Below are 57671 nucleotides of genomic sequence, written 5' to 3'. Positions count from 1 at the left end.
TCTTCGCCAGCACCGTCGCCGGCAACATGTCGTCGCGACGGGTGATGGAGAAGCTCGGCATGACACTCGCGGGAATCCATGTGGGTGACGAAACCGTTGATCCGAACATGGCCCCCCATCCGCTCCACCTGAGTCCCGACCGGTACGAGGTGGAGTACCAGATCCTGAAGACCGAATGGCAGCGACAATCTCTGCGCTGGTCATCAGCGGGTGACCTCACCGCGTGACCATCCGGGCGGGCCAGTCGCCGACGGTGACCTCGGTTACCGCGCGGCGCCACACCGTCCTGGTCGCGCCCGGTCGAGCATCATTGACTACCGTTGTGGGCAAGTACGGTTTCGCCTCGGCCGTCGACCCACGCGGTTCGGCCCCGTGACGACACGAAATGCACGCGGTACCGAAGCACAACCGTCCCCCAACGAGCGAGAAGGAGATGTCTGGAGATGAGCAGCCCCGCCGTCCAGGCCCCCGCGGTAGCGGCCACCGACCGCAGAAAAGTGGTCATCATCGGCTCTGGCTTCGGCGGATTGTTCGCCGCCCAGCGTCTGGCGAAAGCCGACGTCGACGTGACGTTGATCGCCAAGACCACCCACCATCTCTTCCAGCCGATGCTCTACCAGGTCGCCACCGGGATCGTCGCCGAGGGTGAGATCGCCCCGGCCACCCGCGTCGTGCTGCGCAAGCAGAAGAACACCTCCGTGCTGATGGGCGACGTGTTCGACATCGACCTCGAGGCCAAGACCGTCACCTCGCGGCTCCTCGAGCGCATCACCGTCACCCCGTACGACGACCTGATCGTCGCGGCCGGCGCCGACCAGTCGTACTTCGGCAACGATCACTTCGCCGAGTACGCGCCGGGCATGAAGACCATCGACCACGCGCTCGAACTCCGCGGCCGCATCCTCGGCGCGTTCGAGCAGGCCGAGCTGTCCCACGATCCCGCCGAGCGCGCCAAGCTGCTCACCTTCGTCGTCGTGGGTGCCGGTCCCACCGGTGTCGAGCTCGCCGGGCAGATCGCCGAGATGAGCGACAAGACCCTCAAGGGCGCTTTCCGCAACATCGATCCCACCGAGGCCCGCGTCATCCTGCTGGACGCCGCCCCCGCCGTGCTGCCGCCGTTCGGCCCCAAGCTGGGTGGCAAGGCCGCGGCCCGTCTGGAGAAGATGGGCGTCGAGATCCAGCTCAACGCGATGGTCGTCGACGTCGACTACGACGGCCTGGTCGTCAAGGAGAAGGACGGCACCACCCGTCGCATCGAATCGCAGTGCAAGGTGTGGTCCGCCGGTGTTCAGGCCAGCCCGCTCGGCCAGCAGCTCGCCGAACAGTCCGGCGTCGAACTCGACCGCGCGGGCCGGGTCAAGGTCGGACCCGACCTGACGATCCCCGGTCACCCCGAGGTCTTCGTGGTCGGCGACATGATGGCCGTCGACGGCGTGCCCGGCGTCGCGCAGGGCGCCATCCAGGGTGGCCGCTACGCCGCGGATGCGATCAAGGCCGAGCTCAAGGGCCAGACCCCGGACCAGCGCAAGCCGTTCAGCTACTGGGACAAGGGTTCGATGGCCACCATCTCGCGGTACTCCGCGGTGATGCAGGTGCCGGTCCCGGGCTTCAAGAAGCCCTTCGAGACCGAGGGCTACTTCGCGTGGCTCGGCTGGCTCGCACTGCACCTCGTCTACCTCGTGGGTTTCCGCAACCGCCTGAACACGCTGATCAACTGGTTCTTCGCCTTCACCACCAAGGGTCGTTCGCAGCTCGCCGTCACCGAACAGCAGGTGTACGCGCGCACCGCTATCGGGCAGTTGTCGGCACTGGAGAAGCAGGCCGCCGAGGGCAATGGAACCGGGTCCGACGCCGCGGCCGCGAAGACCGATTCGGGAACCGTGGACTCGGCGACGACAGATGCGTCCGGCTCGGTGCCCACCGAGGGCAAGGACGCTGCGGGCAAGGAGTCCGAAGCAGCGAGCTGACGCCGAAGCCGACAGACCTACAACAGCGCTGGTCCCCTATCCGTTGGGGACCAGCGCTGTGGTGTCGAGGGCGTCGGTCAGGCGGCGCGTCGCCGTCACCGAGGTACCGAGCGCACTGGTGAGGGTGGCTTCCCCGGCGAGACGCAGACGCGCCGCGAACTCGCTCGGATGGACTTCTTCGACGCGGTCGTCCGGGTAGCGGAAGACGCTGCTCATCGCTCGGTGGCCGATCGCGGCGGCGGGCGTCGACGCGCCCAGCGCGATCCGGTGCGCCAGCCACACCTCGCCGCCGACCGTCACCCGTAGGCCACCGGTCCAGGAGCCGGTGCGGTCTCGGTCGATTCGCTCGAGGCCCGCGGCCGTCGCCCGTTCGCTCTGCACTGACCGGCCGATCTGCACGTGCTCGTACAGATCGAGGGTGGCGGTCGGGTCGAGGTCGGCGACGATGTCGGAGGTGTGGACCGCGCCGCCGGCGACCACGGTCGGTTGCGGATCGAGGCGAAGACGTCCACCCGCGCCCACCTCGACGTCCCACCGGGCGCGGGAATCCGCCCGGTCCCGGGCCGGCAGGGCGATCGTGGCGGCCACGCTGCCCACGCTGAGGTGCGCACCCGGCTCCACCCGTATGCGGACGGCTATCTCGTCGCCACCGAGCGGCGTCGCGGCGGTGCCGATCAGCTGGACGTGGCCGGGTGAGGTCACCCGGACGGCGAGACCACCGGTCGCGCTGTGCCGCACACCGCGGTCGGCGGTCGCGGTTATCTCGACGTCGGTGCGCATCGCTATCCGGTCGTCACCGGTGCGGCGAGCTGCTCGCGGACCCAGGCCAGCACGTCGGTCGCGGCCGGGTCGTCGGTCAGCGAGATCATCGCCGTCGGCCGTCCCTCGCGGACCTTGTCCGCATCCCGACGCATGACCCCGAGGTCGGCGTTCACGCGCTCGGCGAGGTCGGTCTTGTTGATCACGAGCAGATCCGAGAAGGTGACGCCCGGACCGCCCTTGCGCGGCACCTTGTCGCCGCCGGCGACGTCGATCACGAAGATCTGGACGTCGATGAGGCCGGTCGAGAACGTCGCGGTGAGGTTGTCGCCGCCGGACTCCACCAGGATCAGGTCGAGCGGCGGATTGGCGTCGACGAGGTCGTCGATCGCGTCGAGGTTCGCGGTGATGTCGTCACGGATCGCGGTGTGTGGGCAGCCGCCGGTCTGCACCGCCGTGATCCGCTCGTCCGGCAGGACCGCGTTGCGGCGCAGGAAGTCTGCGTCCTCGGTCGTGTAGATGTCGTTGGTCAGCACCGCGACCGAGAGCTCGTCGCGCAGCTGACGGCAGAGTGCGGCGACGAGGGCCGTCTTGCCGGACCCGACAGGGCCGCCGACGCCGATCCGCAGAGCCTCACCGGGTTCGCGCTTCCGGCGGGGCCGGTCGTGGTCGTGGGTGTGGGGCTGCCCGTCGATGAGATGCGGGGGCATCGTTGGCTCCTCTCGGTCGGGACTTCAGGACATGTGTCCGCAGTACCGGGTTTTCAGGACATGAACAGCGGCATCGGTTGCCGCTCATGGCGTTCGGCGAAGACGTCCAGGATCGGGTCGGACAGATCCGCCAATCCCATCGCCGCCTCGGCCGCGACTCGTTCGCATTCGGCGCCGAGGTCGGCGATCATGATCGAGACATCCGCCGGATCGAGGGCGAGCAGGCGCTGGCCGGCGGTCGCCGAACCACTCATCGTCGTGTACACCAGGATCAGCGCGGTATGGAATCCGGAGAGCGACGACGCGGCGCCGATCGACCCGCTGATCACCGGAAGGTGTGTCGTCGGCCGATGCGCCGACCAGTCGTGGTCGGGGAACATCCGGCGCGCGAGACGGACCATCCCGCGCCCCTGGGCGAGTGAGGCCTTACGCGCGGCGGCCGACGGGGTGCGGGCGTCCATCTCACATTGCGCCGCACCTACTTCGAGCACACCGTCGGCGACCCCGGCCGCCACCGACGCCGCCACGAGGCCGCTCGTGGTGACCCGCCGGTACAGGAAGTCCGCGAGATCGGTTGCCGTACGGATGAATCCGTCGGCGATCGCCTGTTCCACCCCACCGGAATGCACGTGTCCGCCGACCGGCAACCGGGAGTCGGCCAGCGACAACATCATCGCCAGCGGGGCGTGTGCGGGCGAAGAGGGCTGCGTATCCGGACGATCGGGCATCAGAACAGGAAGTACCGCTGCGCCATCGGCAGCTCGGAGACCGGCTCCGCGTCCCACACCTCGCCGTCGACCTTCACCGTGAAGGTGTCGGGATCGACCTCGATCGTCGGGCAGGCGTCGTTGTTGACCATGTCGGCCTTGCCGACGCCGCGGGTGTTCTTGACCGGGACGAGACGGCGATCGAGGCCGATCCGCTCGGCGAGGTCGGGGTCCGCGCCGGGCGCGACGAAGCTCACCGACGTCGCGGCGGCCAGTTTCGGTGCGGCACCGAACATCGGGCGCGGGAGGACCGGCTGCGGTGTGGGGATCGACGCGTTCGCGTCGCCCATCGCCGCCCAGGCGATCGCGCCACCCTTGATCACCAGGTCCGGCCGGACACCGAAGAACGCGGGGTCCCACAGGACGAGGTCCGCGAGCTTGCCGACCTCGACGGACCCGATCTCGTCGTCGAAGCCGTGCGCGACGGCCGGGCAGATCGTGTACTTGGCGATGTATCGCTGGGCGCGGTTGTTGTCGGCGCGGCCGTCCCCCGGCAGCGCACCGCGCTTGCGCTTCATCACATGTGCGGTCTGCCAGGTGCGCAGCACCACCTCGCCGACACGGCCCATCGCCTGCGAGTCCGAACCGATCATCGAGATCGCACCGAGGTCGTGCAGCAGATCCTCGGCGGCGATGGTGGACGGGCGAATCCGGCTCTCCGCGAAGGCGAGATCCTCCGGCACCGTCGGGTTCAGGTGATGGCACACCATCAGCATGTCGAGATGCTCGTCGAGGGTGTTCACGGTGTGCGGACGCGTCGGATTGGTCGACGACGGAAGCACATTGGGGTACGCGGCGACCGTGATGATGTCGGGAGCGTGGCCGCCGCCGGCCCCCTCGGTGTGATACGCGTGGATACCGCGTCCGGCGATCGCGCCGAGCGTGGACTCCACGAAACCGGCCTCGTTGAGCGTGTCGGAGTGGAGTGCGACCTGCACCCCGGTCTCGTCGGCGACCCGAAGACAGGCGTCGATCGCGGCGGGGGTGCTCCCCCAGTCCTCGTGCAGTTTGAAACCCGAAGCGCCCGCACGAATCTGCTCGTGCATCGCGGCGGCGCTGACCGTGTTGCCCTTGCCCAGCAGTGCGATGTTCACCGGCCAGTGGTCGGTGGCCGCGAGGATCGACGCGAGGTGCCAGGCGCCGGGCGTGACGGTGGTGGCCTTGCTGCCCTCGGCCGGTCCGGTACCGCCGCCGATGAGCGTCGTGATGCCGTTGCCGAGCGCCTCGTCCATGATCTGCGGGCAGATGAAGTGCACGTGGCAGTCGATGGCACCCGGGGTGACGATCTTGCCGTTGCCGGCGATGATCTCGGTCGACGGTCCGATGACGAGATCGGGGTGAATACCGTCCATCGTGTCGGGGTTGCCGGCCTTACCCAGCGCGACGATGCGTCCGTCGCGGATTCCCAGGTCCGCCTTGATGATTCCCCAGTGGTCCAGGATCACGACACCGGTGATGATCGTGTCGGGAGCGCCGTCGGCGCGAGTCGCCCGGCTCTGGCCCATCGACTCGCGGATCACCTTGCCGCCGCCGAACACAGCTTCCTCGCCGGCGCGTCCCGGACCGCCGGAGAGGTCGTCGGTGACCTCGATGAGCAGATCGGTGTCGGCAAGGCGGATCAGGTCGCCGGTCGTCGGGCCGAACAGCTGCGCGTAACGGTCGCGTCCGAGTGTCGCCATCTCACTTGCTCCCGTCGGTGTTGTCGGTCCCGGGCGCCGGGGAATCCACCGGCCCGCACCGCCCCGGCGGATCCAGCGAGATCCCGTACACCTCACGAGTGCCCCCGAGCGGGACCAGTCCGACGGTCATCTCGATACCCGGCTCGAACCGCACCGCGGTGCCGGCGGGGATGTCGAGGCGTCGGCCGTGCGCGAGCGCCCGGTCGAAGTCCAGTGCCGCGTTGGACTGCGGGAAGTGCACATGGCTGCCGACCTGTACCGGGCGGTCACCGGAGTTGACCACCGTCAACTCGACGGCATCGGCGCCGGCGTTCAGCTCGATCGTGCCCTCGGCGGGGATCACCTCGCCCGGGACGAGCGAGGAGCGTGTGGCGGTGGGTGGCGTACCCGACATCTCGGCCTCTCTTGAAGCAGCTCAGATCGGTTGGCGGAGCGGGGCTCAGGCGATCGGGTCGTGGACGGTCACCAGCTTGGTGCCGTCGGGGAAGGTCGCCTCGACCTGGACGTCGTGCAGCATCTCGGGCACGCCGTCCATCACGTCGTCGCGTCCGAGCACCTCGCGGCCCGACGTCATGAGTTCGGCCACCGACCTACCGTCGCGGGCACCTTCGAGGACGTGGTCGGTGATGAGCGCGACCGCTTCGGGATGGTTGAGCCTGAGCCCGCGGGCCTGCCTCCGTCGCGCGAGTTCGGCCGCATACGAGATCAACAGCCGTTCTTGTTCATGCGGCGACAGTCGCACCGAGATAACTCCTCGCAGATGTCCGACCCGGGGGGCCGTGGTCGATTGCAGTGGAGTCATCCTGCCATGAACGGGTGGCGTCGGCTCGCCGACGCCACTCCGGTCAGCGGGCTTCGATGTTCTGGAGCCGCACCTGGGTCTTGGCGAGCAACGTGCCGTCCTGATCGACCATGTCGACGGCCCACAGCTGCTGACGCCGGCCGCGGTGGATGGGGGTCGATGTCGCGGTCACCGTGCCGGTGCTGACGGACTTGAGGAAGTCGGTGTTGTTGTTGACCCCGACCGCGGTGCCCCGATACCCGTCTCCTGCAACCACAAGAATCCGCTCATGCTCGCGACGCTCTCACCGACCGCGCAGTAGACGCCTCCGTGGACGATGCCGAACGGCTGATGATGGCTTTCGGTTATCTCCATCTTCGCGACGATCCGGTCCGGTCCGGCTTCGACGACCTCGAGTCCGAGCACGCCGTCGAGCCCCTTGCCGAAGGAATTCGCGAGGATCTCGTCCGCACTGTTCGCAGTCATGGCCTCAACAGTGGCACGCCTGTGCACGGCGGGCGATACCGACCCGGGAACACCGAGGCCGTGACCGGCGTTCCCTACCCAGAGAAACACCGAAGGCCCCGCACCTCGATGAGATGCGGGACCTTCCGTGACGTGGACCGGGGGTCTCTGCAGCCCTCAGGACTCTCGCGCGGTCCGACGTGTCACTTAATGTAGGCTAGCCTTACCAACGTGTCAAGGGTGGTGGAGTAATACCACGTCAGAGGCGAAAACGCCTGCGCGGACTCAACAAAGGAATGAACGCGTGAGCCGGCGGGCACACAACGGGAGGCGGAGCAGTAAAATGCGAAAGATGAATGGGCTAGGCGACCTCGAGCGCGCGGTGATGGACACGTTGTGGGCCGGCTCCGAACCGAAGACCGTCCGGCAGGTGCATGCCGAGCTGTCGCGGGATCGGTCACTCGCCTACACGACGGTGATGACCGTGCTGCAGCGGCTCGCGAAGAAGAACCTGGTGACCCAGATCCGCGACGACCGTGCACACAAGTACGTCCCGACCCACCCTCGTGAAGACCTGGTCGCGAGCCTGATGGTCGACGCACTCAGTGAGGCCGACGCGCCGGGATCGCGGCATGCCGCCCTGGTGTCGTTCGTCGGACGGGTCGGGGCCGACGAGGCCGCAGCCCTTCGTCACGCCCTCGATGAACTCGAAGCCGCACGAGGAACGCACGAGACCGGCTAGATTCACGGCACACCCCCATCAGCCCACCCCTTGAGGAAGCCCACCGGATGACCGCCTTGCTCTTCGGCATCGTCAGCTTGGTGCTCGCCGGCCCCGTACCCGAGGCACTGTCCCGGGCCCGATGGCCGATCCGAGCCCCACGCGCGGCGATGACGCTGTGGCAGGCCATCGCGCTCGCCGCCGTGTTGTCGGCGTTCAGCTGCGGCCTGGCGGTCGCGGCCAACCTCCTGGTGATCGGGGCCGATGGCACTCCGACGACTCATCCACTCCGAGAGATCGATCGTCTCGGCCTCCCGCTGTGGCTGACCTGCGTGGGAGTCTTCATCCTCACCCTGCTGGTCGGCGCCCGCCTCTTCTACACGACCATCCGCGTCGGACTCCGCACCCGCGCCCGTCGCAAGGCCCATCGCCAGCTGATCGACATCCTCGACCGCTGCGACCGGACCGATGCGGACGATCCCCTCTACGCACGAGACGTCCGGATGATCGACGTCGAGCAGCCGCTCGCCTACTGTCTCCCCGGATTGCGGCAGCGCGTCGTCGTCAGCGAGGGGGTCGTGCACCGCCTGACCCGCGACGAGCTCATCGCCGTCATCGCCCACGAACGGGCTCATCTGCGGGCACGTCACGATCTCGTCCTCGAGGCCTTCATCGCCCTGCACGAGGCCTTCCCGCGGTTCGTCCGCTCCAGTTCCGCGCTCGGCGCCGCCGAACTGCTCGTCGAGGCCCTCGCCGACGATCAGGCCGTCCGCGCCACCGCGCCGACCACCCTCGGACGCGCACTCGTCGCCTGCGCCGATGCCGTCGCCCCCCGCGGTGCCATGGCCGTCGGCGGACCCACCACGCTCACTCGCGTCCACCGCCTGCGCGACGACCGTCCGGCCCACTGGATCGCGGTCGGCGCCTACGTGACCGCCGCCGCCATCCTCGTACTGCCGACCCTCGCGGTCGCGATTCCGTGGCTCACCGAGCTCAATCGCCTGATGTCGGCGTTCTGATCGGTCCGACCCCCACGCCTCGAACGACATTCACGCGTGGCCCGGAAAAGTGAGGCAGATCGCCGGATCGGATCGTGAGGCAATAGGCTGTCGGGCATGAACAACGTCGAGGCATCGTCACCGTCCGGGAAAGCTCAGATCGGCGTCACCGGTCTGGCCGTCATGGGTTCGAACATCGCGCGCAACTTCGCCCGTAACGGGTACACCGTCGCGCTGCACAACCGCAGCGTCGCGAAGACCGACGCGCTGCTCGCCAACCACGGCAGCGACGGCACCTTCATCCGCACCGAGACGGTCGCCGAATTCGTCGCCGCACTCGAGCGCCCGCGCCGCGTGCTCATCATGGTCAAGGCCGGCGACGCCACCGACGCGGTGATCAACGAGCTCGCCGACGCGATGGAGCCCGGCGACATCATCATCGACGGCGGCAACGCGCTCTACACCGACACCATCCGCCGCGAGGCAGCGATGTCGGCACGCGGACTGAACTTCGTCGGCGCCGGCATCTCCGGCGGCGAGGAAGGCGCCCTCAACGGCCCGTCGATCATGCCCGGCGGCCCCGCCGAGTCCTACAAGTCCCTCGGCCCGCTGCTCGAGTCGATCGCGGCCCAGGTCGACGGCGAACCCTGCTGCACCCACATCGGCCCCGACGGCAGCGGCCACTTCGTCAAGATGGTCCACAACGGCATCGAATACGCCGACATGCAGCTCATCGGCGAGGCCTACGACCTCATGCGCAAGGCCCTCGACCTACCCGTCGCCGAGATCGCCGACGTCTTCCGCGAGTGGAACACCACCGAACTCGAGAGCTACCTCATCGAGATCACCGCCGACGTCCTCAGTCAGGTCGACGCCGAGACCGGCAAGCCCCTCGTCGACGTCATCGTCGACGCCGCCGGCCAGAAGGGGACCGGCCGCTGGACGGTGAAGTCCGCACTGGACCTGGGCATCCCGACCACCGGCATCGCCGAGGCCGTCTTCGCCCGCGCCCTGTCGAGCTCCACCGACCAGCGGGTAGCCGCGCGCGGCCTGTCCTCGGGCAACCTCGGTGCCACACCGACCGACAAGGCGCAGTTCATCAACGACATCAAGACCGCGCTCTACGCCTCGAAGGTCGTCGCCTACGCACAGGGCTTCGACCAGATCGCCGCGGGCAGCGCCGAATACGGCTGGAACGTCGACCGCGGATCGCTGGCCACCATCTGGCGCGGCGGCTGCATCATCCGCGCGCAGTTCCTCAACCGCATCCGCGAGGCCTACGCCGACGATCCCGAACTCCCCAGCCTGCTGCTGGCCCCCTACTTCCGCGAAGCGGTCGAGGTCGGCATCGACAGCTGGCGTCGGGTGGTCTCGACCGCCACCCTGCTCGGCATCCCGGTGCCGGCCTTCGCGTCGTCGCTGTCCTACTACGACGGCCTGCGCGCCGAGCGCCTGCCCGCCGCTCTCACCCAGGGACTGCGCGACTTCTTCGGCGCCCACACCTACCAGCGCGTCGACAAGGAAGGCACCTTCCACACCCTGTGGAGCGGCGACCGCTCGGAAGTGACCGAATAGGAGCCAGCGAGAACCGGTGCGATTCATCGAAGGCCATCGGCCGACCCACGACCTGACCTACGACGATGTGTTCATCGTCCCCAACAGGTCCGATGTCAGTTCGCGATTCGATGTCGATCTGTCGACATCGGACGGCAGCGGGACCACCATCCCGCTCGTCGTGGCGAACATGACCGCGGTCGCGGGTAAGCGCATGGCCGAGACGGTTGCGCGTCGCGGCGGACTCGTGGTCCTCCCACAGGACCTCCCCATCGAGGCCGCCGCGGCATCGATCGCCTTCGTGAAATCGCGCCATCTCGTGGCCGACACCCCGGTCACGCTCACCCCGTCGGATTCGGTGACCGACGCGGTCGCGTTGATTCCGAAACGATCCCACGGTGTCGCGGTCGTCGTCGACGACGACGGACGTCCGGTCGGTGTCGTCACCGAGAAGCGGTGCCGCGACGTCGACCGCTTCGCCCGGGTCCGCGAAGTGCTCGACCCCGACATCGTCACCCTCCCCGTGGACACCCCTCCTCGCGAGGTGTTCGACGCGCTCGGCGACCTCCACCTCGGCGTGGCCGTGCTCGTCGATGCCGACGGCAGGCTGGCGGGGGTGCTGAACCGGGTCGGCGCGCTCCGCCACGCGATCTACGAGCCCAATGTCGACGACGCCGGCGCGCTGCGGATCGCAGCGGCCGTCGGGATCAACGGCGACGTGGTCGGCAAGGCCAGCGCACTGGTCGCCGCCGGGGCCGATCTGCTCGTCATGGACACCGCGCACGGGCATCAGGAGAAGATGCTGACCGCCCTGAAATCGGTTGCCGACGCCGGGTTGGGTGTTCCGATCGCGGCCGGGAACGTGGTCTCGGCCGAGGGCACCCTCGACCTCATCGCCGCGGGCGCGTCGATCATCAAGGTCGGCGTCGGCCCCGGGGCGATGTGCACCACCCGGATGATGACCGGCGTGGGGCGTCCGCAGTTCTCGGCGGTGGCCGAATGTGCCGGGGTCGCAGCGGGTCACGGCGCGTCGGTGTGGGCCGACGGCGGTGTCCGTCACCCGCGTGATGTCGCCCTGGCCCTGGCGGCCGGCGCGTCGAACGTGATGGTCGGTTCGTGGTTCGCCGGTACCCACGAATCACCCGGAGATCTCCTCGAGGACGAACACGGCACGTACAAGGTGAGTTTCGGCATGGCGTCGAAACGTGCGGTGGCCGCGCGGTCGAGCGGCGACAGCCCGTACGACCGCGCCCGCAAGAGCCTCTTCGAAGAGGGCATCTCGACATCACGCATCCGGCTCGACCACGACCGACCCGGCGTCGAGGACCTCATCGACCACATCTGTTCCGGGATCCGCAGCACCGCCACCTACACCGGGTCCCGCAGCCTGCGGGAGCTACACGACAAGGTCGTCCTCGGAATCCAGTCGCCCGCCGGTTTCGCCGAAGGGCGTCCCCTGCCGGGCGGGTGGTGACGTGGAGATCCTTCTTCTCGTCGCGAGCCTGGTCGGGTTCATCGCCCTCACGCTGGGAACCGCGCTCTTCGTCGCGGCCGAGTTCTCGCTGACCGCGCTCGAACGGTCCACGATCTCCGCCGATGTCGCCCAGCGCGGAGACCGTCGCGCACGCCTCGTGCAGCGTGCGCACTCGACGCTGTCGTTCCAGCTGTCGGGTGCCCAGCTCGGTATCACCATCACCACACTCATCACCGGCTACATCGCCGAACCCGTCCTCGCCCGCATCATCAAGCCGCCGCTGGCGGCGGCCGGCGTGAGCGAGTCGGTGGCCTCGGCGACATCCCTGATCCTCGCCCTCGTGATCGCCACGTCGCTGTCGATGGTCCTGGGCGAGCTGATCCCGAAGAACCTCGCGATCGCGAAGTCCCTGGCCGTCGCCCGCGCGACGTCGGGTCCGATGACGGCTTTCTCCGCGGTCTTCCGCTGGGCGATCAACGGACTCAACGGCACCGCCAACTGGATCGTCCGGCGATTCGGCATCGAACCCACCGACGAACTCGCCTCGGCCCGGTCGCCGCAGGAACTCGTGTCCCTGGTCCGCAACTCGGCCCGGCGCGGTGCGCTCGACGAGCAGACCGCGACCCTCGTGGACCGGTCGCTGCGCTTCGGTGAACTGACCGCCGAGGACCTGATGACCCCGCGCGTCACCATCGACACCCTCGAACGCGACGACACCGTCCGCGACCTGGTGATGGCGTCGTCGCGCACCGGCCACTCGCGCTTCCCGGTCGTCGTCGACGGAGACCTCGACGACCTGGTGGGCGTGGTCCACATCAAGCAGGCCTTCACCGTCCCGCCCGAACGCCAGGCCACCACCCGGATCACGTCGATCGCGCGCAACGTGCCGCGAGTGCCCGCCAGCCTGGACGGCGACGCCCTGATGAAACGCATCCGCGCCGACGGCATGGAGCTGTGCGTCGTCATCGACGAATACGGCGGCACCGCCGGGATCGTCACCACCGAGGACCTCATCGAGGAGATCCTCGGGGACGTCACCGACGAGCACGACTACGAACGCGCCGATGTCGCGATCGACGGAAACGGTTACCTGTGCGCGGGGCTGCTCCGGATCGACGAGCTCTACGACGCCACCGGCTATCACGCGCCCGACGGCCCGTACGACACCCTCGGCGGCCTGATCATGTACTGCCTCGGACGCATCCCCGCCGTCGACGACGTCGTCGACCTGCCACGCCGCTCCCCCGTCGGCGACGGCGACGACGACTCCCCCGAGATGCCCGAGGCCGGCGACGACATCACCTGGCGGGCCACCGTCGCACAGATGGACGGCCGGCGTGTCGACGTCGTCGCGCTGCGCCCGGCCCCGGCGGACGAACCGCTGACCGGAGAAGCGCGAGATCCGGAGGTGTCCGATGGGTGACCTCTGGGCAGTTGTGCTGGCCTTTGCGCTGCTGGCCGGCAACGCTTTCTTCGTCGGCGCCGAGTTCTCCCTCATCTCGGCCCGCCGCGACCGTCTCGAGGCGTTGGCCGAGAGCGGGAAGACGCGCGCACGGACCGTCATCCGGGCCGGCGAGAACCTGTCGCTGATGCTGGCCGGGGCCCAGCTGGGCATCACGATCTGCTCGATCCTGCTCGGTCGCGTCGGCGAGCCGGCAGTCGCGCACCTCATCGAGAAGCCGCTGGAACTCGCCCACGTGCCGCACGCGCTGCTGCACCCGATCTCATTCGCCATCGCGTTGTCCCTGGTGGTCGTGCTGCACATCCTGCTCGGTGAGATGGTGCCGAAGAACATCGCACTCGCCGGACCCGAATCGGCGGCCATGCTGCTGGTACCGGTGCATCTGATGTTCATCCGCCTGGTGCGTCCGCTGATATCCTTCTACAACTGGACCGCCAACATCTCGCTGCGACTGATGCGCGTCGAACCGAAGGACGAACTCGAGTCCACCGTGTCGCTGGGCGAACTGGCCCAGATGCTCGGCGAGTCCAAGCAGGAGGGACTGATCGACGCCGAGGAGCACGAGCGACTCACCCGGGCCCTGCAGTCCATCGGCCGCACGGTCGCCGAGGTGATGATCCCCCTCGAGCAGATGCGCAGCGTCAGCGTCCAGGTGTCCGCCTCCGGCGGGATCGGACCGACCCTCGGCGCCGTCGAGAAGGCCGTCAGCGACACCGGTTTCTCCCGCTTCCCCGTTCGCGGACCGGACGGCACCTTCACCGGTTACCTGCACCTGAAGGACGTCCTCGACGAGATCCTCGACGAGCACATCGGTCCGGACACCATCATCGGTGTCGACAAGATCCGGCCGCTGCCGGTCATCGCGTCGAACACCCCGCTCGATGAGGCGACCACGGTGCTGCGTCGTACGAGTGCGCATCTGGGCGCCGTCGTCGACGACAACGGCCGCACCATCGGCATCGTGCCACTCGCCGACCTGGTCGAAGAGTTCGTCGGCAACGTCCGGGACGAGACCCACCGGGTATGACCGCCATGACCGCGCATCCGGACCGGCGCACGGTGTCGAACGACAAGCGGATGACGGGCCCCGAGTGGCGCGCCCGCCGCGACGATCATCGACGTCGTGTCGACATGCTCATCGGGCCCTATCTCGCCGCCCGGAGGAAGGGCGCCAAACACCCCGTCATCGACTTCCTGTTCACGTACTACTCGTCGCGACCGTCGCACGTGCTGCGCTGGCATCCGGGGTTCGGCGTGGTCCTCGAGGACGCCGACGAGTTCCTGCCGCTACGCGGGTACGAACGCGACGGGTCCGGCGTGCTCGTCGGCGCCGACTACGTGCGACGCCGCCTCGACGCGTTGACCGCGACGGTGGACCTCCTCGGCGCGACTGCCGCGCGCCCGGCCAGGCTGGGCTGCTTCGGCCTCCACGAGTGGGCGATGGTCTATCGCACCGATGAGACCCGGCACGACGTCCCGCTACGGCTGGGCAGCGCGGGGACCGACCGCGTCGTCGAGCAGATGCCGTTGCGCTGCACCCATTTCGACGCGTTCCGCTTCTTCACCGAACCGGCCAGGCCGCGGAACGAGACCGAGCTGAGCCGTGCTTCGCAGATCGACCACGAACAGCCCGGATGCCTGCACGCGACGATGGATCTCTACCGCCACTGTTTCACCCTGTCGCCCCTGCTGCCCGCAGGTCTGACGGTCGACTGCTTCGAGCTCGCCTTACGCGCCCGCGACCTCGACATGCGGGCGAGCCCCTACGATCTGCGTCACCTCGGATACGAGCCGGTCCCGATCGAGACACCGGCCGGCCGGGCCGAGTACGTCCGGGAACAATCGGCGATAGCCGACGCCGGAACACAACTGCGCGCGGAGCTGTTACGACGTTGTACGCACCTGGCCGAGACAGCGCGCCACGCCTAAACAGGACGCCTGTACGGTTCAGCATTACCGGCTAGTAGCATAGGTGCGTCTTATTGGCTCGAGAAAGGCAATCATGTCGGATCGGATCACCGTCAACGGGTTGCAGGTCGCTTCCGTCCTGTACGACTTCATCAACAACGAGGCGTTGCCCGGCACCGGTGTAGAGGCCGACGCCTTCTGGTCGGGTGCGGCATCGGTGATCGCCGATCTCGCCCCGCGCAACCGCGAGCTGCTCGCCGTCCGCGACGATCTGCAGACCAAGATCGACGCCTGGCACCGCGACCACAAGGGTGCCGACCTGACCCCCGGCTCGGCCGACTTCGACGCCTACAAGGCCTTCCTGACCGACATCGGCTACCTCACCGAGGTGCCCGCCGATTTCCAGATCACCACCGGCAACGTGGACCGCGAGATCGCCGAGACCGCCGGCCCGCAGCTGGTCGTGCCCGTCCTCAACGCCCGCTTCGCGCTGAACGCCTCCAACGCCCGCTGGGGATCGCTCTACGACGCCCTCTACGGCACCGACGCGATCCCGGAGACCGACGGCGCCGAGAAGGGTTCGTCGTACAACAAGGTCCGCGGTGACAAGGTCATCGCCTACGCGAAGGACTTCCTGGACAAGGCCGTTCCGCTCGAGCAGTGCAGCTACACCGACGTGCGGTCCTTCGCCGTCGTGGACGGTGCCCTGCAGGTGACCCTCGACGGTGGTGGCACCTCGACGCTGGCCGACCCGGCCGCATTCGTCGGCTACCGCGGCGAAGCCGGGTCGCCGACCTCGGTCCTGCTGCGCAACAACGGCCTTCACCTCGACATCGAGATCGACCCGTCCTCGCCGATCGGTTCCACCGACCCGGCCGGCATCAAGGACGTCGTCGTCGAGTCCGCGATCACCACGATCATGGACTTCGAGGACTCGGTCGCCGCGGTCGACGCCGAGGACAAGGTCACCGGCTACCGCAACTGGCTGGGCCTGAACAAGGGCGATCTCGCCGAAGAGGTCTCCAAGGGTGGCAAGACCTTCACCCGGGTGCTCAACGGCAACCGCGAGTACACCGCTCCCGACGGCAGCGGTTTCGACCTCCACGGACGGTCGCTGCTGTTCGTGCGCAACGTCGGCCACCTGATGACCAACGACGCGATCCTCGACGCCGAGGGCAACGAGGTCCCCGAGGGGATCCTCGACGGCCTGGTCACCTCGCTCATCGGCATCCACGGTCTGAGCAGCGAGGGACTGCAGAACTCGCGGACCGGGTCGGTCTACATCGTGAAGCCGAAGATGCACGGGCCCGACGAGGTCGCCTTCACCGTCGAGCTGTTCGGCCGCGTCGAGCAGGTCCTCGGCCTGCCCGCCAACACGCTCAAGGTCGGCATCATGGACGAGGAACGACGCACCACGGTCAACCTCAAGGCCTGCATCAAGGCCGCCTCGGAGCGCGTGGTGTTCATCAACACCGGCTTCCTCGACCGCACCGGCGACGAGATCCACACCTCCATGGAGGCCGGCGCGATGGTCCGCAAGGCCGAGATGAAGCAGCAGAAGTGGATCGCGGCGTACGAGGACTTCAACGTCGACACCGGCCTGCACGCAGGTCTGCAGCACAAGGCCCAGATCGGTAAGGGCATGTGGGCCATGCCCGATCTGATGGCCGACATGCTCGAGCAGAAGATCGGTCATCCCAAGGCCGGCGCCACCACCGCATGGGTGCCGTCGCCGACCGCTGCGACCCTGCACGCGCTGCACTACCACCAGGTCGACGTCTTCGAGCGTCAGGACGAGATCGCCAAGCGCGATCCGGCCTCGGTCGACGACATCCTCACCGTGCCGCTGGCGCCGAAGACCGACTGGTCGGACGAGGAGAAGCAGCAGGAGCTCGACAACAACTGCCAGTCGATCCTGGGCTACGTGGTCCGCTGGATCGACGCCGGCGTCGGCTGCTCGAAGGTGCCCGACATCCACGATGTCGCCCTGATGGAAGACCGTGCCACACTGCGCATCTCCAGCCAGCTGCTGGCCAACTGGCTGCGCCACGGCATCGTCGGCGAGGCCGACGTCGTCGCCTCGCTCGAGCGGATGGCCCCGGTGGTCGACCGCCAGAACGCCGGCGACAAGGCCTACCGTCCGATGGCCCCCGACTTCGACTCCAACATCGCCTTCCAGGCGGCCAAGGAGCTGATCCTCGAGGGAACGACGCAGCCCAGCGGCTACACCGAGCCGATCCTGCATCGCCGTCGCCGTGAGTACAAGGCCGCCAACGCGGCCGGCTGACCCACAGCCACAACGCACTGATACGACCGTGCCGGTCCCCGGTGGACCGGCACGGCGTATCGTCGTACCCTGCGCTGCACGTAGAGCGGGTGGAGCCCGGGTGACAGCGCGCACAGAGCAGGGAGGGCATCGGGTTGGCACATCATCGGAACCGCGGCGAGAGCATCCGCAACCGTGGCGTCAGCCGAGGTGTCGTATTCGCCCTGCTGTCGATCCTGCTCGTCGCCGCCGTCGTCGTCGCCTGGCAGGACCTCGGTGACCGCATCACCAGGCAGGCCGACGACGCCGCCGCCCAGTGCGTCGAGGGCGCCACGTCGGTGCCGATCGTCGCCGACCCCGACATCGCGACCGGGCTCGCCGCCATCGCGACCTCGTTCGCCGACACCAAGCCGGTCGTCCGCGACCACTGCATCACCGTCGCCGTCCGTCCCGGCGACGCGAAGATCACCCTCGACGGCCTGACCGGCACCTGGGAAGCCGACTCGATGGGCGCCTACCCGGCCGCCTGGGTCCCCCAGTCCTCCGTGTGGTCGGCCGACCTGTCGTCGGCGAAACCCGACGTGGTCGAGGGCAACACCCGTTCGCTCGTCTCGACGCCGGTCGTCCTCGCCGTGTCGCCGGAGCTCGCCCGGGCCGCCGGGGACGAGCTCGACTGGTCGCAGATCCCGACCCTGCAACGACGTGACGGCTCGCTGACCGAGTTCGGCCTGCAGGGATGGGGCTCGCTGCGCATGTCGATGCCGATCGGCGCCCAGTCCGATGCCAGCGCACTGGCGGCGCAGGCCGTCGCGACCCGCGTGACCCGCACGACCGGCCCGCTGACCACCGCCGACGCGGAGTCGCCGCGCGTGACGTCGAGCGTGCGGGCGATGCTCGACGGCGCACCCCTCTCCCCCGACGGCACCCCGCAGGGCGCGGCCACCGCGATCGCCAACGCCTCGGACCCGGCGAAGGCCGGGATACACGCCGTGCCGATCACCGAGCAGCGGCTGTTCCAGATGACCAGGACCGACGCTCCGGCGCGCCTCGCCGAACTGATCCCCGGCGGGCCGACGCCGATCGCGGACTACCCGATCATCCGACTATCCGGACCGGAGGTCACCGACGTGGCCGCCGATGCGGTGGCGGAGTTCATCGCCTACGCGTCGCAGCCCGAACAGTTGAAGCTGCTCACCGAGCTCGGATTCCGCGGCGACGCCCCGATGCCGGCTCCCACCGCCACGGTCACCTTCCCGCGCACCCCGGATCCGATGCCCACGCCGGAGAACGGCGCGGTCGTCGCGATCAATCGCGTCGTCTACGGCCCGACGAGCGTGCCGGCGAGCTCTGCTGTCTCGCCGGCACCGTCGGGAACCGCGGGCGGTTAGCGCTCAGCTGCTGTAGGCCTCGATCGGGGCGCAGCTGCACACCAGGTTGCGGTCGCCGTAGACGCCGTCGATGCGACGCACCGAGGGCCACACCTTGGCCCGCGCGCCCGCCGACGGGAGCCCCTGCGGGTAGACCGCGGCCTCCCGCGAGTACGGGTGGTCCCACTCGCCCACCAGCGCCTCGGCGGTGTGCGGAGCGCCGCGCAACGGGTTGTCGTCGACCGGCCACTCACCGCTGCCCACCCGGTCGATCTCCTCGCGGATGGCGATCATGGCATCGCAGAACGCGTCGATCTCGTCGAGGTTCTCGCTCTCGGTCGGCTCGACCATGAGCGTGCCGGCCACCGGGAAACTCATGGTCGGCGCGTGGAATCCGTAGTCGGCCAAGCGCTTCGCCACGTCGTCGACCGTGACACCGGTGTCCTTGGTGATCCCGCGCAGGTCGAGGATGCACTCATGGGCGACGAAGCCGCCCTCACCGGTGTAGAGCACCGGGTAGTGGTCGCCGAGTCGCTTGGCGACGTAGTTCGCGGCGGTGATGGCCGTCAGGGTCGCGCGGCGCAGGCCGGCCGCACCCATCATGGCGATGTAGGCGTAGGTGATGGGCAAAATCGTCGCCGACCCGTACGGTGCCGCCGAGATGGTCGCGGTGCCCGGCAGTTCGTCGGCGAGCGGGTGTCCGGGCAGGAACGGGGCGAGGTGCTCACGCACCGCCACCGGGCCGACGCCCGGACCGCCACCACCGTGCGGGATGCAGAAGGTCTTGTGCAGGTTCAGGTGGCTGACGTCGCCACCGAAGTGGCCCGGGCGTGCCACGCCCACCAACGCGTTGAGGTTGGCGCCGTCGACGTAGACCTGTCCGCCGGCGTCGTGGACCGCGCCGCAGACGTCCCGGATGTCGTGTTCGAACACTCCGTGCGTGGACGGATAGGTGATCATGATCGCCGCGATCAGGCCCTCGTTGGCGGCGATCTTCGCCCGCAGGTCCTCGAGATCGACGTCGCCGTTCTCCCGGCAGCCGACCACGACGACGCGCATGCCCGCCATGACCGCCGACGCAGCGTTGGTGCCGTGGGCGCTCGACGGGATCAGACAGACGTCACGGTCCAGGTCGCCCCGGCTGCGGTGATAGCCGCGGATCGCGAGCAGCCCGGCGAACTCTCCCTGCGAGCCCGCATTCGGCTGCAGACTCACGCGGTCGTAGCCGGTCACCGCAACCAGCCAGCCCTCCAGTGTGGAGATCATCTCGCGGATGCCGACGGTGTCCTCGACCGGCGCGAACGGATGGAGTCCGGCGAAACCGGGCCAGGTGATGGGTTCCATCTCAGTGGTCGCGTTGAGCTTCATCGTGCACGAACCGAGCGGGATCATGCTGCGGTCGAGGGCGATGTCCTTGTCCGACAGCGCGCGCAGGTAGCGGAGCATCGCCGTCTCGGTGCGATACCGGTTGAACGCCGGATGGGTCAGGTACTCGCTGGTCCGGTTCTCGATCGCCTGCGCGAAGTCGAGCGGCAGCACGCCGGCGGCACCGAACGCCCGCAACACACCCTCGACATCGGCGTCGGTGGTGGTCTCGTCGCAGGCGATCGAGACGGTGTCGGCGTCGACGCGGCGCAGGTTGATGCCCTCGCGACGCGCGTGGGCGACGATGGCGTCGGCCTGTCCGGTGGCGTGGACCTCGACGGTGTCGAAGAACGAGGCGTGCGCGACCGAGAACCCGCCCGCCGCCAGCGAATTCGCCAGGCGAGCCGCGGCGTCGTGGGTGCGTCGCGCGATGGCGCGCAGCCCTTCCGGCCCGTGGTACGACGCGTACATCGCGGCCATCACGGCCAGCAGGACCTGAGCGGTGCAGATGTTGCTGGTGGCCTTCTCACGCCGGATGTGCTGCTCGCGGGTCTGCAGGGCGAGGCGGTAGGCGAGGTTGCCGTCGGCGTCCTTCGAGATGCCGACCAGGCGGCCCGGCAGCTGGCGGGCGTGCTTCGAGCCGACCGCGAGATAGCCGGCGTGCGGACCGCCGAAGCCCATGGGGACGCCGAAACGCTGTGTGGTGCCGAAGCAGGCGTCGGCTCCCTGCTCCCCGGGCGGGGTGATGAGCGTCAGCGCGAGGAGGTCGCCGCCGACCGCCACCAGTGCGCCGCGCTCGTGAGCCGAGGCGATGATCGGCGCGGCGTCGACGATGCGGCCCGATGCGCCGGGAACCTGCATGATGACGCCGAAGAAGTCGCCCTCGGGCAGACCCCGGTACGGCAGCTCCGGATGCAGCGACGCCTCGACGACCTCGATGCCGAGCGGTTCGGCACGGGTTTCGATGACCGCGCGGGTCTGCGGGAAGAGGTCGGCGTCGACGACGACGCGCGGCGACTTCGACTTACCGGCGCGACGCAGCAGCGTCATCGCCTCCGCGGCCGCGGTGGCCTCGTCGAGCATCGACGCATTGGCGACCTCCATACCGGTGAGGTCGGCGACCATGGTCTGGAAGTTCAGCAGTGCCTCGAGGCGTCCCTGGCTGATCTCCGGCTGATAGGGCGTGTACGCCGTGTACCAGGCCGGGTTCTCCAGGACGTTGCGGAGGATGACACCGGGAGTGTGGGTGCCGTAGTAGCCGAGGCCGATCATCGAACGGGCCACGGTGTTCTGTGCGGCGAGCCCGCCGAGCTCGGCGAGAATCTCGCTCTCACCCTGCGGCTCGGGCAGTGCGCCGAGCACGTTCGAGTCGAGTTCGTCCGCGATGACCGCGGGGATGACGCGATGGGCCAGTTCGTCGAGCGACGACACACCGATCACCGAGAGCATGCGCTGCGTCTCGTCGGGGTCGGGGCCGACGTGGCGGTCCACGAAGGTGACTGGCGCTGACGACGTGTCGGGTGCGGGCATGGTGAGGGCAACCTCTCGCAGGCGCCGGCGCGGTGCCGGCAGTCTCGCCCTCCCCTCTGTCATGTCCGGAGGCCGGAGGCCGGGAGGACGCCTGAGAGATTCGGTGCCACGCGGCGTTGCGTGACGACCTTTCACCGTGGGCGGACGACGGATCGTCACTTTCCAGAGACGCCGTCACCACCACGGTCCGGGTGCCTGAGAGTTTGACGGAGAGGTATTGCTCCTTCGGCGGTCACCTCGACTGCTCGGTGACGCTCTCCCGTGGCGTAGCGACGCGCGCACCAGTCTACGCATCTCGACGCCGCGATGGTCCAGACGACATCGCGAGAGTCGTGAGGATCACGTGGCGGAGAGTCGGGAGTGGTTCGGTCCTAGCCGGTGCGGCGGGTGCGGCTCTTACGGCGCGCGGCGAGCTCGTCCTCGGGCGCCGTCTCGCTCACGCCCCCGTCGGCACGTTCGCCGGGAAAGTCGGCGATGGTTCCGGTCAGTTCACGCATCGCGCCGCTGACCGCGATGCCGAAGACCCCCTGTCCGCCCTGGAGGAGGTCGACGACCTCTTCGGCGGAGGTGCATTCGTAGACGGTGGTGCCGTCGGAGAACAGCGTGATCTTCGCCAGGTCCTCGACGCCACGCTTGCGGAGATGGTCGACGGCGACGCGGATGTTCTGCAGCGAGATGCCGGTGTCGAGCAGTCGCTTGACGATCTTGAGGACGAGGATGTCCTTGAACGAGTACAGCCGCTGGCTGCCCGAACCGGCGGCGCCACGGATCGACGGCACGACCAGCGATGTGCGGGCCCAGTAGTCGAGCTGGCGGTAGGTGATCCCGGCGATCTGGCATGCGCTCGGCACGCGGTAGCCGACGAGTTCGTCGGGCACAGTGTCGTCCGGGAAGAGGCCCGGTGCGATCTCCTCGAGGCTGCCCTGGGTGGGGCCCGCGGGACGATCGGCCACAGCACTGTCCTGTGACGGGTCGCTCGACGTCACTTCACTGTCGACCGGACGATCGCCCACTTGATGTCTCCCTCGCAAAGCTCGGACCGGATGCCTGCATCACATGCCTGACATCCACGTCCACAGTACGCGGTCCAGGCCCTGCTCGGGTCAGCCGATCACATCTTCATCGGCCCGTGAGTGGTGCGCGATGTCGAGGATGACGCTATGCCCCGGGAGGGGCCGGATCAACGCGACGCGCCATGAGGCTCAACCTCAAGTTGAGATTGAGACAAATGGTGACCTCGCGGTTGCCATTCCGTGACCGACCACGCCTCAGGCGCCGCTGGCCTTGAAGTCGTCGGGCGAGACGTTGTCGAGGAACTCCTTGAACTTCTCGACCTCGTCCTCTTTGACCTCGTCGACCGGTTCGGCGGTGGCGTCCTCGGGCTCTTCCTCGGGGATCAGCAGACCCGCCTCGGCGAGAACCTCTTCGTCGGCGATGATCGGCACCTCCGCGCGCATGGCGACGGCGATGGAATCCGACGGCCGCGCGGACACGCGGAGATCGCCGGAGAAGATCATCTCGGCGTAGAAGGTGCCTTCCTGCATGTCGACGATGCGCACCTCGAGGAGTGTCTGACCGAACTCACGGATGAGATTGACGATCAGATCGTGGGTGAGCGGGCGCGGAGGCTCGATCCCCTTCTGACGCAAGGCGATCGACGCCGCCTCGCTCTGCCCGATCCAGATCGGCAGGTACCGCTCGCCGTCGACCTCACGGAGCAGGAGCACGGGCTGACTCTGCGGGGGCTCGACCCTGATGCCCACCACACGCATCTCGCTCATCTCGCACCTCCCAGACGCCTCGTAGGGCGATCGATTGATGACCTCGACGCTACACCGCTCGGGCGATACACGGCGGTCGACTCGCTGCTGGGCGAGACGAAGACTCGAGCTCGGCGAGGACGCCTTGGGAGAGCTCGAGCCGCCGGTCGAAGAGCGGTCAGTCGAGGACGTCGCGGACCGCGGCCTTGACCAACTGAGTGTGCAGGGTCACCGACAGCGCAGCGATCTCGCGGACGAGTTCTTCGGCACGGTCACGCGCACCGGTCCCCTTGCCCTTGGCGATGGGGCTGGCGATCTGGGCGACCAGGCCGGCCTCCCGGTCCGCGGACACCTTGAAAGCACGCAGATGGCGTGTCTCGAGGCCGTAACTGGCGAGCGCGGCGGCCGCCTCCACGAGGCGGACGGCGTCTTCGTCGAAGAAGCCGGCCGGCCCCGGGGTCAGCAGTCCGTTGCGCTGCAGTTCGGTCACGAACGCCGAGTCGACGCCGGTGCGTTCGATCAGCGACTCGCGGGACACGCGACCGGCACGCGCACCGAAATCGGTTGCGGGGGCCACGGTGCCGCGAGCCGTGGACAGCGCCCGCGTCCCGCCGTGACCGAAGCCGCCGTCGCCGTTGTCGATCGCATCGAGCTGTTCCTTGATGACCTTCAGCGGGAGGTAGCGGTCCCGCTGGGCGGTCAACACGAAGCGCAACCGTTCGCAGTCGGCTTCGCTGAACCGCCGATAGCCGGACGGCGCCCGTTCCGGGGTCACCAGACCCTCCGATTCCAGGAATCGGATCTTCGAGATCGTGATGTCGGGAAAATCATCACGCAACTGGGCGAGGACCGTGCCGATCGACATCGATCCCTCGCCGCGGGAGGCCGTGGACGCCGTCACGACTCTCAGGCGTCTGCTTCGTCGCGCGGGCCGCTCAGGAAGACCAGACGGAACTTGCCGATCTGGACTTCGTCGCCATTGCTCAGCGATGCGGTGTCGACGGGCTCCCGGTTGACGTAGGTGCCGTTGAGGCTGCCCACGTCGACGACCTGAAACTCGTTGTCGCCGAGTCGGAATTCAGCGTGACGACGGCTGACCGTCACATCGTCGAGGAAGATGTCGCTGTCGGGGTGCCGGCCCGCGGAGGTCGTCGGCTGGTCGAGGAGGAACCGCGATCCCGCGTTGGGTCCCCGCTTCACGACAAGCAGCGCGGTCCCGGGAGCGAGTCGCTCGACTCCCGTCTCGGCCGGCTCACTCGAGGTGCTGGTTCCGGCATCGAGCTCATTGATGAACTCCTCCCGGAACACCGAGGTGGTCTCCACCGGCGCCTCGAAGTCCCTGTCGTTTTCGCTCACCACTTCTCCTTCGTCGTCGTCAGTGCAATCGCACTGTCAGTGCCCACCGCACTGTTCGGCCAACCGCACTGCCCGGCCGTCCACGTCTCCGGTTCCGAACGCGGTCTCGCGTCGGCTCGGAGTCGGCTCTCGCCACGTTGGCCGGTTGAATCTACATGACATGTGCGGACGGGTAGATCTCGGTGCGTGATCGTGAAGTTCGCCTGTCACGTCACGCCTCATTCCCACTGCCGTAACCGTACCCGGTCATGTAGACCGCACCGGCGAGCGAGTCGACTCCGGCACCGACGATCATATCGTCACCGAGGCGATCAGCCGGGTCGATCAGAGCCACCGGAGCGTATCGGCGGGAAGTCCTATCCCTCGATGACGGCGCGGTAACCCGCGGCGTCGAGTACATCTCCCAGTTGCTCGTCGAGCGTCGCCTCGTCGGCGGCCTGGATCTCCACCAGCCAGCCCTCACCGTAGGGGTCCGAATTGACCAGTTCCGGCGATGCGTCCAACGCGTCGTTGACCGCGCTGACGGTCCCGGCGAGCGGTCCGAAGATGTCGGAGACACTCTTGGTCGATTCCACCTCGGCGAAGGACTCACCGACGGTCACCTCTGCCCCGGCGTCGGGGAGCTGCACGAACACCACGTCACCGAGCGCATCCTGCGCGAAATCCGTGATGCCCACCCGTACGGTCTCCGGGCCGATCTTCTCGATCCATTCGTGCTCTGCGGTGTAGCGCAGGGTGTCTGGCACTTTGCTGTCGGTCACAAGAGCCCCTTTCGTTCCCGTCAGACTCTACTGTCTGGCGAGGGTTCGACCTGACGGCGCGGCGGCATGAGTCGCATCACCAGGATCGTCTGATACCAGTACAGGACGAAGGACCACAGGTAGAGCCCCACGCCCCAGATCATGAACGCCCACCCGATCGGGTAGGCGAAGTCGCCCACCACCGAATCGAGTTGTCCGGCAAGCAGCCACGGGAACGCACTCATCAGCGCGAAGGTCGCGGCCTTGCCGATGTAGAGCACCGGCAGGGCGAGCACACCCCGTGAGCGCAGCAGAGGCGCCGTGGCGAACAACAGCACATCCCGGCCGATGATGACGCCGATGAGCCACCACGGCAGGAACTCACGCACCCCGAACGCCAGCGGGATGATCACGATGTACAACCGATCGGCCGCCGGGTCCAGCAGCGCCCCGATCCGTGACGACTGGTCGAGGAGTCGCGCCAGCTTCCCGTCGGCCCAGTCGGAGAATCCCGAGAACATCAGGACCGCGAACGCCCACCCGTCGGCCTTCTCGACGAGCAGGAGCCACACGAAGACCGGGATGAGGACGAGCCGCAGCACGCTGAGCGCGTTCGGCACCGTCACGATCCGGTCCGGAGCCGGCGCCGAGGCCGCCTCCGGCTCGGTCACCGGAAGATCCCGATGATGCCCTGGAGTGTTTTCGCACCGCCGGAGGCGAAGAGGTTGTCGTGCACCATGTAGGTCCACGTCGTCGTCGAGCGGTGCAGATCTGCGGATCCGAGGTCGACGCCGTCGGCGGTGATGACGGCCTCCCGGAACGTCTCCCGCGCCTTCTCCAGCGCTCCCCCGGGCAGATCGGCGAACTCGGCCAGGATCATCCGGTGGAACTCGTCGAGCGGACTCTCCTTGCCCAGCGAGCGCAGGTGGATGCTGGCCCGTACGTCGGAGACGAACGCCAGGTGGTCGGCCCAGGCCCGGTCGAGGTGGTAGAGCACGATCTCCCGGGCCGCCTGCACGAGCACGTCGCGCGGCACGGTCTCGACCGGGGTGTCGGGCTTCGCCGATTCGTCCGCCTCCGTCGAAGCCGCCTGGGTCGAATCCGTCTTCTCCCCCGTCAGTTCGGCGTATCGCCCGGGTTCGAGTTCGGCGAGCTCCTCGAGCGCGGCGTCGGTGGTCAGGATCTTCATCCGACGGTCGACGATGATGTCGCGCTGCTGGTTCACCAGCTTGTTGTAGCGCCAGGTGTTGGCATGCAACTCCAGGCGTACGCCTTCGGCGATCCGCTGGGCCTGTTCGATGAGATCGATGCCCTTGCTGCCCATCGAGCCGTCGTCGTTGGGCGACACCGGATCACGCTTGAAGGCAAGGTTCTTGGTGACGACCGGATCCTCGAGACTGGAGAAGAAGACCGACGTGCCCGGGTCGCCCTGACGGCCCGCGCGACCGCGCAACTGGCTGTCGAGGCGTTCGGTGTCGTGTCGTCCGGTACCGACCACGCACAGACCGCCGAGTTCGACGACCTCGTCGCGGGCGGCGGAGTCGTCGGCCGAGCCGCCGAGACGGATGTCGGTACCACGGCCGGCCATCTGGGTGGAGACCGTCACCGCGTCACGTGCGCCGGCCTCGGCGATGATCTTGGCCTCCTGCGCGTCGTTCTTGGCGTTGAGCACAACCGAGGACACACCGGCCTTCTCGAGGAAGTACGCCAGCTCCTCGGACTCGGCGACGTCGTGGGTGCCGATGAGGACCGGTTGACCGGTCTCGTGGATCTCCTTGACGTAGGCCACGATCGCCTCGACCTTGTTGGCCTTGGTGTCGTAGACGCGGTCGGGCAGGTCGGTCCGGATGTTCTCGGTGTTCGGCGGGATCTGTGACACCCGCAGCTCGTAGAACTGGCGGAACTGCTCACCGGCGGCCAGCGCGGTACCGGTCATGCCGCACACCTTGGGGTAGCGACCGATGAGCGCCTGCACGGTGATGGTGTCGATGACCTCGCCGGAGTCGGTCTGGGCGAGACCTTCCTTGAGTTCGACGGCCGCCTGGACGCCGTCCGGCCAGCGCTGCAGCTGCGCCACCCGACCACGCGAGGCGTTGATCAGGTGGACCCCGCCGTCGCGCACGATGTAGTGGATGTCGCGCTCGAGCAGGTAGTGCGCGTGCATCGCGATGCTCACGTGTACGAGAGTGGAGCCGACGTGCTCCTCGCTGTAGAGGTCGATCCCGCCGAGCTCCTCCTCGACGAAGGCCGCACCCTCGTCGGTGAGCGTCACGTTGCGACCCTCGGCGTCGACCTCGTAGTGCTTCTTCTTCATGCGCGAGACGACATCGTGGATGGCCTGGTCGGGCACCTCGGTCTCGGTCGAGCCGGCCAGCACCAGCGGAACGAGCGCCTCGTCGACGAGGACCGAGTCGGCCTCGTCGATGATCGCGACGTCGGGCTTGGGCGAGACGAGGTCGGCCTCCGACTGGGCCAACTGGTCGCGGAGAACGTCGAAACCGATCTCGTTGACCGATCCGTAGGTGACGTCGCCGGCGTAGGCGCGTCGACGCTCCTCGCGGCTGGAGTTCTCCGAGATGGCATGCACGGCAATGCCGAAGACGTCGAAGAGCGGCTTCATCCACTCCGCATCGCGGGTGGCGAGATAGTCGTTGACCGAGATCACATGGACCTGATGCCCTTCGAGCACATGTCCGACCGCGGCGATCGCGCCGGCGAGCGTCTTGCCCTCACCGGTGGCCATCTCGACGATGTCGCCCTCGAGGAGGCGCAGCGCGCCCTGCAGCTGGACGTCGAACGGACGCAGTCCGATCGAGCGGTCCGCGGCCTCGCGGACCAGCGCCAGGAACTTGGCCCGGTCGCCCGCATCGGCCCCGATGTCGAGCTTCTCGGCCTCGCCGACGAAAGCGTCGTCGTCGAGTTCGGCTGCCCAATCGGTGTGGGCGTCAGCCTCCTTGATCACACTCAGCGACTTCGACTGGTTACGAGTCGACTGGGCGCCCAGAAGTCGCCACATGCTGTTGGTCAGCTTTCCCACCGAAACACTTCTCCTGATCGTTTACCGGCCAACTACCCGACCCGTCGCGCCGCTCCGGGCCGTCAGGTCAGCAACAACGGTACGCGGCCCCTGGTAGAGCGGGGTCGGCGACATTATGATCAGGCCACCCGTTTCGCCCCTCACCCATCTCGCACCTTGCTCCCTCGACACCAGGACGGCCGATGAGCGCGACCTTCTCGAGCAGAACACGCCTGCGTCTCGTCCGGGCCGTTCTCGCCGGGTTGGTGGTGGCGACCGGCGTCGGCCTCGGCGCGTTCAACGCCTGGTGGGTCGCACTGTTCATCGGGATCCCGCTGGTCTTCCTGGGTGTCGCGATCAGCCCGCGGGCCTCGCGCGTGTCCGAACTGCCCGAGTTCCGTCGCGGTGTGACCCGGGACGCGCCGCAGATCGAGGTCGGGGCCCTCACCCGCAGCAGCCTCGGCTCCGACGATCTGCAACCCACGATGGTCACCGCGACGATCAACCCGCCGAATGACACCGCGTACGAGGCGCGCTGGATCACGTCGATGACCAAGGGGCATTTCCAGGCGCTGGCCTCGAGCCCGTTCACGACGCTGCCACCCGATCAGCTGCCGCCCCGCGATCAGGCGGACACCCCGGAATTCGACGACCATCCCGGCCGGTGGGCGGTCATCTACCCCGCGGTGACGTTCGTGACCGCGTGCGCCCTGCTGTTCGGCGTCGCGGACAACTGGACGATCTCGGTCCGGTCGCTGCAGTCGTCCGGATCCGTCGTCGACGCACCCGCGGACGACGCGGAGGTCACGCTCGCCGCACGCCATCAGCGACTTCTCGACGAGATCGTCGAGCACCTGGGACCCGGTTCCACCCGAAATGTGCTGCGCCTGAGCTACAACCTCGATTCGAGTTCCGACCAGGCCATCGTGTTCGACCCCACGAACGGCCGCGCGACGAACATCAATGTCTGGGACGGCGGTTCGAATGCATCGGCGATGCCCACCATGGACCGGGCGGACAAGACCTTCGACGCCGCGACGATCAACCCCGGTTCGCTCGGGGACATCGCCGGGTCGATGTCGGCGGAGGTCTCGCCGATCGTGCCGGACGCCGAGCTCAACGGGTTCGAGATACAGCGCCCCGAGCCGAACGAGCCGGTCGTCCTCACCGGTTCCTTCGATCCCGCAGACACTTTCATCCACGACGTCGAGATCGAGGCGCGCACCGACGGTACCGTCGCGCAGTTCTTCGACCCCGCGGACTTCGACGCCGCCTTCGGCGTCGCCCGCGACGCGCTGGGCGTCGCCGATCTCCCACCGGACGCGCCCGTCCTCGACGAGTTCGTGATCCGCGGCATCGCCGACAACACCCCGATCATCAGCGCCAGCAGCATCCAGAGCAGCGGGGGTGTCCTGTTCCGGTACACGACGCCCACACGCAGCGGGCAGATCGTGGTCGCGCCCGGCACCTTCCCGGAAGCCAGCGGCAACACGGGGAGATACCGACCAGACGGTTTCGCGTTCGACGCCGTCTCACCGCAAGTGTTCGACCGGGTGCGCGACGACGCGATGAAGCGCGGTTCGATCCCCGAATACGACCGCGGCGCAGTGGCCATCGAGGTGTCGGACCCGCCGTTCACCGACGAGCCGCCTCTCGCCATCCGCGTCGAGATGGCACGGGTCGACGCATCGAAGGGCATGTACACCCTCGACGGACAGTTCATCAAGGCCGGGCACTACTGATCTCCGCGACCTCCGGGTGGTGCGCCCGCCGGTTGTGCCTCACCAGCGGTCACGGTGGATGACTGTCTCCGGGTCATACCGGGTGACCGGCCCGAAACGGCCACGCGGCCAACCGATCGGGATGATCGCGAACGTCTTGACCCGCCGCGGAATCCCCAGCACCGCCTTGAACTCCTGTTCCAGCATCAGGTGCCACGTGGTCATCGCCGCAGCGAGGCCTGTAGCACGGGCCGCCAGCAGCAGGTTCTCCACTCCCGGATAGACACTCGCCGCCTCGGTCATCTCCAGGGCGCGACGAACGTTTCGCACGACTCGAAGGGCACGGCGCGGTCCCACGCTCCTCGCGGCCGTGAGAGTGTCCGCGAAATGGGCGCGCACCTGATCGACGAGGGCCCCGCTGTCGTAGCAGGCGACGATCACCGCCGGGGTCTCGTGGAAGTGGTCGCACTGGAACTTCAGTGCGGCAACGTTTCTCGCGTGCTTCTCGGCCGTGGTGAGCGGAGGCGTGACATGCGCCATGGAGGCGGCGTAGAAGTCGTGGACGGCACTCCAGAGTTGCGCGAGCTCAGCGATCCGAGCCCGGTCGGTCACCACGACGAAGTGGTACCCCTGCGTGTTTCCACCGCTGGGCGCCCAGGTCGCGGCCCGGACCAATTCGGTGAGGATCTCATCCGGCACCGGGTCCGGCTTGAGCCTGCGCATGGCGCGCATCGTGGACATCGTGTCGAAGATCGGCGGATCGATCATGATTCCTTCCGAAAGATTGTCGACGGGTCACGCGTTCGGGGTGCCGGCCTCCAGTGCGCGCCGCGTGACGGCGTGCAGTTCGGCGACCGCGGCCTCCGGCGGATGCAGGACACCGCGGTCGGTCATCGTGGTGACGATGTCGCGGACGCGGCCGTAGTAGGTGGCCTGCTCGGCGGCCGTGCTGCTCGCCGCGGCGTGGTTGTACAGCTTGAGGGCGGTTCCGAGGGCGTCCTGGTCCGCGGGTTCGAGATAGCCGGCGCCGATCCGTCGTCCGTGCTTCTCGCACGCGATCCACGCCCGCCGCAGGGCGGCCACGGATTGCTGGTAGGCGTCGGCGCGGCCACGGTTGCCCGGATAGGCATCGGTGCGCAGTGCGGTGGCCTCGTCGAGCGCGAGGTGGAAGGTCTGGGTCTGTTCGACGGTCACGTCGGTGACCGCCGGATACTTCAGCAGCAGCGCCGGGTCGAGTTCATAGGTGCCGTAGACGCCCAGGACCTCGTCGTGCCGGCGGGTCGCTTCCTCCCACAGGCGCTGGGCGGCCTCATCCGATCCGGCGTCGGCGATACGTGGCCGGCGCAGATCGACAGGTGAGTTCTCGTCGTCCGCGGGGTCACGGTCCGGCGGCACCGACGCCTTCTCCCACCGGCCGGCTCCCGCCTCCTGCTGTGGCGCCGCCTGCTTCTGCACCGAACTCTTCTGCGTCGAACTCTTCAGCGTCGAACTCTTCAGCGCCGAAACACGTTGCGGCGCATGCATCCGCAGTCGATCGATGACCGCGGTGGCCGCCGGATCTCCCTCGCTGATCGCGACCCGCCAGAAGTCGGAATCGAGGTCCTCGTCGGTCCGTGTGCCGACGCGCGGTTGGTCACGTGCGAAGGTCAGCTTGAGGTACTTCTGCCCGGACACGGTGAGGTGCTGCGCCCGCTGCCCGGTCATCGGCGAGGTGTCGTCGGCCGGCCCGCCGATCGCGAACGAGCGCAGTGCGGCCAGCGGGTACGAGACCAGCGTGCGGTCCTCGTCGCCGAAGTAGACCGTGTCGTCGTCGACCGTGAGCAGTACGGCTCCCCGATCACCGAGTCGGCCGTATGCGGCCGCGGCCAGGGAGACGGCGAGAAGCCCGGCTACCACCGCCGAGACGACGAGTCCGTCGACACCGGCGACGTTGAGCCCCACAAGCGCGACGAGCGCGACCATCATCACGATCCATGCGCCGCTCGCGGAATTGTGATGGCGACCCGTCAGATATTCGGTTCGGCACGTCACCGGAATCACGTCTCGCTCCCCCACGCCATATCGCATCCCCCACCCGGTCGGCTACCGTGATGAACGTGAGCCACGGGGATCGCCGTCAGACGGCACGCGTACATCGCCCTGTCCGCGAACATCGCATCAGCTTACGCACTGTTGCGCTGGTCAGCGCGATATTGTTCGTGTCCGGTCTCGGCATATCGGGCGCCGGATCAGGCCACGCCGCACCGTCGGCGCCGCCGTTCGTCGGCAAGTCCTACTCGGCGACAGCCGTGACCGGTCCCCAGATTCCCGGCGGAGGCCCCCTTCAGGTGACCTTCCCGGCCGCCAATCGGATCTCGCTGTTCGCCGGTTGCAACCGGCACGTCGGCGAGATGCAGGTCGACGGGTCGGTACTGCGGCTCGGCTCCCTCGCCTCGACGATGATGGCGTGCCCCGGTCCGCGCGCCGGTGCCGACGACTGGATCGCCACGTTCACCCGAGAGCCGCTCACCTGGTATTCGGTGGGTCACGCGCTGGTGCTGTCAGGAGCTGGGACGCAGGTCCTGCTCACGGAGAAGTACTCGTGAGCCACGCTGCGCCGGCCGTCGTCACGGTGACGGGTGCGGCCGGGAGCATCGGGTACGCCAGTGTGTTCCGCATCGCCGCCGGCGCGATGCTCGGTCACGACCGCCCCGTCGCACTCCGGCTCCTCGAGTTGCCCCAGGCGGTTCCCGCCGCCGTGGGCACCGCCATGGAACTCGACGACGGCGCCTTCGGCCTGCTGAAGTCCGTCGACGTCTTCGACGACCCGCGCAAGGCCTTCGACGGTGCCGGTTTCGCACTGCTGATCGGCGCTCGCCCACGTTCCAAGGGCATGGAACGCGCCGATCTGCTCGCCGCCAACTCCGACATCTTCGCCGCGCAGGGATCGGTGATCAACGAGGTTGCCGACGAGGACATCCGGGTGATCGTGGTGGGCAATCCCGCCAACACCAACGCCGCGGTGGCCGCGGCACACGCACCCGAGGTTCCCCCGCAGCGGTTCACCGCACTCACCCGCCTCGACCACAACCGCGCGATCGCCCAGCTCTCCCACCGCGCCGGGGTCGAGGTCGGCGAGATCAGCCGGGTCACCATCTGGGGCAATCACTCCGCGACGCAGTACCCCGACATCTTCCACGCACGCGCAGGCGGCCGAAGCGGCGCCGACCTCGCCGCCGACCGCGACTGGCTCGTCGACGATTTCATCCCGACCGTCGCCCGCCGCGGCACCGCGATCATCGAGGCGCGCGGATCGTCCTCGGCGGCCTCTGCGGCCAACGCGACCATCGACCACGTCCACGACTGGGTGCTCGGCACCCCCGCCGATGACTGGACGTCCACCGCGTTGCCGTCGCCCGGCGTCTACGGCGTGCCCGAGGGCATCGTCTGTTCGTTCCCGGTCCGCTCGGTCGGCGGGGAATGGGAGATCGTCGAGGGGCTCGACATCAACGAGTTCTCCCGAGCACGGATCGACGCATCGGTCGCCGAACTCGAAGCCGAACGCGATGCCGCTCTGACCCCCTGATCGGCCCGCAGCCCGTACTCTCTTCCCATGCCCAAGAAGGACAAGCAGAAACCTCAGAAGGTCTCCGACAAGGTCTACGAGGCGGAGCTGTTCCGGCTACAGACCGAGCTGGTCAAACTCCAGGAATGGGTGCGCGCGACCGGTGCTCGCGTCGTGGTGGTCTTCGAGGGCCGCGACGCCGCAGGCAAGGGCGGCACCATCAAGCGCATCACCCAGTACCTGAGTCCTCGCATCGCGCGGGTCGCCGCCCTCCCCGCACCCACGGATCGCGAACGTGGGCAGTGGTACTACCAGCGCTATGTCGCGCATCTGCCGGCGCCCGGCGAGATCGTGCTGTTCGACCGGTCCTGGTACAACCGTGCCGGAGTCGAGAAGGTCATGGGGTTCTGCACGCCCGAGGAACACACCCGATTCCTGCGGCAGACACCGATCTTCGAGCAGATGCTCCTCGACGACGGCATCATCCTGCGCAAGTACTGGTTCTCCGTCTCCGACGACGAACAGCTCAAGCGGTTCCGGCAACGCATGAAAGATCCGGTGCGGCAGTGGAAGCTGAGTCCGATGGACCTCGAGTCGGTGTACCGCTGGGAGGACTACTCGCGCGCCAAGGACGAGATGATGGTGCACACCGACACTGCCCTGAGCCCTTGGTACGTCGTCGAATCCGACGTGAAGAAGCACGCGCGGCTCAACATGATCTCCCACCTGCTCGACAGCATCGACTACGGAGAGGTACCGCGTCCGCAGGTGACGTTGCCGAAGAAGCCGATCGAGACGGGCAACTATCACCGGCCGCCGCGGTCGCTGTCCAAGTACGTTCCAGACCACGTGGCGACGCTGATCCGCACCGACAACTGATGGGATTCTGATGTGGATCGGGTTCGCGGAGTTCGACTATCGCCTCGGTGACGTGCACTCGTTGAAGCAGAAACGATCCGTCGTCCGGCCGATCGTCGCCGAACTCCGTCGCCGATTCGCGGTGTCGGCGGCCGAGGTCGGCCACCTCGACATGCATCGGCGCGCGGTGATCGGAACGAGTGTGGTCGCGGCCGACCGGACCCACGTCGTCGACGTGCTCGACGCGGTCGAGAGATCTGCCGCCGACCATCCCGAGGTGGAACTGCTCTCGGTGCGACGCCGGATCATCTACTCCGAAGACCTCTGAGTCCCGACCCCCACCGTCCGGCCGCAAACCGCCCCTGAAACCGACCCTCCAGAGGCTGCCCGTCGACACTGTGTCGGCGGACCCGCTGCACAGGGCGCTTTCCAGGTGCGCTTTCCAGGTGCGCTTTCCAGGGGCGCTTTCGACCACGCCTGGTCAGACCACGCCGGCCGCGACCGCGGCCTCCCGGTACGCGGCAGCCAGCGAGTCGACGGTCTCGTGCGCGTTGAGTCCGCTGGGGTTCGGAACCACCCAGAGCTGGGCCCCGTCCCAGGTCTCTTCCTGACGGCCCGACACCGCGTCGCGCCGCCCGAAGGCGCTGCGGTACGCGGTGATCCCGGCGACCGCCACGACCCGCGGACCGATCTCGCGCACGCGCTCCCGCAACCGGCGACCACCGTCGCGCAACTCGTCGACGGTGAGTTCCGCGGCGGTCGCAGTGGCACGGGCGACGACGTTGGTGATGCCGATCCCGCGCCCGGTCAGCAGTTCGGCGTCGGCGTCGGACATGCCCTGCGACGCGTCGATCACCCGATCGACGATGCCGGCGCGGGCCAGCGCCGGATAGAAACGATTGCCGGGCCGAGCGAAATGGGCACCGGTGGCGGCGGTCCACAATCCCGGGTTGATGCCGACGAACAGCAACCGACAGTCGTCGCCGATGAGGTCGGCGACGGTGCGGTCCCGATACTCGAGCAACTCGGCCCTGGTGAATCCCATCCCCCGAGGCTAGACGTCGGGCCTCGGCGTTCCGGGGGCTAGTGCTGACCGGCGACGCAGAACTGGTTGCCGTCGGGGTCGGCCAGTGTCACCCAGGCGAAGTCAGGCATCTCGTGGTCGGCGATCTTGGTCGCGCCGGCGGCGATGAGCCGTTCGACCTCCGCTTCGCGCTCGTCCGTCGTGAGGTCGAGGTGGATGCGGTTCTTCCCCGGGGTCGGGTCGTCGACCTGCTGGAATGCCAGGAGCGGCGCACCCTCGGCGAGGGCGACGACGACGAAGAAGCCGTCGTTCTCCTGGACGATCCGGCCGCCGAGGGCGTCGGCCCACCAGGTCGCGAGCGGCATCGGCGCAAGGGTGTCGACGGTGATCATGCCCACTGTGAGACTCATGCGGACAAGGTATCGCCCGACACCGACAGTTCCCGCGTGCATGTCGGACGAAGGGTCGGACCTGGTCCAGTACCCCGCCCCGGAGGTGCGCAGACCATTACACTCACGCTGATGCTCGGACTCTCGTACACGGTCTTGGGCGGGCTCGGCGCCCAGATCGGTTCCGATCCCGTCGAACTCGGCACCCGCAAGCAGCGGGCCACACTGGCGCAGCTCGTCCTCGCCGAGGGCGCGCCGCTGCGCGCCGACCGGCTCATCGAGGGCATCTGGGGCGACTCGCCACCCGAGCGCGCCGAAGTGTCACTGCAGTCCTACATCTCGGGGTTGCGCAAGGCCCTCGAACCCGACCGCAAGCCCCGCAGTCCCTCGACCGTGCTGCTCACCCACGGAACGGGTTACAGCCTGCCGACGACACCCGACCAGGTCGACCTGCGCCGGCTGGCCACGGATCTCGCCTCGGCGCGAACCCTGATGCAGCAGGGCGACACCGCAGCCGCGGCCCCGCTCCTGCAGACGGTCCTCGAGTCCTACCGTCCACTCCTCCCGGAGTTCGAGGGGCTGGCGTTCCGCGACGAGGCGGCCGACCGGCTCGACCGCTTGCTCGAGGCCGCGCGGGAGATGTCGTTCGAGGCGCGGATGGCCGCCGGGGACCATCGTCTACTGGTCACCGAACTCGACAGCGCCGTCGAACGATCGCCACTCGACGAAGGCCTCTGGGTCCTCCTCGCCACCGCGCTGTACCGGCTGGGCCGGCAGTCCGATGCGCTCGGCGCGATCGCCAACGCCCGCCGCATCCTCGCCGAGGAGATCGGCGTGGACCCGGGCCCACGACTCCGCGATCTGGAACGCGACATCCTCGATCACGCCCCTCACCTCGACGCGCCGGTCGCACCGCGCGACGCCATCGCGGCACCGCGAACCCCGGCCCCCGACACTCCCGACACCGATCCCCTCGACGCCGAGACCCTCGACCACTCGGACGACGCGCCGTCGCTGGTCGGGCGCACCGACGAACTGGCCGCACTGCACCGAGCCGTCCTCGCCTCGATGACCGGCCACGGCGGCGTCGTGGTGGTGGAAGGCGAACCGGGAGCGGGCAAGACGGCGCTGATCGACGAAGCGGGACGGCGTGCGGCCGGCGCCGCCGAACTGCGGGTCCTGTGGGGCCGATGCGTGGACGATCCCGCGGCACCATCGATGTGGCCGTGGGTCCAGATCCTCGGCACGGTACTCCCCCAACTCGATCCGGCCGACCGTGAGCGACTCCTCGACAGCTCGCTCGGCCGCATGGTCACCGAGGGCGTCAACGTGATCCCGCCGCCACGTCAGATGCCCGATGCCGCAGCACGTTTCCAGTTCTACGACCAGGCCGCCGACCTTCTCGACGGCGTCGCGGAGACCTCGAAACTGATCATCGTCCTCGACGACCTCCAGTGGGCCGACGGCGCATCCCTGGAGTTGTTCGCGCACATGGTTTCCCGTCGCACGCCGGGCGTCACGTTCTTCGCGTCGCTGCGGTCCCCGACCCACCGCCCCGTCGTGGCCTCGACCCTGGCGACGCTGGCGCGGCTGCCCGAACATCGCCGCCTCCGGGTCGGACCGCTCCGCGGGGACGACATCTCCGAGCTGATCCGTCGCGAGACCCAGCAGTGGCCGGAGGTCGCCACGGTGAGCTCGATCGAGCGGCGCACCGGCGGCAACGCCTTCTTCGTCCGCGAACTGGCACGGATCCTCGCCTATCAGGGGTCGATCGTGAGTAGTGCCGTACCGTCCGGGGTGCGCGACGTGGTCCGTCAGCGTCTACTCGGATTGTCCGCGGAGACAACCGAGCTGCTCGACATCGCCGCCCTCATCGGCACGCGGGTGGACCTGGTGCTGCTCGCGACCGCGGCGGGACGGCCGGTCGACGTGGCGCTCGACACGCTCGAATCCGCCGCTTCCGCCGGGGTCATCGATCTCGGTCCCGATGATCCGTTCGGGTTCAGCTTCAGTCACGACATCATCCGTGAGGCGATCGCCGACGGGATCCCCTCGATGCGCGCGCGACGCATCCATCTCGCCATCGCCGACGCCCTGGCCGGCAACTCGTCACCGCACGCGGTCACCCGGGTCGCGCGGCACCTGTGGTCGGCGGGTCCGCTCGCCGACCGTGAGCGCACCACCAGCGCCCTGTTGACCGCGGGCGACATCGCTCTGCGCACATACGATCTGGACGGCGCGAAACGCCATTTCGGCGATGCGTCGACGCTGGCGCGGGCCACCGGGGATCAACCGGCCGAACTCCGGGCGATCGCCACCCAGCTCGCGGGCGAGGTCGCCACTCACGGTTACTTCGCCGCCGACCCCGACCTCCAGGAACGCGCTCGCACACTGGCGACGTCGCTCGGGGACCGGCGACTACTGGCCTCCCTCGACTACGCCCGCTGCGCCGCACACATCCAGGTCGCCGACGCACGTACCGGGCACCGGCTCGCGAACGATCTGCGCGCCCGGGCCGAGCGGTCCGACGATCCGGTGGTCGTCCATCTCGGCATGCAGGTCGCCGGGATCGACGAGTTCACGCGCGGCAGTTTCGGCGCGGCTCATCGCATCCTGGACACCTACGGCCCCATCGACGACGTCGACGGGCTCCGCGACGACCAGCTGATGATGGCGCGCGGCTTCCGGGCCTGGACGGCCACGATCCACCTCGGCGGTGACGCCGGCAGGTCGCTGTTCGGGACCATCTCCGATGCGCGCCCGGACCCCCGATCCCGGTTGGGCACCGCGATCTTCGCGGTCGGTGCGGCCGCGATGATCGGTGACGCGGAGTGGGCGCTCGATGCCGGGCAGATCATCGACTCCGACGGGCCGGGACCGCTGGTGTACCTGCGTCGCGGCGGCGAACGCATGTACTGGTGGGCGCGCGCCATGACCGGTGACATCGACGACGCACTGGTCCGGATCGACCAGCTGGACGCCGGCGGACCCGCGACCGGTCAACCCGGCAGCCCGGACCATCCGCGCACCGGCGAGGGATTCTGGCTCGGCCTGCACGCCGAGATCCTGGTGACCGCGGGCAAGCTGACCGATGCGGCCGCTCTCCTGGACCAGGCGGACGAATTCGCCGAGCGAACGGGCGAGCACTACGGGGACGCACACCGCCTTCTCGTCCGCGCCCGCTACGAGTACGCCAACGGGCGTCCGGCCGCGGTGTTCGGCGCAACACTCGGACGTGCTCGCGACATCGCCGTGGCCCAAGAGGCAAAAGCCCTGGTCGAACGGGTCGACGCGCTGGCCGCGGAGTGGGGCGTGTCCCCGCCGGCCTGACGCCCAAGTCCGCCTCAAGTCGCCCCCAAGAACCGCCGGTGAGTCTGGATTCCGAACCCGGCCCTGCCCGGAACCAGATCAGACGCCCGCCGGCGATGCCGGCCACACCCGAGGACTCACCGTATGACCGCGATACCCACCTCACCGACCGGCCGACCCGAGCGACTGACCGTCCGCACCCGCAGCTCGGTGCTCGCACAGTTGCGCCACCGGATCGCCGGCGACGTCCTCGGCCCCGGCGATACCGGCTATCGCGAGGCGCGCGCCGGATTCAACCGACTCGTCACTCACCGACCGTCGGTGATCGCGCTCCCCGAGAACCATTTCGATGTCGTCGAAGCCGTGCGTTTCGCCGGCGAGGAGGATCTGCGGATCACGGTCCAGGCAACCGGTCACGGGACCGGCGTTCCGGCCGACGGGGGCCTCCTCATCAACACGTCACGTCTCACGGCGGTGACCGTCGACCCCATCACGCGGACGGCCCGTGTCGCCGCCGGTGCCACCTGGAAGATGGTGCTCGATGCCGCGGTCCCGTACGGACTCGCACCGCTGATGGGTTCGTCGAGCATCGTCGGCGCGGTCGGCTACACGCTCGGCGGCGGCTTCGGCTGGCTCGGCCGTCGCTTCGGTCTGGGGTCGGACGCCGTGCGCGCCTTCGACCTCGTGACACCCGACGGCTCCCCGATCCGCGTCAGCGACGCGAGCTTCCCGCACATCTTCTGGGCCCTGAAGGGCGGGGGTGCCGGCAGTCTCGGTGTCGTCACCTCGATGGAGATCGCTCTCGCCGATGTCACCACCGTGTACGCGGGCAACCTCTTCTATCCGGCCGCCGACGCCGAGGAGATCCTGCGCCGGTTCCGCGACTGGGCCCCGGCACAATCGGAGGAACTGACCTCGTCGGTCACCATCCTGAATCTCCCGCCCACCGAGGACGTCCCGGAACCGTTGCGCGGCGGCAGTTTCGCGGTCGTGCGCGGATGCTGGTCCGGTGACCCCGCGGCCGGTCGCGCGATCGTCGACGAGTGGCGCACATGGAAGACCCCGCTCGTCGACATGTGGGATGAGATGCCGTTCGCCGCCGCCGATGCGATCAGCATGGACCCCACCGAACCGATGGCGGCCATGGTCACCACCGAATGGTTCGACGACCTACACGACGCGGCGATCGACGTCATCGCCGTGCGCGCCCGTCCGGCACCGGGTTCGGCCCCGCTCATCGTGTCCGCCGAGATCCGCCACGCCGGCGGCGCGATCGCCCGCGGAGCCGCCCGGGCCGCGAACGACCGGGCACGTTCCGGAAGGTTCCTGCTGGAACTGATCTCGGTGGTCCCCGACCCACATGTGGCATTGGCCGTCGAATCGACGCTGCGTGTCACCCGTACCGAACTCGCCCCCTACGTGACCGGCGCGACGTACCTGAACTTCACCTCGGGAGCCGAACGGGCCGGCCGCGCCGCGGACGCCTACAGCGCCGAGCACCGTCGTCGGCTCTTGGAGATCAAGGCGACGCTCGACCCGCACGGCAGGTTCTGCCACAGCGACATCAACTGACCCGGGCCGTCAATCGGGCTCCGGTCAGCGCGGATGGTCGAGCAGGCCGAGAAACCGCTTCGCAGCAGGATTACTCGGTCCTCCGGTCCTCGACAACAGCGCGAGAGACCGAGTGGCCGGCGGGGTCGTGTCCAACGGAACGGCCACCACCCCGTTCGCTGCGTGCGCCACCGGAGCCGGTACGACGGCGACACCGAGACCATGGTGGACGAGATCGACCAGCCGACCCATGTCACCGACACGACAGGGGATCTCGCGCTGAACGTGCGCGGCGGAGAACAGGTCCGCCACAACGGTCTGCAGACCGGGACCGGCCTCGAAGTCGATGAAGCCGTGCTCGGCGAGTTCGCCGAGGCCGACCCTGCGTTTCACCGAGATCGGGTGCTCGGGACCCGCTATCGCGATGAGCGGCTCGTCGTATCTCGCCACTTCCGTCAGGGAGGTGTGCAGTGGCGTCGCGTCGAGAGCCACGAAAGCCAGGTCAAGTTCCCCTTCGACCAGCGCTTCGATGAGCTGGGTGGTGGTCGCCTCGCGGAGGCGCATCTGCACCGTCGGATGGTGACGATGGAACAGCGCCATCGTCGCGGGCAGGTCGATCGCGGTGAAGGTCTGCACGGTTCCGATGTCGATCGTTCCCGCATCGACGCCGGTGATGGATTCAACCGCCAGGCGCGCCGCGGCGACCTCGCCGATGATCCGCCGAGCGTGATCACGTAACGCCACGCCCGCGTCGGTGAGGAGCACACGTCGTGTGGTTCTCTCGAACAGCTCCGCCGACAGTTGCCGCTCCAGAGAACGTATCGAGGAGCTGAGCGCCGACTGCGACATGTGCACGAGAGCTGCTGCGCGAGTGAAGTTCCCCTCCTCGGCGACCACCAGGAAGTGCTCTAACTGCCGGAGTTCCATCGACGGATGGTATCCATCACGCCATTCATCGGTCCAGTCGCTGGAGACCATTGGATCTATCTGTTGGACAGTTGAATATTCCTCGCCAACGATCGATGCATGGCACTTTCCACGACGGCAACCCCTTCGCTGAGTCGGCGATCCGTTCTCCTGATGGCGCTCGTATCCGGACTCGTCGTCGCCAACAGCTACTACGCGCAGCCCATCGTCGCCCTGATCGCGAACGATCTCGACGCTTCGACGACGAGCGTGGGACTTGTCGTGACGGCAAGCCAGGTCGGCTACGCGATCGGTCTCGCCCTGCTCGTACCGCTCGGCGACCTCCTGGATCGACGGAAGTTGTTGTGGGCGATACTGTTCGGCACCGGCGTGTGTCTGGCCATCATGGCGTGCGCGCCGTCCTGGCAGATACTCGCATCTGCTGCGGTCCTGGTCGGTACGGGATCGGTCGTCGGCCAGCTTCTCGTCCCTCTCGCCGCGACACTTGCCGGACGCCGAACGTGGGCGCGTCATCGGGAACGTGATGACCGGTCTGTTGCTCGGGATACTGCTGTCGCGGGTGGTCGCCGGTCTGATCGCGGAGGTGGCCGGCTGGCGTACGGTCTTTCTGACCGCCGCGGTCCTGATGGCGGTCGCGGGCATCGCCGTCGCCGCGCTGCCCACCAGTCCACCGACCACCGAGCTGACCTACGGCGCCTTGCTGCGATCCGTGGTTCGTCTGGTGGCCGAAGAGCCGGTGCTCCGCTGGAGGATCGGCTACGGGATGCTCACCTATGCGTCGTTCGGCGTGGTGTGGACCAGCATCGGATTCGTGCTCGCCGGGCCGCGATACGACTGGTCGGACGCCGGCATCGGGCTCTTCACGCTCACCGGTGTCGCCGGTGCGCTCGCCGCACGAGGGGCCGGCCGAGGAGTCGACCGCGGATACGGACACCGCCAAACCGGTCTCATGCTCGGCGCGACGGCAGCGAGTTTCCTGCTGCTGGCCGCCGGAGAGCGTTCGATCGTGGCGATGGGCCTCGGTCTGGCTCTCCTCGACCTCGGAATCCAGGGCACGCACATCACGAATCAGAGCGTGTTCTACCCACTGCGGCCTGACGCCCGGAGTCGGCTGAACACCGCATACATGACCACCTACTTCGCCGCAGGGTCGGTCGGCAGCATCCTCTCGGTTCTCGCCTTCGCATCCGCCGGCTGGTCGGCCGTCTGCGTCCTGGGCGCCGCGTTTCCGGTCGCCGGAGGCGGATTGTGGCTCGTGGAGACCAGGATTCGACGGCGTGACGAGCACCGTCGAGGGGCGTCGGGGTTGCGTGACGGCGCCGACCGTGGGCTCATGGGGTCATGACCGATCCGACGCAGTCCCGTCTCGACGTCCCGCTGCTCGTCGTGGACGGCGCGAACGTAGTCGGATCTGTGCCGGACGGATGGTGGCGGGACCGCCGGGGCGCGGCGGAGCGCCTGCGCGATCGGCTCGCGCCGCTCGCCTCCCCCGGTCTCGACGCGTTGCCCGGTCCACTCGCGATCGTGCTCGTCGTGGAAGGCAGGGCGCGGGGCATCGCATCCATCCCAGACGTCACGGTTGTGGAGGCGCCGGCGTCGGGCGACGACACGATCGTGGAGGTCGTCGGACGACACCCTGACCGTCGTCGAGTGGTCGTGACCGCAGATCGCGAACTCCGCGCCCGGGTCACCGCGCTGGGAGCCGAAACCCTCGGACCGTCGTCGATCCCCCGCTGAGCCCGCGACGATGCTGTGCCATGAATCTCGAGTACCGCACCCTGAGTCGCTCCCTCGGCGAATAATCCCATCCGAGCCACGACAAACACCGACAGACGAAGGGCACCCATGAACGACGTCGACGTACTGGTCGCGGGAGCGGGACCGATCGGCCTGACCGCCGCCATCGAACTCCGCCGGCGAGGTGTCCGGGTCCGGATCGTCGACCCCCTCCTCGAACCTCCGCAGTACGCGAAAGCCGTGGGGATCCAGCCACGCACGCTCGAGGTGTTCGAGGGCATGGGCGTGATCGGAGCGATCCTGGACGCGGGCATGGAGATGCGCGGACAGTTCGTGTACGTCAACGGTTCTCAGGTGTCCCGGGTCGACCTGTCCACCCCGGCCGACGTGCCCTTCCGATTCCACCTGCTGCCGCAGTACGCCACCGAACGCGTCCTGCGTGACCGACTCGCCGACCTCGACCTCGAGATCGAACGCGGTGTGCGACTGTCGGCGTTCGATCAGGACGCCGACGGTGTCACGGTCACGCTGACCGACGCCGACGGTGGCGAGACCTCGGTCCGCACCGCCTATCTGATCGGCGCCGACGGCGCGCACAGCGCGGTCCGCAAGGGCCTGGGTCTGAGCTTCGAGGGCGGCGCCTTCGCCGAGCAGTACATGCTCGGCGACGTGGCCGTGGACTGGTCGATGCCGCGTGGCTACGCGATCCGCGCGATGCATCAGGCCGACGACGGCACCACCGACGACCTGCTGGTGTGCATCCCGCTCCCGGGGCGGGGACGGTATCGCATGTCGATGCTCGTGCCCGACGAGCTCGCGGTCGGTGAGATCTCCGGCGGCGACGGCGTCGCCCATGGTTTCGAGGGCACCCGCACGCCGGAGTTGTCGCACATCCAGGCCGTCGTCGACCGGTTGTCACCGGAACCGGCCACCGTGTCGGACCTGCGCTGGTCGTCGGTTTTCCGCATCAGCCACCGCATCGTCGACTCCTACGGTCGCGGAAGGGTGTTCGTGGCCGGCGACGCCGCCCACATCCATCCGCCGACCGGTGCCCAGGGCATGAACACCGGTGTGCAGGACGCCCACAACCTGGCGTGGAAGCTGGCCCTCGCGGTCGACGGCGTCGCGGCTCCCGGCCTGCTCGACAGCTACGACCTGGAACGGCGGCCGGTCGGTGAAGAGGTCGTCGGGCGTACCGTCCGCGACGCGCGGGAGGGCATCGGCACCGATTCCACCGACATCGAGTTCGTGACACGCCGTGAAGCCCAGTTGCTGATCTCCTACGCCGACAGCCCGATCGCCGCGGGCTCGACGATTCCCGGCTCGCCGGCCGCACCGCGGGCCGGTGAGCGGGCGCCGGACGCCGCGGGACTCGGTCGCGAATCGGTGAATCACCCTCTCCGGCTGTTCTCGTTGCTCGGAGGTGTCGACCACTCGCTCGTGCTGTACGCCGACGCGACGTCGGGCGCCGAGGACGTCGCCGTGCTCGAATCCCTCGCCGCCGAGGTCACCGCGGCGGCCCACGGGCATCTGACCGCCCACGTGGTCGCGGCGCCCACCGCGCAGGTCGGCAGCACCGAGCTGCCGCTGCTCCGCGACACCGAGGGGCTGTTCGCACAGGGGTATCTCCCGGACGGTTCGACGGCCTTCGTCATCCGCCCCGACGGTTACCTCGGCTACCGGGGCCCGATCGACGACGCCGCCGCGGTTGTCAAGTACCTCCGTACCACGTTCAGATGAAACGGGATCGGCACTGACGGACCGCCGACGCACTCTCCCGGCCCGCCACCGTAATCTCTCACCATGACGAAATGGGGGCAGGTCGGGCGAGTGCACGCGCTGGCGAACCGCGTCGGGGCATCGGCACGGCGCCGGGCCGGCGAGTCCTATGTCGGTCGCGCCCTGGGCTCCGGCGAGGTCATCTATCTGATCGCGCCGACCGGATACCCCAACTACGGCGACGAACTCATCGCCGGCACCTGGCTGCGCCACCTCGCGCGCGTCCGTCCCCAGGCGAGGGTGATCCTGGACTGCCACAGTCCCGGGTCGGCGTCCGCGCTGATGGGCGACGCACACCCGAACCTGCTCGTCGTCGACACACTGTGGCAGCTCACGAACTACGCCGCCGACTCCGACACCGAGCCAGACGCCCCGTGGTCGTGGGTCGGCCGCGCGGTCCTCGACTCCGGGCTGGCACCGCGCCTGACCGCCGGCATCGACCTCCTCCACTCGGCGACCACCATCCACCTCCTCGGCGGCGGATATGTGAACACCGTGTGGCCCCATCATGTTTCGCTTCTCGTGGCAGCCGCCACGATCTCCGGCAGGACGGGAGCGAAGGTCGTGGCGACCGGCCAGGGACTGGTGCCCACGGTCGACGAACCGGCGTGGACCGCAATGGTCACCGCGCTGGGTGCCTTCGACATCGTCGACGTCCGTGACATCGCGTCGGCGGAGGCGCTCGACGGAGTCGTCGGCGCCCGGCATTCGGGGGACGACGCCTGGCTCGCACTCCATCGTCCCCAACAGGCGATCTACCGCGACGAGGGCCCCGCCGACACACCCGGGCACGGCAGCGGCGTCGTGCTCTGCCTGCAATCGGACCTCACCGAGAAGTTCACCGGGCCGGGCGGATCCGGGGTGGATGCACTCGCCGCGTTCGTGAACGACACCCTCGACGCCTGGGAGGTCCCGGGATCGGCGGTCACTGTGATCGAGGGAATCCCGGGCCACGACTACGAGGTCCCGTTCCGCCTCGGCTCGCGTCTCGACGGCGCGCGAATCCTCAACTTCCGTGACGTCTGGCGCGACGGCCTGCCCGCCGGCCAGGGCAACACGTGGATCAGCACCCGATTCCACCCGCATCTGATCGCGGCCGCGGCCGGGGACTCCGGCGTCGCGATCGTGCCGATGCCGGTCTACTACTCGACCAAGCACCGTTCTCTCGTCGAGGCCGGATCCGCCTGGACCGTCGCCGATTCGGGATACACGATCCCCGATCGGCCCACCGCCGGCGGGTTCGGCACGGCGCACCGGCAACGAGCCATCGACGCCAAGGTCGCCACCGCACTCGACATCTATCCGGTTGCCCCGCTGTTCGCGTATCGCGCCTGAGATCTCGCACCGGCCGGCACGAATTCTGCGCCAGATCCGGCCGAGGCCCTGCCATTCGGGTCGTCGACGCGAGAAGATCACCGGATGACCAGTCGGCCCGCGCGCCCATCCGTTCTGCGAGTTCTGGTGTTCGGGGTGGTGGCGGCTCTCGGCGTCGCCGCCTGCTCGCCGTCCGAGTCGGCTTCCGAAGGATCGACCACCCCGACATCGGTGTCGGCCGAGAGCGGTGCCGCCTTCCAGAAGGTGCTCGACGACCTGCACACCTCGGGCGGCTTCCCCGGCGTCATCGCACGCGTGATCTCGCCGGCGGGCATCTGGACGGGGACGGCAGGTACGGCGGTCCAGGGACAGGACCGGCCGATCACCGCCGCCGATCACACCCGTATCGGCTCGCTCACCAAGACGATGACCGCGACGATTCTGCTGCAGCTCGTCCAGGACGCGCGGGTCTCACTCGACGATCCGATCGGCAAGTACGTCCCCGATGCCCCCAACGGAAACGCCACGGTCCGTCAGGTCGCGGACATGACCAGTGGCATCCCGTCGTACACCTTGTCCGACGCCTTCACGCAGAGGTTCTTCGCCGATCCCGGATACGATTGGCCGCCAACCGAACTCGTGGACGCCGCGAAGTCGCTGCCACCGGCCTTCGCCCCCGGGGCGGGCTGGCAGTACTCGAACACCAACTACGTACTGCTGGGACTCCTCATCGAAAGGGTCCTGCGGCAACCGATTCGCGATGTCTTCGACGAACGGATCTTCCGTCCGCTGGGCATGGACGACTCGTCGTGGCCGGGCGGGTCCGTGGAGATCGCCGATCCGCACATGAACGGGGTGACCAACCAGGGGCAGCCGGCCGGGAAGACGGTCGACTCCACGAACTGGAATCCCTCGTTCGCGTTCACCGCCGGCGCGGTCATCTCGACCCTCGACGATCTGCAGCGTTGGGGCGACGCCCTGTTCACCGGCCGGGGCGTGCTCAACCCGTCGACGCAGCAACTGCGCCGCGATTCGATCCTCACGTCTCCCCCGCCGAACACCGCGACCGCCGGCTACGGCATCGGTATCGGCAACCGGGACGGCTGGTGGGGCCACGACGGCGACTTCCCGGGCTTCAACTCGTCGCTGTTCCACGACTACGACTCCGACACGACCATCATCATCCTGGTGAACAGCGATGACGACATCACCGTCGACGGCAAGCAGGAGCCACCGGTGTCGGCGATCCTCGCCGGTCTGATCGCCGCACTGCCGTGAGCACTCTCCGGCGTAGGCTCGTCGACATGGCCAGAACCGTTGCACAAGCCGATTCCGTCGACCGAGCCGAACTACTGGAGTTCATCCGGCCGCGGCACAAGATGATCCTCAGCACCGTCCGATCCAACGGCAGCCCGCAGCTGTCACCGGTCACGGGCGGCGTCGACGCCGACGGTCGCATCGTGATCTCCACCTACCCGGGTCGCGCGAAGGCGTCGAACCTCCGCAACACCCCGGTGGCGAGCGTCGTCGTGTTGTCAGACGAGTTCAACGGCGCCTGGGTCCAGGTCGACGGAGACGCCGAGGTCCTCGACATGCCCGAGGCCGAGGACGCCCTCGTCGACTACTTCCGCAGCATCTCCGGCGAGCACCCGGACTGGGACGAGTACCGCGCCGCGATGCGCCTGCAGGGCAAGTCGCTCATCCGCGTCACCCCGACCCACTGGGGTCCCATCGCCACCGGCGGCTTCCCCGCGGACGTCGCCGCCAAGCTCGACGCACAGGACGGCTGAGCTCCCCCTCCGCCGGCTGAGCTCCGTCGAAGCCCCAGATGACACACATTTGTGTTATCTCAGTCATGAGCGCACACTGTGACGCATGACACTCGACGCGCAACTGACTTTCGCCGACCACATGGCGCGGTTCTGCGCGCGCCGGTACAGCTATCCACCGATGGTCGGACGCGTACTCGGCTATCTGGCCGTGTGCGACCCGCCCGCCCCGACGATCGCCGAACTGAGTGACGCCCTGCTCGCCAGCCGATCGGCGATCACCAACGCCGTCACGACGCTGGAGTCCGTCGGCCAGGTGAAGAGGTCGCGCGCCGCCGGTGAACGGATGGACCGCATCTCGATCGACATCACCTCGGCACGCGGCCTCGGGATGGACAACGCCGAGTACGAGGAACTGGGGGCGATCGCACGCGAAGGGCTCGAAGTCCTTCGCGACGCATCCCCGGAGCGCCGCGCCGTCCTGAGCGAGATCGCCGCGTTCACCGAGTTCCTCACCAACCGGATCCCGGCGCTGTACGCCGAGTGGCAGAAGGAACGCGAGGTGCTGATCGCCGCCGGCGAGATCCCCGGTCTCCCGCCGGAAGGGCAGCGCGCATGACCCGCACCGACACCACCGGCGCCGAGATCCTCATTCGCGGACTCACGAAAAGCTATGGTGACCACCGGGTTCTGGAGGGTATCGACCTGACCGTCCCGGCCGGGTCGGTGACCGCACTGCTCGGCCCCAACGGTTCGGGCAAGACGACGACGGTGAGCATCGCCTCGACCCTGTTCTCCGCCGACGCCGGCACGGTGACCATCGACGGCCACAACACGGTGAGCGCGGCCCGTGCGGTGCGCTCGATCATCGGCGTCACCGGCCAGTATGTCGCCATCGACGATCTGTTCAGCGGACGCGAGAACCTGACCCTGATGGCCGATCTGCGGCACCTCGGACGCGCGCCGGGTCGTCGGCGTGCGGACGAACTGCTCGAGCAGTTCGATCTCGTGGACGCCGCCGATCGCGCGGTCTCGACCTACTCCGGCGGTATGCGTCGCCGCCTCGATCTCGCGATGACGCTCGTCTCCACCCCGCGCGTCATCTTCCTCGACGAACCGACGACCGGACTCGACCCACGTAGCCGACGCGTGTTGTGGGACATCATCACCGGCCTCGCCGCCGACGGCGTCACGATCTTCCTCACCACCCAGTACCTCGAGGAGGCCGACCAACTCGCCGACCGTATCGCGGTGCTCGACCACGGGCACATCGTCGCCGAAGGCACTGCGACGGAACTGAAGAAGCGGGTGCACGATTCCGAGGTGCGTCTGGAGTTCCCCGACGACGACGCCTTCGACTCCGCCCGACGGCTGCTCCCCTCCGCACGGCCGATCGTCGAGTCACGCCGACTCGACATCGCCACCGACGACACGGTGTCGACGATCCGCACGACGCTCAACCTCCTCGACGCCGCCGACGTCACGGTCACCGACGTAGAGGTCCACACACCCACCCTCGACGACGTCTTCTTCGCTCTCACCGGCTCGGCACCGGCGGAGCCCGTCGAGACCGACACCGACACATCGGGAGCCGCGTGATGACCACACTGACGTATGCCGTGAGCGACTCGCGGGTCATGTTGCGCCGCAACCTCAGGCGCCTCATCAAGTACCCGTCGCTGACCATCATGCTCGTCGGTCTGCCGGTCGTCTTCCTCCTGCTGTTCGTCTTCGTCTTCGGCGGTCAGCTCGGCGCCGGGATGACCACGACCACCGGGGCCACCGGACGTACCGCGTACCTCGACTACGTCGTACCCGGCATCATCCTGGTGACGATCGCGTCCGCGGTGCAGGGTTCGGCGATCGTCGTCGCCATGGACATGACCTCGGGGATCATCAACCGTTTCCGCACGATGGACATCGGACGATCATCCGTGCTCGTCGGACACGTCCTCGCCAGCCTCATCCAGGCCCTGTTCAGCATCGCGATCGTCCTCGCGGTGGCGATCGCACTCGGCTTCCGGCCGACCGTCGACCCGCTCGGATGGCTTGGGGCGCTGGGCGTCACCGTGTTGTTCGCGATCGCCCTGATCTGGCTGGCGATCTACCTGGGGCTCGCCGCGGACACCGTCGAGACGGCCAGCAACTCGCCGATGTTCCTCACGATCATGCCGTTCCTCAGCACCGGTTTCGTTCCCGCCGACTCCCTCCCGGTCGGGATCAAGCAGTTCGCCGAATACCAGCCGTTCACCCCCGTCACCGAAGTCCTACGGGGAGCCCTCACCGCCGCAACGGTTCCCACCGGCAGCGTGATCGCGGCAATCGCCTGGAGCCTGGGCATCGGCGCGGTATCGTACTGGCTCACCCTACGCACCTACGAACGGCGAGCCATCACCTCCTAGCAGGTCAGTACACCCAGCCGACGACCGGAGCGGAACCCTGTGAGCGACAAGGTCGATTTCAAGAAGACACTCGACGCCTATCAGGCCAGGCGCGGCGAGTTCCGCATCCTCGAGGTGCCGCCCACGCGGTACCTCATGGTCGACGGCGACGGCGACCCGAACAGCTCCCCCGATTTCGCGGCCGCGATCGAGACCCTGTACCCGGTCGCCTACAAGCTCAAGTTCGCCAGCAGCCGCGGACTCTCACGCGACTACGTGGTCCCGCCGCTCGAAGGCCGATGGTGGGCCGAGGACATGAGCGTGTTCACCGGCGCCCGCGACAAGTCGCGGTGGAGCTGGACCCTCATGATCATGGTGCCGGAGTGGCTGCCCGACGACATGATCACCGCGGCAATCGCGACGGTGGGCGCGAAGAAGCCACCGCCCCGGCTCGATGACCTGCGCACCGCCACGCTCGACGAGGGGCTCTGCGTGCAGACCCTGCACCTCGGCTCCTTCGACGACGAGGCACCCGTCCTGGAGCGGATGCACCATGAGTTCATCCCGGACAACGACCTGCGCATGAGCGGACACCACCACGAGATCTACTTCAGCGACTTCCGCAAGGTGGCACCGGAGAAGCTCCGCACGATCCTGCGCCAGCCGGTCGAGAGGGCTCAGCGATAGGGGTCGGTGATCTCACGCAGACGAATCAGCGACTTCTCCAGCGCCGCATAGTCGTCGGCACCCAGGTGGTCACGCCATTCCCGCTCGACGGCCTCGACCTCCTGCGCGGCGATCTCACACAGTTCGACGCCGCGGTCACTGAGGGTCACCAGTCGCGCCCGGCGATCCGAGGGATCCGGCACCCGCATCAGGTAACCCGCGGCCTCGAGCTGGTCGACGATGCCACCGGCGGTCTGCTTGGTGACGCCCGCCTGTTCGGCAAGATCGGTCAGGCGCATCGGCTCGGGTGCGAGCCGCTGAACCACGCGACTCTGCGCGAGGGTGATGTCGTCGGCCCCGGCGTCGGCGAGACGCGCCATCACCCGCCGTTCGATGGACCGGTGGGCCACGAACATCAGGACGCCGAGGGCCGGCAGTTCGTCGGGCATGCCATTGACTTTAGTACGGAATCCTGACTAATATGGTCAGGCATCCTGACCAATTCGGAAACGGGAACACGTCATGGACAGCGACACTCTCTGGAACCACGTCGACGAACAGCGAATCGACCTGGCCGCCCTGATCGAATCCCTCTCCGACGAGCATCTCGCCACGCCATCGCTGTGCGCGGGCTGGACCGTGCGCGACGTCGCGGTGCACCTCACGCAATCGCACGCCGACGCGCGTCAGGTGTTCCCCGAGGCCATCCGATACGGCTTCCGCTTCAACACGATGATCCGCGAAATGGCGATCCGCGACCGGACGACTCCACCCGAGGCCGCGGAGAAACTGCGTGCGATGGTCGGGTCACGTCGCCACCCGTTCGGGACCAACGAGCGAGCACCCCTCATCGACTCCCTGCTGCACGGCCAGGACATCACCGTTCCGCTCGGGATCGATCGTCCGATGCCGGTCGACGCCGCAGCAACTGCGGCACAGGAGATCTGGGACATGACGTTCCCCTTCTTCGCCCGTCGCCACAATCGGGGTCTACGCTTCGTGGCCACCGACGTCGACTTCGCGGTCGGGTCGGGGCGGGTCGTCGAAGCGCCGATCCGTGAGCTGCTGATGTGCTTCGGTGGGCGGGTCCCGGCGAGCCCCCTTCACCCCTCCGACGGCTCGGACTCCGGCTCCCGCGCCGGCTGACTCCAGCTCGCGAGGATCGAGATCGCTTGGCGGGACGGCGATCCCGGCTCCGTTGTGAGATACAGCGCCTGGTCGCTGTCACCGGGCAGCACAAAGGTCTCGTAGTCGACGGTGAGTTCGCCGACGACCGGGTGCACGAGCCGTTTGGAACCGAAGGTGCGTTGATGGACCTGATGCTCCGACCACCACCGCCGGAACTCCGGGCTCGACACCGACAACTCCCCGACCAGTTCGATGACGTCGCGATCCTCCGGTGACCGGCCGGCCTCGAGGCGAAGACTCTCGACGGCGTTGCGGGCCTGCAACTCCCAGTCGACGAACAGGTTCCGCGCGTCGTCGGCGAGCAATATCCAGCGTGCATAGTTCCGTTCACGTCCGGGCATGCGCTCGAAGTCGGCGAACAACGCACACGCCATCCGGTTGGCTGCCAGCACCTCGGTCCGGCGGCCGAGGACCAGCGCGGGATGTGCGTCGAGTGAATCGAGGAGCTGGCGAAGTGCCGGGGCGGACGCGCTGCGCCGCCGCCCGGGGCGTCCGCGTCGACGAGACGAGGTCGTGCAGGTGGGTGCGGCCCACGTCGTCGAGCCCGATCGCCCGCGAGATCGCGTCGATGACCTGCGTCGACGGCACGATACGCCGGCCCTGCTCGAGTCGCGTGTAGTAGTCGGTGGACACCCCGGCCAGTAGGGCCACCTCTTCGCGCCGCAACCCTTTGACGCGGCGGACACGCCCGTCGTCGGGGAGTCCGGCCTCCTGCGGGTCGCGCGCGGCACGAGCACGGCGGAGGAAGTCCGCGAGTTCTCGATTCAGATCGGCCATGCCCACCATCATGCGCGTCCGTTGTGCGCCGTGCCTGGGTCTTGCAGTCCTAGGTTGACCGATCCTGGGTACGGGATGGTCAGTTATGGCTCCCCACAGGGCCTTTCGACGCGGGATTCTGATGTCACCGGCTCGAGAGACGGGCCGCGAACCCGCTGGTTGAGTAGGCGCCCCGAGCTTGCGCGGAGCCGTATCGAAGCCAGCCCAACCCACAGGAGAGATCATGAGCTACCCCACCGATCGTCCGGCAACCTGGTTCGTCACCGGCGCCTCGCGCGGCCTCGGTCTGGAGCTGGTCACGCAGCTGCTGCAGCGCGGCGACAACGTCGCGGCCACCACTCGCTCCTCCGGTCGGCTGACCGACGCTCTTGCCGATGTCGACACGAGCCGCCTTCTCCCGCTTGAGGTCTCGCTCGCGGACGAGGCCGACGTCAAGGCCGCGGTTGCGGCCACCGGGGAACACTTCGGCGGCATCGACGTGGTCGTCAACAACGCGGGCTACGGCTTCCTCACCGCGGTCGAGGAAGTGACCGACGCCGAGGCCCGCGAGATGTTCGACGTCCAGATCTTCGGAGTCTGGAACGTACTCCGCGCCGCGCTCCCACAGATGCGGGCACGCCGCAGCGGCCACATCATCAATGTGTCGTCGATCCTCGGTCTGACGACCTTCCCCGGTTGGGGCCTGTACTGCGCCGGCAAGTTCGCGTTGGAAGGTCTCACCGAGTCGCTGGCCGCCGAGGTCGCGGACTTCGACATCGCCGTGAACCTGATCGAACCCGGATACATGCGGACCGACTTCCTGCGACCCACGTCGCTGGGCCTGCCGGAGTCCACGGTCGACGCCTACCCCGCCATCCGCGAGATGACCCGGGCACACCAGGCGATGCCCGGCACCCAGCTCGGCGAGCCGGCCCGCGCGGCGTCGGCGATCATCACCGTCGCCGTCGCGGGCGGCGCCCCGATGCACCAGCTCCTCGGGTCGGACTCCCTCGAGTTCGCCGACGCCCGCCTCGAGGCGCTGCGTACCGAGTTCGACGCCGCGAAAGAACTCGCGGTGACCTCCGATAACCAGGACTGAGTCCATGCGACTCCGCTTCGGTGATGCGACCTCGATCGAAGTCGCAGCACCGAAGCAGATTCGGCCGCCGAGAAGCCCGGACGATCAGCCGACGACCATCCCGACGCTGGCCCGAGACGTCCGGCGAGGTCCCCGACGATCTGCAGGTGGTCCGGCTCGTCGAACCGCCCGCTCGTCAGGAAGCCGACTTCCCGCAGTGGTTCACCGCGCGGTGGCGTGGACAGATCGGGTCACCGGTGATACCGGCGGACACGCCGAGACTCACCGCGCGAGAGAGTTCGACCAGGTCGCTGTCGCTCGAGTCGCGTCTACAGTGGGGAGCACACCGACTCGACCGAACGGATCACCATGCCGACAACAGTCGCCGAGAGGATCGTCGAAGAGCTCGAACGTGCCGGAGTGCAGCGTGTGCACGGGCTTCCGGGCGATTCCCTCAACGGTCTCACCGACGCCCTGCGCACCACCGAATCCATCACCTGGCAACACGTCCGCCACGAGGAGGCCGCCGCCTTCGCCGCGTCCGCCGAAGCCGCGCTCACCGGCGAACTCGCGGTCTGCGCGGGCAGTTGCGGTCCGGGCAATCTCCACCTGATCAACGGACTCTTCGACGCCCATCGCAGCCGTGTCCCGGTGCTCGCGATCGCCGCCCACATCCCCGGGGCGGAGATCGGGAGCGGCTACTTCCAGGAAACCCATCCTGAACAGCTCTTCCGCGAGTGCAGCGCGTTCTGCGAGATGGTCAGCACCCCCGATCAGATGCCGCGGCTGCTCGACGTCGCGTTGCGAACCGCCGTCGAACAACGCGACGTGGCCGTGCTCGTGATCCCCGGTGAGGTTTTCCTCAAGCCGTGTCCCAAACGGCGCGCCGGCGCTCCGATCCGCCAGGTACCGCGCGTGGTCCGCCCCACCGACGCGGACGTGACCCGTACCGCGGACACGCTGAACGCCGCCCAGCGGGTCACGATCCTCGCCGGAGCCGGTGTCCAGGGCGCACACGACGAGGTCGTCGAACTCGCCCGGGCATTGCAGGCGCCGGTGGTGCATGCGTTACGCGGCAAGGAGTTCATCGAATACGACAACCCGTATGACGTGGGAATGACCGGGCTGCTGGGCTTTTCGTCGGGCTATCGCGCGATCGAGAAATGCGACACCCTGCTGATGCTGGGCACCGACTTCCCGTACCAGCAGTTCTATCCGTCCAAGGCGACCATCATCCAGGTCGACATCCGCGGCGAACAGATCGGGCGACGCTGCCCGGTCGACATTCCGTTGGTCGGCGACGTCGGCGACACGGTGCGCGCACTGCTCCCGCTGATCTCGGCAGACCGCGATCCGGAACACCTGACGGCCTCACTCGCCCACTACACCAAGGCGCGCCGTCGCCTGGACGAACTGGCCGACAACGACCGGAACCGGCCACCGATCCATCCGCAGTACCTCACCCGGCTCATCAGTGAAAAGGCGAGCGCGGACGCCGTCTTCATCCCCGATGTCGGCTCTCCTGTCGTGTGGGCCGCGCGATATCTGGTGATGAACGGCGCCCGCCGCCTGATCGGCTCCTTCAACCACGGGTCGATGGCGAATGCGGTGTCGCAGGCGATCGGCGCGCAGTCCGCCTACCCCGATCGTCAGATCATCGCGCTCGCCGGTGACGGCGGACTCACAATGCTGCTCGGCGAGTTGCTCACCATCACCCAGAACAAGCTGCCGGTGAAGATCGTCGTCTACAACAACTCGTCGTTGAACTTCGTCGAGCTCGAGATGAAGGCGGCCGGATTCGTCACTTACGGAACCGATCTGGAGAACCCCGACTTCGCGAAGCTCGCAGAATCCGTCGGCATCCACGGCCGCAAGGTCGAGCAACCCGACGACCTCGCCGGTGCCGTCGACGATTTCCTCGCCCACGACGGCCCGGCGTTGCTCGACGTGACGACGGCCCGACAGGAACTGTCGATCCCGCCGACCATCACCGCCGCACAGGCCAAGGGGTTCACCCTCTACGCTCTGCGGACCGTCATGTCCGGCCGCGGCGACGAACTCGTCGATCTCGCCGAGACCAACGTGTTCCGGCGGTTGTTCGACTGAGGCTCATATTCGTCGCCCTCCGAGGAGCGGTGCGATGATCCGTCCCCCCAACAAGGCCCGCCCACCAGTTCGATCCCTCGACAAGTCAACGCCTCTCGGACGCGATCGCCAATCCCTCGAGGGCTTCCTCCAGATGACTCGACCACTCCCCTTCGGTGACCTGATGCACCGCCGACTCGCCGGCGAACGCACTCGAGATGACCACGTCGGGCTCCACGTGCGCCAGTAGATGCAGACTCTGCGCAAGAGTCGCTGCATCACTGAACGGTAGGTAGCCGGCTGTCCATCTCCCGGACGCATCGACGTACAACGTGTCTCCGGTGAACAGGTAGCGCACGCCGTCGTCGCCGGGAACGAGGTAACAGGTGCTGCCGGGCGTGTGGCCGGGCGTCGGGATCACCTCGACACCGTTGTCGTCGACGTACCGTTCGGCGAGCGCGATGTCGACGCGCGCGTACCGGCCGATCCGGTCGACCTCGGGGGCGGGAGCATGCAGTGTCGCCCCGAATCGGTCTTCGATGCGGCGGAGCACCGGACCGGCTTCGTCCTGGTGGGACAGATACTGGTCGTCGACGCCGCCCAGCTTTTCCAGGTCGTCGAACTCGGCGGCGGACGCCACCGAGTAGAACAACGCGTTGCGGTCGGATGTCCACAGATAGGCGTGCGTGGTGAGGCCGGGGAACGGGTGGTCGGTCGCGGTCTCCCAGAGGTCGGGTAGCACCTGTCGCATCGGGGTCTCCTCGGTGATCGGTGGCGGTTCAACCCTCACGGTGCAACTTCAAGTGAGCTTGAGGTCAAGGAGCCGGTGATGCACGACCCCTCCGCCGGGTGATACACATGTACGGATTCGTCTCAATCGTTGGGAGTTCCGTGTCCGCCGTACTGTCGCATCGCACCACCGAGCCCGGCGCTCCCTCCTTCCCGAGCGC

52 protein-coding genes, 3 pseudogenes and 1 riboswitch (2 of these 56 cut by a window edge) are annotated in these 57671 nt (G+C 68.2%); of the genes and pseudogenes, 32 read left to right on the top strand and 23 right to left on the bottom strand.

Annotation, left to right across the window (positions count from 1 at the left end):
* Window positions 1–227, top strand: the 3' end of a protein-coding gene (locus tag BLU62_RS05810) for a GNAT family N-acetyltransferase (RefSeq protein ID WP_074848653.1). 382 nt of this gene lie to the left of the window's left edge; 227 of the gene's 609 nt are visible here — the last part of the coding sequence; its start codon lies off the left edge, out of view; the stop codon is at window positions 225–227.
* Between the two features lie 216 nt (window positions 228–443).
* Window positions 444–1967 carry an NAD(P)/FAD-dependent oxidoreductase gene (locus BLU62_RS05805; RefSeq protein ID WP_074848651.1) on the top strand — a complete coding sequence of 508 codons (1524 nt, stop codon included), beginning with the start codon at window positions 444–446 and terminating at the stop codon, window positions 1965–1967.
* Between the two features lie 36 nt (window positions 1968–2003).
* Here BLU62_RS05805 and BLU62_RS05800 read toward each other — a convergent pair whose 3' ends face one another.
* The 7 genes and pseudogenes from BLU62_RS05800 to BLU62_RS05770 all read right to left on the bottom strand — a co-directional run bounded on the left by BLU62_RS05800 (window position 2004) and on the right by BLU62_RS05770 (window position 7149).
* The gene (locus tag BLU62_RS05800) at window positions 2004–2747 is read right to left on the bottom strand and encodes an urease accessory protein UreD (protein WP_074848649.1); all 744 of its coding nucleotides are present in this window, start codon (window positions 2745–2747) and stop codon (window positions 2004–2006) included.
* Between the two features lie 2 nt (window positions 2748–2749).
* Window positions 2750–3436, bottom strand: coding sequence for an urease accessory protein UreG (ureG, locus tag BLU62_RS05795; RefSeq protein ID WP_074848647.1), 687 nt, complete (start codon window positions 3434–3436; stop codon window positions 2750–2752).
* Between the two features lie 53 nt (window positions 3437–3489).
* Window positions 3490–4164 carry an urease accessory protein UreF gene (locus tag BLU62_RS05790; protein ID WP_074848645.1) on the bottom strand — a complete coding sequence of 225 codons (675 nt, stop codon included), beginning with the start codon at window positions 4162–4164 and terminating at the stop codon, window positions 3490–3492.
* Window positions 4164–5882 carry an urease subunit alpha gene (locus tag BLU62_RS05785; RefSeq protein ID WP_074848643.1) on the bottom strand — a complete coding sequence of 573 codons (1719 nt, stop codon included), beginning with the start codon at window positions 5880–5882 and terminating at the stop codon, window positions 4164–4166. The genes BLU62_RS05790 and BLU62_RS05785 overlap by 1 nt, the downstream gene beginning before the upstream one ends.
* Before the next feature lies 1 nt (window position 5883).
* Window positions 5884–6276, bottom strand: coding sequence for an urease subunit beta (locus BLU62_RS05780; RefSeq protein ID WP_074848641.1), 393 nt, complete (start codon window positions 6274–6276; stop codon window positions 5884–5886).
* A 45-nt stretch (window positions 6277–6321) separates the two neighbouring features.
* Entirely contained in the window at window positions 6322–6624 is a 303-nt protein-coding gene (locus BLU62_RS05775) for an urease subunit gamma (RefSeq protein ID WP_074848639.1), read from the bottom strand.
* 103 nt (window positions 6625–6727) lie between these two features.
* A pseudogene (locus tag BLU62_RS05770) lies at window positions 6728–7149 on the bottom strand (PaaI family thioesterase).
* A gap of 322 nt (window positions 7150–7471) precedes the next feature.
* Here BLU62_RS05770 and BLU62_RS05765 point away from each other — a divergent pair.
* The 9 genes from BLU62_RS05765 to BLU62_RS05725 all read left to right on the top strand — a co-directional run bounded on the left by BLU62_RS05765 (window position 7472) and on the right by BLU62_RS05725 (window position 18899).
* A complete protein-coding gene (locus BLU62_RS05765) occupies window positions 7472–7870 on the top strand; it encodes a BlaI/MecI/CopY family transcriptional regulator (protein ID WP_074848637.1) in 399 nt (132 codons plus the stop codon).
* A gap of 47 nt (window positions 7871–7917) precedes the next feature.
* Complete coding sequence (locus BLU62_RS05760) at window positions 7918–8868, top strand: M56 family metallopeptidase (RefSeq protein WP_074848635.1); 951 nt, start codon at window positions 7918–7920, stop codon at window positions 8866–8868.
* A gap of 96 nt (window positions 8869–8964) precedes the next feature.
* The gene (gene gndA, locus BLU62_RS05755; protein ID WP_074848633.1) at window positions 8965–10422 is read left to right on the top strand and encodes an NADP-dependent phosphogluconate dehydrogenase; all 1458 of its coding nucleotides are present in this window, start codon (window positions 8965–8967) and stop codon (window positions 10420–10422) included.
* A 16-nt stretch (window positions 10423–10438) separates the two neighbouring features.
* A complete protein-coding gene (gene guaB1, locus BLU62_RS05750) occupies window positions 10439–11875 on the top strand; it encodes a GMP reductase (RefSeq protein WP_074848631.1) in 1437 nt (478 codons plus the stop codon).
* Between the two features lies 1 nt (window position 11876).
* Window positions 11877–13298: a hemolysin family protein gene (locus BLU62_RS05745; protein WP_074848629.1), complete on the top strand. Its 1422-nt coding sequence runs from the start codon at window positions 11877–11879 to the stop codon at window positions 13296–13298.
* The gene (locus BLU62_RS05740) at window positions 13291–14364 is read left to right on the top strand and encodes a hemolysin family protein (RefSeq protein ID WP_074848627.1); all 1074 of its coding nucleotides are present in this window, start codon (window positions 13291–13293) and stop codon (window positions 14362–14364) included. The genes BLU62_RS05745 and BLU62_RS05740 overlap by 8 nt, the downstream gene beginning before the upstream one ends.
* Window positions 14361–15266: a 3-methyladenine DNA glycosylase gene (locus BLU62_RS05735; protein WP_074848625.1), complete on the top strand. Its 906-nt coding sequence runs from the start codon at window positions 14361–14363 to the stop codon at window positions 15264–15266. The genes BLU62_RS05740 and BLU62_RS05735 overlap by 4 nt, the downstream gene beginning before the upstream one ends.
* 73 nt (window positions 15267–15339) lie before the next feature.
* Window positions 15340–17532 (top strand): malate synthase G, encoded by a 2193-nt coding sequence (locus BLU62_RS05730; RefSeq protein ID WP_074848623.1) that lies wholly within the window; start codon window positions 15340–15342, stop codon window positions 17530–17532.
* Window positions 17533–17666: 134 nt separating this feature from the next.
* Complete coding sequence (locus BLU62_RS05725; protein WP_074848621.1) at window positions 17667–18899, top strand: substrate-binding domain-containing protein; 1233 nt, start codon at window positions 17667–17669, stop codon at window positions 18897–18899.
* A 3-nt stretch (window positions 18900–18902) separates the two neighbouring features.
* On the opposite strand, the gene gcvP is transcribed toward BLU62_RS05725, so the two are convergent.
* The 8 genes from gcvP to secA2 form a co-directional block, all read right to left on the bottom strand.
* Window positions 18903–21773, bottom strand: a complete 2871-nt coding sequence (gene gcvP / locus BLU62_RS05720; protein WP_074848619.1) for an aminomethyl-transferring glycine dehydrogenase — start codon at window positions 21771–21773, stop codon at window positions 18903–18905.
* A gap of 173 nt (window positions 21774–21946) precedes the next feature.
* Window positions 21947–22045: riboswitch (glycine riboswitch) on the bottom strand.
* Between the two features lie 99 nt (window positions 22046–22144).
* Window positions 22145–22786, bottom strand: a complete 642-nt coding sequence (locus BLU62_RS05715; RefSeq protein ID WP_074848617.1) for a MerR family transcriptional regulator — start codon at window positions 22784–22786, stop codon at window positions 22145–22147.
* A 255-nt stretch (window positions 22787–23041) separates the two neighbouring features.
* Window positions 23042–23554 carry a bifunctional nuclease family protein gene (locus BLU62_RS05710; RefSeq protein ID WP_074848615.1) on the bottom strand — a complete coding sequence of 171 codons (513 nt, stop codon included), beginning with the start codon at window positions 23552–23554 and terminating at the stop codon, window positions 23042–23044.
* 157 nt (window positions 23555–23711) lie between these two features.
* Window positions 23712–24434, bottom strand: a complete 723-nt coding sequence (ftsR, locus tag BLU62_RS05705) for a transcriptional regulator FtsR (protein ID WP_445900728.1) — start codon at window positions 24432–24434, stop codon at window positions 23712–23714.
* 5 nt (window positions 24435–24439) lie between these two features.
* Window positions 24440–24892 (bottom strand): glycogen accumulation regulator GarA, encoded by a 453-nt coding sequence (gene garA / locus BLU62_RS05700; protein ID WP_005199386.1) that lies wholly within the window; start codon window positions 24890–24892, stop codon window positions 24440–24442.
* 353 nt (window positions 24893–25245) lie between these two features.
* Window positions 25246–25650, bottom strand: coding sequence for a glycine cleavage system protein GcvH (gene gcvH, locus BLU62_RS05695; RefSeq protein ID WP_074848613.1), 405 nt, complete (start codon window positions 25648–25650; stop codon window positions 25246–25248).
* A 20-nt stretch (window positions 25651–25670) separates the two neighbouring features.
* A complete protein-coding gene (locus BLU62_RS05690) occupies window positions 25671–26300 on the bottom strand; it encodes a CDP-alcohol phosphatidyltransferase family protein (RefSeq protein WP_074848610.1) in 630 nt (209 codons plus the stop codon).
* The gene (secA2, locus tag BLU62_RS05685; protein WP_074848608.1) at window positions 26297–28666 is read right to left on the bottom strand and encodes an accessory Sec system translocase SecA2; all 2370 of its coding nucleotides are present in this window, start codon (window positions 28664–28666) and stop codon (window positions 26297–26299) included. The genes BLU62_RS05690 and secA2 overlap by 4 nt, the downstream gene beginning before the upstream one ends.
* A gap of 182 nt (window positions 28667–28848) precedes the next feature.
* Here secA2 and BLU62_RS05680 point away from each other — a divergent pair, with 182 nt between their 5' ends.
* The gene (locus BLU62_RS05680; RefSeq protein WP_074848606.1) at window positions 28849–30387 is read left to right on the top strand and encodes a hypothetical protein; all 1539 of its coding nucleotides are present in this window, start codon (window positions 28849–28851) and stop codon (window positions 30385–30387) included.
* Window positions 30388–30426: 39 nt separating this feature from the next.
* Here BLU62_RS05680 and BLU62_RS05675 read toward each other — a convergent pair whose 3' ends face one another.
* A complete protein-coding gene (locus BLU62_RS05675) occupies window positions 30427–31134 on the bottom strand; it encodes a nitroreductase family protein (protein ID WP_074848604.1) in 708 nt (235 codons plus the stop codon).
* A 27-nt stretch (window positions 31135–31161) separates the two neighbouring features.
* A complete protein-coding gene (locus BLU62_RS05670; RefSeq protein WP_074848602.1) occupies window positions 31162–32406 on the bottom strand; it encodes a hypothetical protein in 1245 nt (414 codons plus the stop codon).
* A 149-nt stretch (window positions 32407–32555) separates the two neighbouring features.
* On the opposite strand from BLU62_RS05670, the gene BLU62_RS05665 reads away from it, so the two are divergent.
* From BLU62_RS05665 to BLU62_RS05650, 4 genes are read left to right on the top strand one after another with little or no spacing between them, the layout of a single operon-like run.
* Entirely contained in the window at window positions 32556–32951 is a 396-nt protein-coding gene (locus tag BLU62_RS05665) for an META domain-containing protein (protein ID WP_074852709.1), read from the top strand.
* Window positions 32948–33931 (top strand): malate dehydrogenase, encoded by a 984-nt coding sequence (locus tag BLU62_RS05660; RefSeq protein WP_074848600.1) that lies wholly within the window; start codon window positions 32948–32950, stop codon window positions 33929–33931. The genes BLU62_RS05665 and BLU62_RS05660 overlap by 4 nt, the downstream gene beginning before the upstream one ends.
* Before the next feature lie 27 nt (window positions 33932–33958).
* The gene (ppk2, locus tag BLU62_RS05655) at window positions 33959–34789 is read left to right on the top strand and encodes a polyphosphate kinase 2 (RefSeq protein WP_074848598.1); all 831 of its coding nucleotides are present in this window, start codon (window positions 33959–33961) and stop codon (window positions 34787–34789) included.
* 10 nt (window positions 34790–34799) lie between these two features.
* Window positions 34800–35096 carry a DUF503 domain-containing protein gene (locus BLU62_RS05650; protein WP_074848595.1) on the top strand — a complete coding sequence of 99 codons (297 nt, stop codon included), beginning with the start codon at window positions 34800–34802 and terminating at the stop codon, window positions 35094–35096.
* Window positions 35097–35249: 153 nt separating this feature from the next.
* Here the strand turns inward: BLU62_RS05650 and BLU62_RS05645 are convergent, their stop codons facing one another.
* A complete protein-coding gene (locus BLU62_RS05645; protein ID WP_074848594.1) occupies window positions 35250–35813 on the bottom strand; it encodes a mismatch-specific DNA-glycosylase in 564 nt (187 codons plus the stop codon).
* A 38-nt stretch (window positions 35814–35851) separates the two neighbouring features.
* The gene (locus BLU62_RS05640) at window positions 35852–36202 is read right to left on the bottom strand and encodes a VOC family protein (RefSeq protein ID WP_074848592.1); all 351 of its coding nucleotides are present in this window, start codon (window positions 36200–36202) and stop codon (window positions 35852–35854) included.
* Window positions 36203–36313: 111 nt separating this feature from the next.
* Here BLU62_RS05640 and BLU62_RS05635 point away from each other — a divergent pair, with 111 nt between their 5' ends.
* Both BLU62_RS05635 and BLU62_RS05630 read left to right on the top strand, forming a co-directional pair.
* Window positions 36314–39511, top strand: a complete 3198-nt coding sequence (locus BLU62_RS05635; protein WP_074848590.1) for an ATP-binding protein — start codon at window positions 36314–36316, stop codon at window positions 39509–39511.
* Between the two features lie 123 nt (window positions 39512–39634).
* Window positions 39635–41062 carry an FAD-binding oxidoreductase gene (locus BLU62_RS05630; protein ID WP_074848588.1) on the top strand — a complete coding sequence of 476 codons (1428 nt, stop codon included), beginning with the start codon at window positions 39635–39637 and terminating at the stop codon, window positions 41060–41062.
* Between the two features lie 24 nt (window positions 41063–41086).
* Here the strand turns inward: BLU62_RS05630 and BLU62_RS05625 are convergent, their stop codons facing one another.
* Window positions 41087–41968: a LysR family transcriptional regulator gene (locus tag BLU62_RS05625; RefSeq protein WP_074852708.1), complete on the bottom strand. Its 882-nt coding sequence runs from the start codon at window positions 41966–41968 to the stop codon at window positions 41087–41089.
* A 99-nt stretch (window positions 41969–42067) separates the two neighbouring features.
* Between BLU62_RS05625 and BLU62_RS05620 the strand changes: the two are divergent.
* The 10 genes and pseudogenes from BLU62_RS05620 (at window position 42068) to BLU62_RS05575 (ending at window position 51635) form a co-directional block, all read left to right on the top strand.
* Window positions 42068–43313 (top strand): annotated as a pseudogene (locus tag BLU62_RS05620) (MFS transporter).
* Window positions 43310–43705 carry a PIN domain-containing protein gene (locus tag BLU62_RS05615; RefSeq protein WP_074848586.1) on the top strand — a complete coding sequence of 132 codons (396 nt, stop codon included), beginning with the start codon at window positions 43310–43312 and terminating at the stop codon, window positions 43703–43705. The pseudogene BLU62_RS05620 and the gene BLU62_RS05615 overlap by 4 nt, the downstream one beginning before the upstream one ends.
* 108 nt (window positions 43706–43813) lie before the next feature.
* Window positions 43814–45445, top strand: coding sequence for an FAD-dependent monooxygenase (locus tag BLU62_RS05610; RefSeq protein ID WP_074848584.1), 1632 nt, complete (start codon window positions 43814–43816; stop codon window positions 45443–45445).
* Between the two features lie 63 nt (window positions 45446–45508).
* Window positions 45509–46819 carry a polysaccharide pyruvyl transferase family protein gene (locus BLU62_RS05605; RefSeq protein WP_074848582.1) on the top strand — a complete coding sequence of 437 codons (1311 nt, stop codon included), beginning with the start codon at window positions 45509–45511 and terminating at the stop codon, window positions 46817–46819.
* A gap of 84 nt (window positions 46820–46903) precedes the next feature.
* Entirely contained in the window at window positions 46904–48076 is a 1173-nt protein-coding gene (locus tag BLU62_RS05600) for a serine hydrolase domain-containing protein (RefSeq protein WP_074848581.1), read from the top strand.
* Window positions 48077–48102: 26 nt separating this feature from the next.
* Window positions 48103–48588: a PPOX class F420-dependent oxidoreductase gene (locus BLU62_RS05595; protein ID WP_074848579.1), complete on the top strand. Its 486-nt coding sequence runs from the start codon at window positions 48103–48105 to the stop codon at window positions 48586–48588.
* Between the two features lie 85 nt (window positions 48589–48673).
* Complete coding sequence (locus BLU62_RS05590; protein WP_074848577.1) at window positions 48674–49186, top strand: GbsR/MarR family transcriptional regulator; 513 nt, start codon at window positions 48674–48676, stop codon at window positions 49184–49186.
* Window positions 49183–50166 carry an ATP-binding cassette domain-containing protein gene (locus tag BLU62_RS05585; RefSeq protein ID WP_074848575.1) on the top strand — a complete coding sequence of 328 codons (984 nt, stop codon included), beginning with the start codon at window positions 49183–49185 and terminating at the stop codon, window positions 50164–50166. The genes BLU62_RS05590 and BLU62_RS05585 overlap by 4 nt, the downstream gene beginning before the upstream one ends.
* On the top strand, window positions 50166–50969 hold the full coding sequence (locus BLU62_RS05580; RefSeq protein ID WP_074848573.1) for an ABC transporter permease: 804 nt from the start codon (window positions 50166–50168) through the stop codon (window positions 50967–50969). Before BLU62_RS05585 ends, BLU62_RS05580 begins: the two co-directional genes overlap by 1 nt.
* A 39-nt stretch (window positions 50970–51008) precedes the next feature.
* Complete coding sequence (locus BLU62_RS05575; protein WP_074848571.1) at window positions 51009–51635, top strand: GyrI-like domain-containing protein; 627 nt, start codon at window positions 51009–51011, stop codon at window positions 51633–51635.
* On the opposite strand, the gene BLU62_RS05570 is transcribed toward BLU62_RS05575, so the two are convergent.
* Window positions 51626–52063, bottom strand: coding sequence for a MarR family winged helix-turn-helix transcriptional regulator (locus tag BLU62_RS05570; protein WP_074848569.1), 438 nt, complete (start codon window positions 52061–52063; stop codon window positions 51626–51628). The genes BLU62_RS05575 and BLU62_RS05570 overlap by 10 nt on opposite strands.
* A gap of 73 nt (window positions 52064–52136) precedes the next feature.
* On the opposite strand from BLU62_RS05570, the gene BLU62_RS05565 reads away from it, so the two are divergent.
* Window positions 52137–52760, top strand: coding sequence for a maleylpyruvate isomerase family mycothiol-dependent enzyme (locus tag BLU62_RS05565; protein ID WP_074848567.1), 624 nt, complete (start codon window positions 52137–52139; stop codon window positions 52758–52760).
* Here the strand turns inward: BLU62_RS05565 and BLU62_RS05560 are convergent.
* Window positions 52718–53579: pseudogene (locus BLU62_RS05560) on the bottom strand (helix-turn-helix transcriptional regulator). The gene BLU62_RS05565 and the pseudogene BLU62_RS05560 sit on opposite strands and share 43 nt — an antisense overlap.
* Before the next feature lie 223 nt (window positions 53580–53802).
* On the opposite strand from BLU62_RS05560, the gene BLU62_RS05555 reads away from it, so the two are divergent.
* Together BLU62_RS05555 and poxB are read left to right on the top strand one after the other, a co-directional pair.
* Window positions 53803–54657 (top strand): SDR family NAD(P)-dependent oxidoreductase, encoded by an 855-nt coding sequence (locus tag BLU62_RS05555; RefSeq protein ID WP_074848565.1) that lies wholly within the window; start codon window positions 53803–53805, stop codon window positions 54655–54657.
* Between the two features lie 348 nt (window positions 54658–55005).
* Window positions 55006–56742, top strand: coding sequence for a ubiquinone-dependent pyruvate dehydrogenase (poxB, locus tag BLU62_RS05550; protein ID WP_074848562.1), 1737 nt, complete (start codon window positions 55006–55008; stop codon window positions 56740–56742).
* An 85-nt stretch (window positions 56743–56827) separates the two neighbouring features.
* Here poxB and BLU62_RS05545 read toward each other — a convergent pair whose 3' ends face one another.
* Complete coding sequence (locus BLU62_RS05545; protein WP_074848561.1) at window positions 56828–57472, bottom strand: MBL fold metallo-hydrolase; 645 nt, start codon at window positions 57470–57472, stop codon at window positions 56828–56830.
* A gap of 140 nt (window positions 57473–57612) precedes the next feature.
* On the opposite strand from BLU62_RS05545, the gene BLU62_RS05540 reads away from it, so the two are divergent.
* On the top strand, window positions 57613–57671 hold the 5' portion of the coding sequence (locus tag BLU62_RS05540) for an oxygenase MpaB family protein (protein WP_074852707.1). It continues 1216 nt past the right edge of the window; 59 of the gene's 1275 nt are visible here — the first part of the coding sequence; it begins with the start codon at window positions 57613–57615; the stop codon falls past the right edge of the window.

This window comes from Gordonia westfalica, from assembly GCF_900105725.1.
Taxonomy (GTDB): domain Bacteria; phylum Actinomycetota; class Actinomycetes; order Mycobacteriales; family Mycobacteriaceae; genus Gordonia; species Gordonia westfalica.
Note: the sequence above shows the minus strand (reverse complement) of the source record. Positions and strands in the feature narration are given on the sequence as shown.

Coding starts and splice junctions, on each gene's coding strand:
- BLU62_RS05675 (WP_074848604.1), bottom strand. CDS start 31,134: ATGATCGATCCGCCGATCTTCGACACGATGTCCACGATGCGCGCCATG.
- BLU62_RS05625 (WP_074852708.1), bottom strand. CDS start 41,968: ATGGAACTCCGGCAGTTAGAGCACTTCCTGGTGGTCGCCGAGGAGGGG.
- BLU62_RS05680 (WP_074848606.1), top strand. CDS start 28,849: ATGAGCGCGACCTTCTCGAGCAGAACACGCCTGCGTCTCGTCCGGGCC.
- BLU62_RS05730 (WP_074848623.1), top strand. CDS start 15,340: ATGTCGGATCGGATCACCGTCAACGGGTTGCAGGTCGCTTCCGTCCTG.
- BLU62_RS05565 (WP_074848567.1), top strand. CDS start 52,137: ATGGACAGCGACACTCTCTGGAACCACGTCGACGAACAGCGAATCGAC.
- BLU62_RS05635 (WP_074848590.1), top strand. CDS start 36,314: ATGCTCGGACTCTCGTACACGGTCTTGGGCGGGCTCGGCGCCCAGATC.
- BLU62_RS05650 (WP_074848595.1), top strand. CDS start 34,800: ATGTGGATCGGGTTCGCGGAGTTCGACTATCGCCTCGGTGACGTGCAC.
- BLU62_RS05630 (WP_074848588.1), top strand. CDS start 39,635: ATGACCGCGATACCCACCTCACCGACCGGCCGACCCGAGCGACTGACC.
- BLU62_RS05570 (WP_074848569.1), bottom strand. CDS start 52,063: ATGCCCGACGAACTGCCGGCCCTCGGCGTCCTGATGTTCGTGGCCCAC.
- BLU62_RS05800 (WP_074848649.1), bottom strand. CDS start 2,747: ATGCGCACCGACGTCGAGATAACCGCGACCGCCGACCGCGGTGTGCGG.
- BLU62_RS05610 (WP_074848584.1), top strand. CDS start 43,814: ATGAACGACGTCGACGTACTGGTCGCGGGAGCGGGACCGATCGGCCTG.
- BLU62_RS05615 (WP_074848586.1), top strand. CDS start 43,310: ATGACCGATCCGACGCAGTCCCGTCTCGACGTCCCGCTGCTCGTCGTG.
- BLU62_RS05590 (WP_074848577.1), top strand. CDS start 48,674: ATGACACTCGACGCGCAACTGACTTTCGCCGACCACATGGCGCGGTTC.
- BLU62_RS05765 (WP_074848637.1), top strand. CDS start 7,472: ATGCGAAAGATGAATGGGCTAGGCGACCTCGAGCGCGCGGTGATGGAC.
- BLU62_RS05760 (WP_074848635.1), top strand. CDS start 7,918: ATGACCGCCTTGCTCTTCGGCATCGTCAGCTTGGTGCTCGCCGGCCCC.
- BLU62_RS05640 (WP_074848592.1), bottom strand. CDS start 36,202: ATGAGTCTCACAGTGGGCATGATCACCGTCGACACCCTTGCGCCGATG.
- BLU62_RS05805 (WP_074848651.1), top strand. CDS start 444: ATGAGCAGCCCCGCCGTCCAGGCCCCCGCGGTAGCGGCCACCGACCGC.
- BLU62_RS05545 (WP_074848561.1), bottom strand. CDS start 57,472: ATGCGACAGGTGCTACCCGACCTCTGGGAGACCGCGACCGACCACCCG.
- poxB (WP_074848562.1), top strand. CDS start 55,006: ATGCCGACAACAGTCGCCGAGAGGATCGTCGAAGAGCTCGAACGTGCC.
- BLU62_RS05555 (WP_074848565.1), top strand. CDS start 53,803: ATGAGCTACCCCACCGATCGTCCGGCAACCTGGTTCGTCACCGGCGCC.
- BLU62_RS05785 (WP_074848643.1), bottom strand. CDS start 5,882: ATGGCGACACTCGGACGCGACCGTTACGCGCAGCTGTTCGGCCCGACG.
- BLU62_RS05595 (WP_074848579.1), top strand. CDS start 48,103: ATGGCCAGAACCGTTGCACAAGCCGATTCCGTCGACCGAGCCGAACTA.
- BLU62_RS05710 (WP_074848615.1), bottom strand. CDS start 23,554: ATGAGCGAGATGCGTGTGGTGGGCATCAGGGTCGAGCCCCCGCAGAGT.
- BLU62_RS05580 (WP_074848573.1), top strand. CDS start 50,166: ATGACCACACTGACGTATGCCGTGAGCGACTCGCGGGTCATGTTGCGC.
- BLU62_RS05605 (WP_074848582.1), top strand. CDS start 45,509: ATGACGAAATGGGGGCAGGTCGGGCGAGTGCACGCGCTGGCGAACCGC.
- gcvP (WP_074848619.1), bottom strand. CDS start 21,773: ATGCCCGCACCCGACACGTCGTCAGCGCCAGTCACCTTCGTGGACCGC.
- BLU62_RS05790 (WP_074848645.1), bottom strand. CDS start 4,164: ATGCCCGATCGTCCGGATACGCAGCCCTCTTCGCCCGCACACGCCCCG.
- BLU62_RS05585 (WP_074848575.1), top strand. CDS start 49,183: ATGACCCGCACCGACACCACCGGCGCCGAGATCCTCATTCGCGGACTC.
- gndA (WP_074848633.1), top strand. CDS start 8,965: ATGAACAACGTCGAGGCATCGTCACCGTCCGGGAAAGCTCAGATCGGC.
- BLU62_RS05780 (WP_074848641.1), bottom strand. CDS start 6,276: ATGTCGGGTACGCCACCCACCGCCACACGCTCCTCGCTCGTCCCGGGC.
- BLU62_RS05645 (WP_074848594.1), bottom strand. CDS start 35,813: ATGGGATTCACCAGGGCCGAGTTGCTCGAGTATCGGGACCGCACCGTC.
- ureG (WP_074848647.1), bottom strand. CDS start 3,436: ATGCCCCCGCATCTCATCGACGGGCAGCCCCACACCCACGACCACGAC.
- BLU62_RS05735 (WP_074848625.1), top strand. CDS start 14,361: ATGACCGCCATGACCGCGCATCCGGACCGGCGCACGGTGTCGAACGAC.
- ppk2 (WP_074848598.1), top strand. CDS start 33,959: ATGCCCAAGAAGGACAAGCAGAAACCTCAGAAGGTCTCCGACAAGGTC.
- BLU62_RS05600 (WP_074848581.1), top strand. CDS start 46,904: ATGACCAGTCGGCCCGCGCGCCCATCCGTTCTGCGAGTTCTGGTGTTC.
- BLU62_RS05740 (WP_074848627.1), top strand. CDS start 13,291: ATGGGTGACCTCTGGGCAGTTGTGCTGGCCTTTGCGCTGCTGGCCGGC.